This window comes from Thermodesulfobacteriota bacterium (assembly GCA_040757775.1).
Taxonomy (GTDB): domain Bacteria; phylum Desulfobacterota; class UBA8473; order UBA8473; family UBA8473; genus UBA8473.
Map to the genome: position 1 here is coordinate 57,672 of JBFLWQ010000001.1, position 56,239 is coordinate 113,910.

Annotated in this window: 71 protein-coding genes and 1 tRNA gene (2 of these 72 only partly in view); 65 read left to right on the forward strand and 7 right to left on the reverse strand. The window is 43.3% G+C overall.

Annotated features, from left to right (window positions below; genetic code table 11):
* The 4 genes from AB1401_00285 to AB1401_00300 form a co-directional block, all read right to left on the reverse strand.
* Positions 1 to 36 carry the beginning of an ABC transporter substrate-binding protein gene (locus AB1401_00285; protein ID MEW6613900.1) on the reverse strand. 1,170 nt of this gene lie to the left of the window's left edge, so only the first 36 of its 1,206 coding nucleotides appear in the window; the start codon lies at positions 34 to 36; the stop codon falls past the left edge of the window.
* A 72-nt stretch (positions 37 to 108) separates the two neighbouring features.
* Positions 109 to 855 carry a 3-oxoacyl-ACP reductase FabG gene (gene fabG / locus AB1401_00290; protein ID MEW6613901.1) on the reverse strand — a complete coding sequence of 249 codons (747 nt, stop codon included), beginning with the start codon at positions 853 to 855 and terminating at the stop codon, positions 109 to 111.
* A gap of 217 nt (positions 856 to 1,072) precedes the next feature.
* Positions 1,073 to 2,230, reverse strand: coding sequence for a glutaryl-CoA dehydrogenase Acd (gene acd / locus AB1401_00295; protein MEW6613902.1), 1,158 nt, complete (start codon positions 2,228 to 2,230; stop codon positions 1,073 to 1,075).
* A gap of 185 nt (positions 2,231 to 2,415) precedes the next feature.
* Positions 2,416 to 3,900 (reverse strand): 6-phosphofructokinase, encoded by a 1,485-nt coding sequence (locus AB1401_00300; protein MEW6613903.1) that lies wholly within the window; start codon positions 3,898 to 3,900, stop codon positions 2,416 to 2,418.
* 292 nt (positions 3,901 to 4,192) lie between these two features.
* Here AB1401_00300 and AB1401_00305 point away from each other — a divergent pair, with 292 nt between their 5' ends.
* Positions 4,193 to 5,089, forward strand: coding sequence for a prenyltransferase (locus tag AB1401_00305; protein ID MEW6613904.1), 897 nt, complete (start codon positions 4,193 to 4,195; stop codon positions 5,087 to 5,089).
* Between the two features lie 34 nt (positions 5,090 to 5,123).
* Here AB1401_00305 and ilvE read toward each other — a convergent pair whose 3' ends face one another.
* From ilvE to AB1401_00320, 3 genes are all read right to left on the reverse strand, one after another.
* Complete coding sequence (gene ilvE, locus AB1401_00310) at positions 5,124 to 5,975, reverse strand: branched-chain-amino-acid transaminase (protein MEW6613905.1); 852 nt, start codon at positions 5,973 to 5,975, stop codon at positions 5,124 to 5,126.
* Positions 5,976 to 6,214: 239 nt separating this feature from the next.
* Positions 6,215 to 7,654, reverse strand: a complete 1,440-nt coding sequence (gene pabB, locus AB1401_00315; protein ID MEW6613906.1) for an aminodeoxychorismate synthase component I — start codon at positions 7,652 to 7,654, stop codon at positions 6,215 to 6,217.
* Between the two features lie 10 nt (positions 7,655 to 7,664).
* Positions 7,665 to 8,231, reverse strand: coding sequence for an aminodeoxychorismate/anthranilate synthase component II (locus AB1401_00320; GenBank protein ID MEW6613907.1), 567 nt, complete (start codon positions 8,229 to 8,231; stop codon positions 7,665 to 7,667).
* Between the two features lie 139 nt (positions 8,232 to 8,370).
* On the opposite strand from AB1401_00320, the gene AB1401_00325 reads away from it, so the two are divergent.
* From AB1401_00325 to AB1401_00640, 64 genes are all read left to right on the forward strand, one after another.
* Entirely contained in the window at positions 8,371 to 9,738 is a 1,368-nt protein-coding gene (locus AB1401_00325) for a diguanylate cyclase (GenBank protein MEW6613908.1), read from the forward strand.
* Positions 9,739 to 9,879: 141 nt separating this feature from the next.
* A tRNA-Arg gene (locus AB1401_00330) sits at positions 9,880 to 9,956 on the forward strand.
* Between the two features lie 179 nt (positions 9,957 to 10,135).
* The gene (locus tag AB1401_00335) at positions 10,136 to 11,164 is read left to right on the forward strand and encodes a hypothetical protein (protein MEW6613909.1); all 1,029 of its coding nucleotides are present in this window, start codon (positions 10,136 to 10,138) and stop codon (positions 11,162 to 11,164) included.
* Positions 11,085 to 11,375, forward strand: coding sequence for an HNH endonuclease (locus tag AB1401_00340; GenBank protein MEW6613910.1), 291 nt, complete (start codon positions 11,085 to 11,087; stop codon positions 11,373 to 11,375). Before AB1401_00335 ends, AB1401_00340 begins: the two co-directional genes overlap by 80 nt.
* Positions 11,376 to 11,475: 100 nt before the next feature.
* Positions 11,476 to 12,366: a hypothetical protein gene (locus AB1401_00345; protein ID MEW6613911.1), complete on the forward strand. Its 891-nt coding sequence runs from the start codon at positions 11,476 to 11,478 to the stop codon at positions 12,364 to 12,366.
* The gene (locus AB1401_00350; GenBank protein ID MEW6613912.1) at positions 12,363 to 12,551 is read left to right on the forward strand and encodes a hypothetical protein; all 189 of its coding nucleotides are present in this window, start codon (positions 12,363 to 12,365) and stop codon (positions 12,549 to 12,551) included. Before AB1401_00345 ends, AB1401_00350 begins: the two co-directional genes overlap by 4 nt.
* Before the next feature lie 192 nt (positions 12,552 to 12,743).
* Complete coding sequence (locus AB1401_00355) at positions 12,744 to 13,139, forward strand: hypothetical protein (protein ID MEW6613913.1); 396 nt, start codon at positions 12,744 to 12,746, stop codon at positions 13,137 to 13,139.
* Positions 13,140 to 13,354: 215 nt separating this feature from the next.
* Entirely contained in the window at positions 13,355 to 14,041 is a 687-nt protein-coding gene (locus AB1401_00360) for a PIG-L deacetylase family protein (protein ID MEW6613914.1), read from the forward strand.
* The gene (locus tag AB1401_00365) at positions 14,038 to 14,724 is read left to right on the forward strand and encodes a WbqC family protein (protein ID MEW6613915.1); all 687 of its coding nucleotides are present in this window, start codon (positions 14,038 to 14,040) and stop codon (positions 14,722 to 14,724) included. Before AB1401_00360 ends, AB1401_00365 begins: the two co-directional genes overlap by 4 nt.
* Positions 14,721 to 15,314 (forward strand): class I SAM-dependent methyltransferase, encoded by a 594-nt coding sequence (locus tag AB1401_00370; protein ID MEW6613916.1) that lies wholly within the window; start codon positions 14,721 to 14,723, stop codon positions 15,312 to 15,314. Before AB1401_00365 ends, AB1401_00370 begins: the two co-directional genes overlap by 4 nt.
* A 218-nt stretch (positions 15,315 to 15,532) precedes the next feature.
* Complete coding sequence (locus tag AB1401_00375) at positions 15,533 to 16,126, forward strand: class I SAM-dependent methyltransferase (GenBank protein MEW6613917.1); 594 nt, start codon at positions 15,533 to 15,535, stop codon at positions 16,124 to 16,126.
* A gap of 20 nt (positions 16,127 to 16,146) precedes the next feature.
* On the forward strand, positions 16,147 to 16,323 hold the full coding sequence (locus tag AB1401_00380; protein MEW6613918.1) for a hypothetical protein: 177 nt from the start codon (positions 16,147 to 16,149) through the stop codon (positions 16,321 to 16,323).
* 20 nt (positions 16,324 to 16,343) lie between these two features.
* Positions 16,344 to 17,780: a glycosyltransferase gene (locus AB1401_00385; protein ID MEW6613919.1), complete on the forward strand. Its 1,437-nt coding sequence runs from the start codon at positions 16,344 to 16,346 to the stop codon at positions 17,778 to 17,780.
* Complete coding sequence (locus AB1401_00390; protein MEW6613920.1) at positions 17,764 to 18,531, forward strand: ParB N-terminal domain-containing protein; 768 nt, start codon at positions 17,764 to 17,766, stop codon at positions 18,529 to 18,531. The genes AB1401_00385 and AB1401_00390 overlap by 17 nt, the downstream gene beginning before the upstream one ends.
* Positions 18,528 to 18,725: a hypothetical protein gene (locus tag AB1401_00395; protein MEW6613921.1), complete on the forward strand. Its 198-nt coding sequence runs from the start codon at positions 18,528 to 18,530 to the stop codon at positions 18,723 to 18,725. The genes AB1401_00390 and AB1401_00395 overlap by 4 nt, the downstream gene beginning before the upstream one ends.
* Positions 18,726 to 18,727: 2 nt before the next feature.
* Positions 18,728 to 18,904, forward strand: coding sequence for a hypothetical protein (locus AB1401_00400; protein ID MEW6613922.1), 177 nt, complete (start codon positions 18,728 to 18,730; stop codon positions 18,902 to 18,904).
* Positions 18,905 to 18,913: 9 nt separating this feature from the next.
* Entirely contained in the window at positions 18,914 to 19,525 is a 612-nt protein-coding gene (locus tag AB1401_00405) for a hypothetical protein (protein MEW6613923.1), read from the forward strand.
* Positions 19,500 to 21,431, forward strand: coding sequence for a hypothetical protein (locus AB1401_00410; protein ID MEW6613924.1), 1,932 nt, complete (start codon positions 19,500 to 19,502; stop codon positions 21,429 to 21,431). Before AB1401_00405 ends, AB1401_00410 begins: the two co-directional genes overlap by 26 nt.
* Positions 21,412 to 21,705, forward strand: a complete 294-nt coding sequence (locus tag AB1401_00415; protein ID MEW6613925.1) for a hypothetical protein — start codon at positions 21,412 to 21,414, stop codon at positions 21,703 to 21,705. The genes AB1401_00410 and AB1401_00415 overlap by 20 nt, the downstream gene beginning before the upstream one ends.
* Before the next feature lie 24 nt (positions 21,706 to 21,729).
* The gene (locus AB1401_00420; protein ID MEW6613926.1) at positions 21,730 to 22,014 is read left to right on the forward strand and encodes a hypothetical protein; all 285 of its coding nucleotides are present in this window, start codon (positions 21,730 to 21,732) and stop codon (positions 22,012 to 22,014) included.
* 7 nt (positions 22,015 to 22,021) lie between these two features.
* Positions 22,022 to 22,243, forward strand: a complete 222-nt coding sequence (locus tag AB1401_00425; GenBank protein ID MEW6613927.1) for a helix-turn-helix domain-containing protein — start codon at positions 22,022 to 22,024, stop codon at positions 22,241 to 22,243.
* A gap of 109 nt (positions 22,244 to 22,352) precedes the next feature.
* The gene (locus AB1401_00430) at positions 22,353 to 25,997 is read left to right on the forward strand and encodes a portal protein (protein ID MEW6613928.1); all 3,645 of its coding nucleotides are present in this window, start codon (positions 22,353 to 22,355) and stop codon (positions 25,995 to 25,997) included.
* Complete coding sequence (locus tag AB1401_00435) at positions 25,985 to 27,136, forward strand: hypothetical protein (GenBank protein ID MEW6613929.1); 1,152 nt, start codon at positions 25,985 to 25,987, stop codon at positions 27,134 to 27,136. Before AB1401_00430 ends, AB1401_00435 begins: the two co-directional genes overlap by 13 nt.
* Positions 27,137 to 27,406, forward strand: a complete 270-nt coding sequence (locus AB1401_00440; protein MEW6613930.1) for a hypothetical protein — start codon at positions 27,137 to 27,139, stop codon at positions 27,404 to 27,406.
* On the forward strand, positions 27,399 to 27,671 hold the full coding sequence (locus AB1401_00445) for a hypothetical protein (protein MEW6613931.1): 273 nt from the start codon (positions 27,399 to 27,401) through the stop codon (positions 27,669 to 27,671). Before AB1401_00440 ends, AB1401_00445 begins: the two co-directional genes overlap by 8 nt.
* Before the next feature lie 142 nt (positions 27,672 to 27,813).
* Positions 27,814 to 28,389, forward strand: a complete 576-nt coding sequence (locus AB1401_00450; GenBank protein ID MEW6613932.1) for a hypothetical protein — start codon at positions 27,814 to 27,816, stop codon at positions 28,387 to 28,389.
* A 9-nt stretch (positions 28,390 to 28,398) separates the two neighbouring features.
* The gene (locus AB1401_00455) at positions 28,399 to 29,691 is read left to right on the forward strand and encodes a hypothetical protein (GenBank protein MEW6613933.1); all 1,293 of its coding nucleotides are present in this window, start codon (positions 28,399 to 28,401) and stop codon (positions 29,689 to 29,691) included.
* A gap of 42 nt (positions 29,692 to 29,733) precedes the next feature.
* Positions 29,734 to 30,837, forward strand: coding sequence for a phage major capsid protein (locus AB1401_00460; GenBank protein ID MEW6613934.1), 1,104 nt, complete (start codon positions 29,734 to 29,736; stop codon positions 30,835 to 30,837).
* Between the two features lie 67 nt (positions 30,838 to 30,904).
* On the forward strand, positions 30,905 to 31,876 hold the full coding sequence (locus AB1401_00465) for a glycosyltransferase family 9 protein (protein ID MEW6613935.1): 972 nt from the start codon (positions 30,905 to 30,907) through the stop codon (positions 31,874 to 31,876).
* Positions 31,869 to 32,252, forward strand: a complete 384-nt coding sequence (locus tag AB1401_00470) for a hypothetical protein (protein MEW6613936.1) — start codon at positions 31,869 to 31,871, stop codon at positions 32,250 to 32,252. Before AB1401_00465 ends, AB1401_00470 begins: the two co-directional genes overlap by 8 nt.
* A gap of 34 nt (positions 32,253 to 32,286) precedes the next feature.
* Entirely contained in the window at positions 32,287 to 32,484 is a 198-nt protein-coding gene (locus tag AB1401_00475) for a hypothetical protein (GenBank protein MEW6613937.1), read from the forward strand.
* Positions 32,485 to 32,487: 3 nt separating this feature from the next.
* A complete protein-coding gene (locus AB1401_00480) occupies positions 32,488 to 33,105 on the forward strand; it encodes a hypothetical protein (GenBank protein MEW6613938.1) in 618 nt (205 codons plus the stop codon).
* 119 nt (positions 33,106 to 33,224) lie between these two features.
* The gene (locus AB1401_00485) at positions 33,225 to 34,100 is read left to right on the forward strand and encodes a hypothetical protein (GenBank protein ID MEW6613939.1); all 876 of its coding nucleotides are present in this window, start codon (positions 33,225 to 33,227) and stop codon (positions 34,098 to 34,100) included.
* Positions 34,091 to 34,705: a class I SAM-dependent methyltransferase gene (locus AB1401_00490; protein MEW6613940.1), complete on the forward strand. Its 615-nt coding sequence runs from the start codon at positions 34,091 to 34,093 to the stop codon at positions 34,703 to 34,705. Before AB1401_00485 ends, AB1401_00490 begins: the two co-directional genes overlap by 10 nt.
* Positions 34,702 to 35,634 carry a glycosyltransferase family 9 protein gene (locus AB1401_00495; protein MEW6613941.1) on the forward strand — a complete coding sequence of 311 codons (933 nt, stop codon included), beginning with the start codon at positions 34,702 to 34,704 and terminating at the stop codon, positions 35,632 to 35,634. The genes AB1401_00490 and AB1401_00495 overlap by 4 nt, the downstream gene beginning before the upstream one ends.
* A gap of 4 nt (positions 35,635 to 35,638) precedes the next feature.
* Positions 35,639 to 35,968 (forward strand): hypothetical protein, encoded by a 330-nt coding sequence (locus AB1401_00500; protein MEW6613942.1) that lies wholly within the window; start codon positions 35,639 to 35,641, stop codon positions 35,966 to 35,968.
* 2 nt (positions 35,969 to 35,970) lie between these two features.
* Complete coding sequence (locus AB1401_00505) at positions 35,971 to 36,366, forward strand: HK97-gp10 family putative phage morphogenesis protein (protein ID MEW6613943.1); 396 nt, start codon at positions 35,971 to 35,973, stop codon at positions 36,364 to 36,366.
* Positions 36,342 to 36,797, forward strand: a complete 456-nt coding sequence (locus AB1401_00510; GenBank protein MEW6613944.1) for a hypothetical protein — start codon at positions 36,342 to 36,344, stop codon at positions 36,795 to 36,797. Before AB1401_00505 ends, AB1401_00510 begins: the two co-directional genes overlap by 25 nt.
* 27 nt (positions 36,798 to 36,824) lie before the next feature.
* A complete protein-coding gene (locus AB1401_00515; protein ID MEW6613945.1) occupies positions 36,825 to 37,322 on the forward strand; it encodes a hypothetical protein in 498 nt (165 codons plus the stop codon).
* A gap of 35 nt (positions 37,323 to 37,357) precedes the next feature.
* A complete protein-coding gene (locus AB1401_00520) occupies positions 37,358 to 37,768 on the forward strand; it encodes a hypothetical protein (protein ID MEW6613946.1) in 411 nt (136 codons plus the stop codon).
* A gap of 274 nt (positions 37,769 to 38,042) precedes the next feature.
* The gene (locus tag AB1401_00525) at positions 38,043 to 41,438 is read left to right on the forward strand and encodes a phage tail tape measure protein (protein MEW6613947.1); all 3,396 of its coding nucleotides are present in this window, start codon (positions 38,043 to 38,045) and stop codon (positions 41,436 to 41,438) included.
* 21 nt (positions 41,439 to 41,459) lie between these two features.
* On the forward strand, positions 41,460 to 42,521 hold the full coding sequence (locus AB1401_00530; GenBank protein ID MEW6613948.1) for a hypothetical protein: 1,062 nt from the start codon (positions 41,460 to 41,462) through the stop codon (positions 42,519 to 42,521).
* 55 nt (positions 42,522 to 42,576) lie between these two features.
* Positions 42,577 to 43,026, forward strand: a complete 450-nt coding sequence (locus AB1401_00535; protein ID MEW6613949.1) for a hypothetical protein — start codon at positions 42,577 to 42,579, stop codon at positions 43,024 to 43,026.
* Positions 43,027 to 43,035: 9 nt separating this feature from the next.
* Positions 43,036 to 45,084 carry a hypothetical protein gene (locus tag AB1401_00540; protein MEW6613950.1) on the forward strand — a complete coding sequence of 683 codons (2,049 nt, stop codon included), beginning with the start codon at positions 43,036 to 43,038 and terminating at the stop codon, positions 45,082 to 45,084.
* Positions 45,081 to 45,527, forward strand: a complete 447-nt coding sequence (locus AB1401_00545) for a hypothetical protein (protein ID MEW6613951.1) — start codon at positions 45,081 to 45,083, stop codon at positions 45,525 to 45,527. The genes AB1401_00540 and AB1401_00545 overlap by 4 nt, the downstream gene beginning before the upstream one ends.
* An 11-nt stretch (positions 45,528 to 45,538) precedes the next feature.
* Positions 45,539 to 46,405, forward strand: coding sequence for a hypothetical protein (locus AB1401_00550; GenBank protein MEW6613952.1), 867 nt, complete (start codon positions 45,539 to 45,541; stop codon positions 46,403 to 46,405).
* 8 nt (positions 46,406 to 46,413) lie between these two features.
* Positions 46,414 to 46,620 carry a hypothetical protein gene (locus AB1401_00555; protein MEW6613953.1) on the forward strand — a complete coding sequence of 69 codons (207 nt, stop codon included), beginning with the start codon at positions 46,414 to 46,416 and terminating at the stop codon, positions 46,618 to 46,620.
* 34 nt (positions 46,621 to 46,654) lie between these two features.
* Entirely contained in the window at positions 46,655 to 47,044 is a 390-nt protein-coding gene (locus AB1401_00560) for a DUF5675 family protein (protein ID MEW6613954.1), read from the forward strand.
* A 183-nt stretch (positions 47,045 to 47,227) separates the two neighbouring features.
* Positions 47,228 to 47,581, forward strand: a complete 354-nt coding sequence (locus AB1401_00565; protein MEW6613955.1) for an S-adenosylmethionine decarboxylase — start codon at positions 47,228 to 47,230, stop codon at positions 47,579 to 47,581.
* A 13-nt stretch (positions 47,582 to 47,594) separates the two neighbouring features.
* Positions 47,595 to 48,146, forward strand: coding sequence for a hypothetical protein (locus AB1401_00570; GenBank protein ID MEW6613956.1), 552 nt, complete (start codon positions 47,595 to 47,597; stop codon positions 48,144 to 48,146).
* A 444-nt stretch (positions 48,147 to 48,590) separates the two neighbouring features.
* On the forward strand, positions 48,591 to 48,800 hold the full coding sequence (locus tag AB1401_00575) for a hypothetical protein (GenBank protein MEW6613957.1): 210 nt from the start codon (positions 48,591 to 48,593) through the stop codon (positions 48,798 to 48,800).
* A gap of 1 nt (position 48,801) precedes the next feature.
* Positions 48,802 to 48,978, forward strand: coding sequence for a hypothetical protein (locus tag AB1401_00580; protein MEW6613958.1), 177 nt, complete (start codon positions 48,802 to 48,804; stop codon positions 48,976 to 48,978).
* Positions 48,975 to 49,196 (forward strand): hypothetical protein, encoded by a 222-nt coding sequence (locus AB1401_00585; protein MEW6613959.1) that lies wholly within the window; start codon positions 48,975 to 48,977, stop codon positions 49,194 to 49,196. Before AB1401_00580 ends, AB1401_00585 begins: the two co-directional genes overlap by 4 nt.
* Entirely contained in the window at positions 49,147 to 49,665 is a 519-nt protein-coding gene (locus AB1401_00590; GenBank protein ID MEW6613960.1) for a hypothetical protein, read from the forward strand. Before AB1401_00585 ends, AB1401_00590 begins: the two co-directional genes overlap by 50 nt.
* A gap of 10 nt (positions 49,666 to 49,675) precedes the next feature.
* Entirely contained in the window at positions 49,676 to 50,056 is a 381-nt protein-coding gene (locus AB1401_00595; GenBank protein MEW6613961.1) for a hypothetical protein, read from the forward strand.
* 10 nt (positions 50,057 to 50,066) lie between these two features.
* Positions 50,067 to 50,294 carry a hypothetical protein gene (locus AB1401_00600; protein ID MEW6613962.1) on the forward strand — a complete coding sequence of 76 codons (228 nt, stop codon included), beginning with the start codon at positions 50,067 to 50,069 and terminating at the stop codon, positions 50,292 to 50,294.
* A gap of 28 nt (positions 50,295 to 50,322) precedes the next feature.
* Positions 50,323 to 51,750: a hypothetical protein gene (locus AB1401_00605; protein ID MEW6613963.1), complete on the forward strand. Its 1,428-nt coding sequence runs from the start codon at positions 50,323 to 50,325 to the stop codon at positions 51,748 to 51,750.
* A gap of 24 nt (positions 51,751 to 51,774) precedes the next feature.
* Entirely contained in the window at positions 51,775 to 52,023 is a 249-nt protein-coding gene (locus AB1401_00610; protein MEW6613964.1) for a hypothetical protein, read from the forward strand.
* A 17-nt stretch (positions 52,024 to 52,040) separates the two neighbouring features.
* Positions 52,041 to 52,250, forward strand: coding sequence for a DUF5049 domain-containing protein (locus tag AB1401_00615; protein ID MEW6613965.1), 210 nt, complete (start codon positions 52,041 to 52,043; stop codon positions 52,248 to 52,250).
* A gap of 149 nt (positions 52,251 to 52,399) precedes the next feature.
* Positions 52,400 to 52,813 (forward strand): hypothetical protein, encoded by a 414-nt coding sequence (locus AB1401_00620; GenBank protein ID MEW6613966.1) that lies wholly within the window; start codon positions 52,400 to 52,402, stop codon positions 52,811 to 52,813.
* Between the two features lie 11 nt (positions 52,814 to 52,824).
* The gene (locus AB1401_00625) at positions 52,825 to 53,190 is read left to right on the forward strand and encodes a hypothetical protein (protein ID MEW6613967.1); all 366 of its coding nucleotides are present in this window, start codon (positions 52,825 to 52,827) and stop codon (positions 53,188 to 53,190) included.
* A 9-nt stretch (positions 53,191 to 53,199) separates the two neighbouring features.
* On the forward strand, positions 53,200 to 53,811 hold the full coding sequence (locus AB1401_00630; protein MEW6613968.1) for a hypothetical protein: 612 nt from the start codon (positions 53,200 to 53,202) through the stop codon (positions 53,809 to 53,811).
* 30 nt (positions 53,812 to 53,841) lie between these two features.
* Positions 53,842 to 54,261 carry a hypothetical protein gene (locus AB1401_00635; protein MEW6613969.1) on the forward strand — a complete coding sequence of 140 codons (420 nt, stop codon included), beginning with the start codon at positions 53,842 to 53,844 and terminating at the stop codon, positions 54,259 to 54,261.
* 4 nt (positions 54,262 to 54,265) lie between these two features.
* Positions 54,266 to 56,239, forward strand: partial view of an AAA family ATPase gene (locus AB1401_00640; protein ID MEW6613970.1) — the 5' portion only. Its footprint extends 144 nt past the window's final position; 1,974 of the gene's 2,118 nt are visible here — the first part of the coding sequence; it begins with the start codon at positions 54,266 to 54,268; its stop codon lies beyond the right edge, outside the window.

Here is a 56,239-nt window from a genome sequence, read left to right on the forward strand (position 1 = left end):
CAACATAACTAAAAAAATGGTCAACAATCTTGTCATGTTTCTCTCCTTTAAATGTAGCACTCAATAGCCGCTGGACTTATAACTTATAAATTATTAGATTCCCCTTACTTACATAATAATCCCGCCATCAACCATTAATACCTGCCCGGTTACATAGCGGGCATCGTCAGAAGCCAGGAATGCAGCAACAAGTGCTACGTCTTCAGGCTGACCAAACCTTCCCAGAGGAATCTCAGAAATGAATTTCTCCCTGAACTTTGGGTTTGTTCTGATTACTTCTGTCATAGCCGTTTCAATAACCCCAGGTGCTACCGCATTAACATTAATTCCATATTTGGCAAGCTCTCTCGCTGCTGATTTTGTGATCCCAATCACCCCAGCCTTTGCAGCTCCATAGTTAATCTGTCCCATTGTCCCTCTTACACCTGCTACCGAGGTAACATTAACGATCTTTCCGTACTTTCTTTCCATCATATGTGGAGCAACTGCTCGAATACAGTTGTAAACCCCTGTTAAATTTACACTTATAACCTGATCCCATTCTTCCTGTGTCATTTTGTGAAGCATGGCAGTCCTCGTAATGCCCGCATTATTAACAAGTATATCCACCTTGCCAAACTTCTCTATGGCTGTATCTATGAGCTTTTGAGCCTCTTCCCTGCTGTTAACACCGGCTTTTACAGCAATTGCCCTTTTGCCTATTCCTTCAATCTCTTTTACTACATTATTAGCATTATCCACATTCACATCATTTACCACAACACTGGCACCCTGTTTTGCAAATTCTAAAGCATACGCCCTTCCAAGCCCCTGTCCTGCACCTGTAACAACAGCCACTTTCCCTTCCAGTCTCATTTTACTACCTCCTTATTGTAATTCAACTCCTATCGGCTAAAGCCGACAGCTTGAGGCAACCCCCCTCCCCCCCTTTGCCAAAGGGGAGAGTGAAGGGGGGGTTACCTCTGTGCCTTTGTCACTTTGTGTCTCTATCCCATATACAAAATCAAACTAAAGTCTTTCCGCCTCATGCGGAAGGGTTTTTATCCCATTCACCGAGGGAGACAATAATTATCTAGCCATTAGCTTTTCTGTATCCAAGGGCATCCAAGCCTATTATTGTCTTCTGTATGTTGGCGGCTCCCTCCACTATCTGGTAAATCTTTGCTTCCCTGTAGTACCTCTCTGCAGGGTACTCTCCTGAAATTCCATAAGCTCCATAGAGCTTTATGGCCTGATCAGCTGCCTTTACGCCGTTCTCCGTTGCAAAGTACTTTGCCATACTGGTCTCCAGGGTATTACGCCGTCCCTGGTCTTTCTGAACAGCACACCTGTAAGTCAGTAACCTGGCGGCTTCAGTCCCCACAACCATGTCGGCTATTACCTCTTGGTTCATCTGAAAGTTACCGATAAGCTGCCCGAACTGTTCCCTCTCATTGCAGTATTTTACACAGGCATCTATACATGCCTGAGCAACTCCAACTGCCCCAGCAGCACAGCTCAGGCGAGTACAGTCGAGGTCAGCCATAACTATAGCAAAACCCTGGCCTATTTTTCCCAGCAGGTTTTCTTTTGGAACCTTTACATCTTCCATAATAACCTCGCCTGTAGGACAGGCATGCCATCCAAACTTATCAGCAATTTCAGGGGTTGAAATACCTGGAGACTTCATATCCATTACAAATGCAGACATGCCTTTGTGTTTAAGGCTCCTGTCTGTATAGGCGAACATCACGGCTACATCCGCAACCGTAGCATAGGTAATCCATGTCTTTGTGCCATTTAGAACAAAATGATCTCCTTTTTCCACAGCAGTTGTCTTCATTGATGCCACATCTGACCCTGCATTTGGTTCAGTAATGGCAAAGGCACCTAACCATTCGGCGCTCACCAATTTGGGAATATACTTCTTCTTCTGTTCCTCATTTCCAAACTTCAGTATTGTCATAGAAGTACCCATGGTTTGCATATTAAAAGGGGCTCTCAGGGAACCGCTGACTCTCGCAATCTCCTCTGTTACTATGGCATGCCCCAAAAATCCTACACCGGAACCACCGTACTCCTCAGGAATAGGACAGCCCAAGAACCCCAACTCCCCCATCTTTCTTACAATCTCCCTCTGAAACCTGTGGGCTTTTTCATCAGCATCAACCACAGGTGCAATCTCTTTCTCTGCAAAGTCTCTTGCCAATTTCTGCATCGCCAACTGTTCTTCCGTAAGATCAAAATCCATTATTTCCCCCCCTTAAGAATTGTGTAACCGTTCACGGTTCTCAGTTTACAGTTTGTGTTCTAGTAACCGTTAACTGCAAACCGTAAACTGTGAACTCTTACTCTTACTGAATAACCATTCATTTTAACGATTAACATACAGGTACTGTTTTGTCAAGGTTTTTAGTAGAATCATAGACAAAACTGTCATGCAGCAATTTGCCCTGTTAATCTATCAGAGAGTGCCATGAGGTCTTTAGACACTTCATTGTCTGTTTTTATCATGTGGAAAGGTATTGCATACTCCCTTCCTGAAAGTACAGCCGGCATTAACCGGGAGGTGCCAACCTTTAAATAGGAAGCAACATTGTAAGCCATTCTTTGGGCGAGCGTAATGTCCTGATTATTAGGTGCTGCACCCCTGATGTCTCTTGAGAAAGGCTCACACACCACTCTTTTATTGATCTTTATACCTGTCTGTTTCAGTTCCTCGTAAAAATATTCTGCTGCATTCATCTTTTCCCCTTTTGCTTCCCTTTCATCCCTCTTATAGCCCTCAGCTACAACAATTACGCACTCTTCTCTCTTATTAATTGCATCTGCTACCTTTTTATGGTCTATTTCGCTACTGGGAAGAACAGCCAGGTGGGCACGTGCTCCAAGGCAAGAATTCAAAGCATGGAATCCGCCTCGGGCGCCCATCATCTCTACAATGTAAACTCTTTTATGGGTTCTTGCATCTGCCATATATGACCTTATCTTTTCAGAACCAACCTCTATCCCTGTATGCTGTCCTATACAATCGGTTCCGGATAAATCACTATCGATTGTTACTGGGATAAAAAATGTTTGAACAGAAGCCGGAATAAACTCGCACAGTGAGCACAACCCTTTAAGCGTACCATCGCCGCCAATGGCAATTATGCTTTTTGCCTTTTTCTTTTTGACTGTTATGGCAGCTTTTTCTGCCATCCCTTTATTTTTAAACTCATTGTATCGCTCACTCCTCAACATTGCACCCCTGGCTTCAGAAAGGGGAGCCGCATGGTAAACTCCAGTGACATGATCCAGTTTCTTGAAAAGAACAGGGTCATACACTAAGCGTATAAAATCATCGTCCCCTCCCAGTACCAATGATTTAAAGCCTTCCCTGGCAGCATAGACTTCTCTTCCCTGATCTTCCAGATGTTGGGTTATAAAAGCAGTAACAGAATTATATCCCGGGGCACATCCGCCGTCCTGTATAAGCAAAACATCAAACTCAGAGAACATCTTTTTCCATTCAAAGGCTGACTTTTTAATCTTAGATATCACCTTCTGAGCTATCCTAAGCCTTACTTGAAGCTCCCCGGCATCAACTGGCTTAGTTAAATAGTCATCTGCTCCTTCGTTCATAAATTTAATCATCTCCCCCTTCTCCTCTAAGGGGGCTGTTACTATGAAATATATCCCGGAATACGGGGAATCAGGATCGTCTTTCAAACGTTTGCACAAGTCTCTTGCGTCTATTCCTGGCATTTTAAGAGAGCAGATAACAATATCGGGGACTGCCTTTTCCGATATCTTTACTGCCTCTTTACTACTCTTTGCTTCCCATAATAAGTAATCCTTTTTTTTTCCAAGTTGATTCATATACATTTTTCGTGTTTCTACATCATTTTCCACCACTAAAATGCGACACTTTTCTATCATTTATATCCTCCTTTCAATAAATGTTCTGACAGGTAAGACACCTGTCCTACTGATTGATTTCTGTTTTTCATATTATGTTTCTGTTTTTCATAAAGCTTTTGAGATTACCATTTCAATCGTATTGTCAAAACCTCCCAAGAATCGGCACTGACTTCCTCTAATTTCCCCCTCCCCTCAATCCCCTCCCACCAAGGGAGGGGATATTTTAGTTGACTGGATAGTCTTTTTTTGTTATTCTTACAGCCCGTGTTAATTCATTGATAAATTATTTATATCCCTGAGGTAAAAAACAATGATGAAGGAACCAAAATACCTATTAGGGCCAATGCGCTTCCCTTTTCTTATCTTAACACCAGCCTGCGTTTTTTTGGGGTTTGGAACTGCCATCTGGAGAACCCATGAGGTAAACATCTTTTACCTTGTTTTAGCCTTAGTTGGGGCTGTTTGTGCACACATCAGTGTCAATGCTCTTAATGAATACTTTGATTTCAGGAGTGGTTTAGACTTCAAAACAGAGCGAACTCCCTTCAGCGGCGGCAGCGGAACCCTGCCTGAAAAGCCTGACATGGCACGTTCAGCTTTGAAGACAGGACTGATAACCTTTACCATTACAGGCATGATTGGGGTATACTTTGTTTATATAAGGGGTTTATTGCTTTTACCATTGGGCATTCTTGGACTGATAACCATATTTACCTATACTATCTGGATTACCCGTTATCCAATTTTGTGCCTGATTGCCCCGGGGTTGGGCTTTGGGACGTTTATGGTAATGGGTACGGACTTTGTCCTTACAGGCCAATATTCATGGACAGCGTTTATTGCCTCACTCGTGCCATTCTTTTTGGTAAGCGACCTCTTGCTTTTGAACCAATTCCCCGACACCGAGGCAGATCAGAGCATAGGCAGAAAACACTTTCCCATTCTTGTTGGCAGACAAACCAGCAGCCTTATCTACGGGATATTTCTCCTGTCAGCATATCTGTCTATCATATTTGGTGTTAACCTTGGATACCTGCCCAAAATCAGCCTCGTAGGGCTTGCTACAATTGTTATAGCTGTGCCTGCCTTTGTTGGTGCATTTCGACATGCTGAAGACATAAAGAAGCTAACGCCTTATATGGGTTTGAACGTGATCATAAACATAGCAACGCCGGTACTGGTTGCTACAGGACTGTTTATTGGATAGGCGCTTAAAACAGAAGATGCAGGGCAGTCATCCACTATCCTATCAGCTCCCTATATGCCTTAGCTATACTTTTATATATCGGACCGGGGCTGCCGTCCTTTATCTTTTTATTATTTACTTCAACAACCGGCATTACTTCCATTATAGAATTTGTCAAGAATACCTCATCCGAGGTGAAGAGTTCATATGGTACAATTTTCTTTTCAGCTACCTCGAGGTTTAATTCATGAATAATACCCAGTACTGCCTTCCTTGTTACACCAGGTAATAAATGGCTTGAAACAGGGGGGGTAAAAATCTTCTCAGACTTTACTGTAAAGACATTGCTTGTAGCACCCTCTGTTACTTCTCCCTCAGAATTCAATAAGATAGCTTCAAATGCCCCTTTTATTCTGGCTTCTTCCTTTGCCAGGATGTTGTTAAGGTAGCTCAAGGATTTATGCTGGGGCAAAGGAGAAAATGAATTCTGTCTGATGCCTGATATTATTACATTAACACCTTGAGTATAGTATTCTTGAGGATATGGGGAGATTTCCTTTGCCATGATGACAACAGTGGGGTCATAGCTGTCATTGAAAGTCAGAGTGTCACGGTGGAGCCCCCTGGACACAGTAAGTCTTATATAGGCATCGGATAAGCGGTTGAGTTCTATCAATCTGTCTATATCCGATTTCAGTTCTTCTTTATCCTTCCTGAGAGGAATCCGTAGCTTATCAAGGGAGTCGAATAATCGTGAGAGATGTCCGTCCAGCATAAAGACCCTGCCCGAATATGCCCTCATAGTCTCAAATAATCCATCTCCGTATAAAAATCCCCTGTCGAACACAGAGATTTTAGCTTCTTCCTTTGACACAAAATCCCCGTTCAGATATACGTAATTGTTCATAATAACGATTCTCCGCAAGACCTGAAAAACTATTTAGTTGGCACTGAAAAATTCCCTTTTCCGCTCTCTGGTGCAGGTTTTTTGACCCATCTATGACTTGCTCCAGGCATTTTCAGGAACTCTCCGCCTACGGCGGATCAAATCCGCCAAAGGCGGACTTATCTTCCGCTTCGTCAAGATGGGTACCCCAAAAATCCTGCTCATATTCGCTCCAAAGGAAATTTTTCGATGAACTATCTTCAACTGGTCAGGGCTTCAATCAATGCCTTTGCCTTATCCAGGGTTTCATCAAATTCCCCTTCCAGGGTAGAATCAGCAACTATCCCCCCGCCTACCTGGAAATAGACATCATCCCCCTTTATAAGGAAGGTACGAATAGCGATATTCAGGTCTATATGATTATTAAAGCCCAGATATCCGATAGACCCTGTATATACGCTTCTGGCAGTAGGTTCCAGCTCATCTATTATCTCCATTGCCCTAATCTTCGGAGCACCTGTTATAGAACCTCCGGGGAAACATGCCTTTAACAAATCTATGTAATTATACCTGGGGAGCAACGTTCCTTCTACTGTTGAAACCAGGTGAAAAACCGTAGCATAGGTCTCAGCAATAGCATGCTCCGTTACTCTGACTGAGCCATAGTCACATACCCGTCCCAGGTCATTTCGTTCCAAATCCACAATCATATTTAGCTCTGCCCTGTCTTTTTCGCTTTTTATAAGTTCTTCTTTCAACCTCTCGTCTTCACCATGGTCTTTTCCCCTTGGCCGGGTACCTTTTATCGGTCTTGTCTGGACCCTATCACCTTCTACTTTCAGGAACCTCTCCGGAGAAGAGCTGACTATTGTCACATCACTTAAGTTCAGGTAGCAGGCAAAAGGGGCTGGATTGACACTGCGGAGTTTCTTATACAATTGATAATGCCCCATGGGAAGCTTTGCATGAAACCTCTGAGACAGGTTCACCTGGTATATATCCCCGGCAAAGATATACTCTTTGGCCTTTTCTATAGCCTTTAAATAGTTTTCTCTCGTGAAGTTTGATTCAAGGGCCACTTTGGGTCTTGTTGCATTCATGGGATTTGATGGGTTTACCCCAGTATTTTTTAGCACAACCAATATCTCCTCTTCAAACTTTCTTATCCTGTCTTCAGTCGTCTTTTTTGTCATAAAATCCTGGGTCCCATCAAAACGAGTCAAGCAGATATACCATCTGTTCTCCTGATGGTCATAGGCTAATATCCTATCATAGAAGCAGAAATAACAATCTGGGAGGCTCAGGTCATCAACCACAGTTTTTGGTAACCTTTCAATAAAATGGCAGAGGTCATACGAAAAATAGCCAACCCCTCCACCGATAAAGGGAGGATTGGCAAGGTCAGATTTAATCTTATAGCGCCTGATGATGCTATCAATGATATGGAATGGGTTACCCGTTATGGTATACTTATCGCCCCCAATGGCAATTTCTATCCTGTTACCTTTGCTCTTCAATATTAAAAAAGGGGCATACCCCATGAAGGAATATCTTCCAAGTTTGTACCTGTCCATGCCGCTGTCCAGAAAGAAACTGAAAGGCATTGAGTGAATCCTGTCGAAAACAGATTCAGGTGGTAAAAAGATGTTAAGCTCTCTTACTACAGGTCTCCCAATTTTTACCCCATTTAAAAAATTCACAGATATGCCTCTAAAGGTCTATAAAGTTCCTGACAATCTTCTTCCCCTCACCGGTAAGAAACGATTCCGGATGAAACTGCACCCCTTCTATTGTATAATCCCTGTGCCTTGTGCCCATTATAATGCTATCCTCTGTCCTTGCTGTAATCTCAAGACAGGGAGGGAATTCATCGTTTGACACAATAAGAGAATGATACCTGGTGGCCTCAAAAGGATTTTCAACTCCCCTATAGACACCCTTTCCATCATGATAGATCATGGAGGTTTTGCCGTGCATAACTACATCTGCCCTTTTAACCTTACCTCCAAAAACTTCTCCTATGCATTGATGGCCCAGACAGACACCAAGTATACATTTCTTTTCTCCAAAATACCTGATGACGTCTTTCGATATGCCAGCATCGTCCGGTGTACATGGACCAGGGGAGATGACTATCTTGTCCGGGTTTATATCTTCTATACCTTCCAGGGTTATCTTATCGTTCCTTATCACCTTGAGTGTCACTCCAAGCTCACCGAAGTGCTGGACAAGGTTATAGGTAAAGGAATCGTAATTGTCTATCATCAGTATAAGCATCTTTTTCCCCTGGTGCACAACTATACCATTTCTTCTTAAGGTTTTCCAGTGGTTTTATAAAAAGAGCGCTAAAATACAAAAAAGGCTGGATTTTACCCAGTAATTGAGGTATATCTATTTCTCGTAACTGGAGGATATTATGATGCCCGTCAAACCAACCTATGAAGAGTTGGAGCAAAGAATAAAAGAATTAGAAACAGAAGCTATTAAACATAAGAATATAGACAGGGCATTTAGGGAGAGTGAAGAACGGTTCCGAACCCTGTCGGAGGCTACTTTTGAAGGAATAGCAATCCATGAAGGGGGTGTACTTCTTACAGCAAATGAACAATACTTTCGGATGTTTGGGTATGATCCGCAAGAACTGATCGGGCAGCAGGTAATACCATTGACAGTGGCTCCTTTGTCCAGAGAATTTATTGAAAAACAGATTAAATCTGGAGTCACAGGATCTCATGAGATTATGGGGCTTAAGAAAGACGGGACAGAGTTTCCGATAGAGACTAATGTGAAGTCTATGGAATATCAGGGACGTTTGGTCAGGGTAGTAGCAATCAGAAATATTTCTGAACGTAATCGAACCGATAAAGAACTGATAGAGGGCGAAGAGAGATATCGTACAATTTTAGATTCTAATCCTGATCCAGCGGTTATTTATGACATGGATGGCAAAGTAGTCTATCTTAATCCTGCATTTACAAGCGTGTTCGGGTGGACACAGGAGGAACGTCTGGGGAAAAAAATGGACAACTTTATCCCGGAGGAAGAATGGCCCATACTCCAAAAATTATTCGAAGAAGGCAATACCAATGCATGTTTCCTGGATGTCGAGAGTAGAAGATATACCAAGGAAGGTAAAATTCTTGATGTCAGTATAAGCGGAGCATTTTTTAAGGATTCTAAAGGAATGCCGGCAGGAAGCTATGTTACTTTACGAAACATAACTGAAAATAAGAAGATGGAGAAGGCTTTGCGGGAAAGCGAGGAGAAATTTAGACGTCTTTCCTACATGGATGATTTGACAGGTGTGGCAAATCGGCGTTATTTTGAAGAGATCTTTAATGTAGAGTGGGGACGTGGAGCACGTGACAGGTCTCCAATGTCACTGATCATGTGCGACATCGATTTTTTCAAGGCTTATAATGACAGACTGGGGCATCAAAGTGGTGATGATGCTCTGAAACAGGTAGCAGACTTATTGAGAAGTACGCTCCGCCGCCCCGGAGACATGGCGGCACGTTATGGCGGTGAGGAATTTGTGGTTGTGCTGCCGGATACGGATAAAAAGGGAGCTGCTCTTGTGGCAGAGCTATTGCGGGCTAATGTGGAGGTTTCAGGAATTGCACACCCTGACTCACCAATCTGTAAATCAGTAACCATCAGTATAGGGGTTGCCACTACAATCCCAGGTGGTAGGCATAAACCTGCTTCACTGATTTCAAAAGCAGACCATGCTATGTATCAGGCAAAAAAAGAAGGGCGTAACAGGGTTAAAATATCTGATTAACGCGTAGTTTATAGAGGGCATCGCCACAGGAAACTTCAAACACAGGAACCCTTTGCCTATGGCAGGTCAACTTATATAAAATATTTGACAAACCATATTGAAGGTGTTAATAAAACATCCTCGAAATCATTAAATAACCGAGCCCCCGTAGCTCAGGTGGATAGAGCAAGGGATTCCTAATCCCTGTGCCGCGTGTTCGAGTCACGCCGGGGGCACCATCCCATCAATAATTTCCTACGTTTTATTCAATAGTTAGCTTGTTTACCCATTTTCCACACTGTTCCACAGAATTCCAAAAAGTCGCATATTTTTGACAAAGTTTTGGGTCAGGATTGGGTCAAAAAAATTATGCCTTAAAACCGCCACTGTAATTGTTGAATTAACTGGAAGGAAATTTATGGAGAGAACAGTAATTTATTGTCCAAGGGACAAACAGAGAAAGTTTTTGGTGATCTGTATACAAACGTGTAAGTCTAAGTCCGGGTGCGAAAGTATAAGAAATATTTCTCAAGAAACAATCGACGGAGAGCTGGAGGACTACAAAGGAAAAGAGGAAACTGTCAATGCCGTGAGGCAGGAATGCTCTCTTGAAAAGGATGAAAATGGTATCTGCTCTCACCTGTGGGGAATGTCGTCTTGTATTGAAAGAGTAAAGTGCTGTTGTGAGTGTGAAAAGGAATTCTGTAACTCTCGATGTAGCAACTCTGAACCGAAAAAAGCAACGGTACCTGCCGTGATGGAAAAAGGTACAGATATAGAGAGGTCTGTTTATTGCAAGGAAAAGGCAGAGGAACTTTGCAATCGGATCGAGGATAGTTATTATGAGTTGGCAATGATCCTGCGCGAGATTGAGAAGGAACAGTATTACATGAATTGGGGATATTCAGGCTTTGTGGAGTACGTAAAGGAGTGTTTAGGTTTTAAGGAGCGAAAGGCAAGATATTTGATAGCGATTGCGGATATGTGCCAGCGGTATAATATCACGAAGGATGAAAGAATAGGAATTGAGTGGTCAAAACTTAAGGAGTTACCTGGAGTAATCAATGAGGAAAATAAAGAAGAATGGCTTGGCAAAGCCCGGGAGAGTACTACAACCAATTTACAGGATGAGGTAAGAAAGGCACGTGGGATTAGTCCAGGTGAAATGAAGTCGTTTATTACTTTTTCCCTTGCAGAAGGGCAAAAGCTGGTGGTTGAGAGTGCGTTGGACCTGGCAGGAAAATTAACTGGATCTGAGGTAAGGTCATATCTTCTTGAGGTCATATGCCAGGAGTTTGTCGGTACCTATATGAATATGGACGAACTTGCAATTAAAGCATTTGAGAGGTCTCATGGACTACAAGAAGATGAAGTTCCCGAAACAGGGGAAAGTGGTATTAAAAGGTATAGACTACGTGAGGTTCAAAAGATGGATTCACGAGCGTGATAGATGGACGTGTAAAAACCCATTCTGTAGATCGAGAAAGAATCTGACCCTAGCTCATTATGTGCCCAGGTCGAAATTAAGGCTTGATACACAGGAAAACTGTTACACGCTCTGCGTTGAGTGCCATGAACTCGAGGAGAGAGGAGATCTCATTGTTGAAAAGGTTGGACGTAACATGTACCGATTTTGCTATAGAAACAGGAATAAATGAGATGTAACTTATTGATATTGTTGATATTTTATACTTGACAACCTGATCCCCATTCTGTATAATATCCTCATAAATCCATAAAATGTAAGGGAGGGATATAATGGTTAATTTAGAGTTTGGAATGAGCAAGGAAGAGGTTAAAAAGGAACTGCAGGAAGAACAAAAGAAGGCCAAGTATGAGACGATGGGCTATAACCAAAAAGATGTTATTAGTGCTCTTATAAAGGAAATGAGGCTTGGTAACGTTGAGAATGCTCTATATTGGCTTCAAGTAACACAAGAAGCAGGAGATAGCTGGTGGTATATAGGCAGAAGACTTCTCATTTTTACGTATGAGGACTGTTTCGGGGTAGAAGCAGCTATCTACTCTAATGCTGCGTGGCAGGCTCTCAATTTTACGAAAGACTCAGAGAATATCCTCTTTGCCTGGGTAGAAAGGCTGTGTAAGCTCACAAAGTTTTGGGAAGTCGAGGATGGTCAGGAGAGGGAATGGGCATGGCATCGTGGAAGGAAGGATATAGAAAGTGGTAAGTACAGACCAATTCCATCCTACGCAAAGGATCGTCACTCCAAATCGGGTTGGGATGAAGTTAAGGCTGGTGGGAGTTTTGATGAGAGGTTTAGCGGAACGCTCAGTGGGCGAATAAATATGATAAAGCAATTTAAGTTGAATGGTTGTTTACTGTCTGCAAGTTCAAACGAAAGTCCGGAGAAAGAACGTAATGAGAGACCTGACGACATAGAATTGTTTAGTCCAAAGGAAATTAATGGAAGATATCGTCCTCGCATAGTAGTTGACAATAGACCAGGAATTTACAGCGTTGAAAGTGAAACAACAAATGATGTGACCTATATTGTAGACCTAAACGAACCAAGTTGTGAGTGCCCCCACCACCAGACAAGGAAAGCGATATGCAAGCACTTGAGGGCTGTTGATGGAGCGATCAGGAGAAAAGAGCTTGAGGATACAAGGAAAGGGAGGCTTGTATGAGTTATGATGTTGGGATGAAACTTTTTATGAGGTATGGAAAGGATGTACTTGTGCATATGGCTAATCAATATGGTATCTGTCCAGATGGCTCTAAGAAAGATCTGGCGAAGCGAATAGCACAAGAAGAGGACAAGAGGTTTGATGAAAAGTGGCGCAAGATTATTAAGCCTCACGAAATATATTGATGGTGGAATATTTTTTTTACAAAGAGTACTTAGTAATTTATATGTTACTACCAAGTTGTTGGGAAGCAGAGGGATGTGGGAATGATGACAGACTCAAGGAGGGCTAACGATAGAGCTAACGCGCCGGAGCGTAGCGGAGGTCGCCGTTGAGCGATTTGTTATGCACGGCCTTTCATTCATTAAGGAGGATTTATGAAATTGTATGATTATGTTTCAGCCTATGCAGAAAGGGGAGCTTGTACCTGTGGAAGATGCTATGATGCACCAGAGAACCCCGAAGAAACACAACCGGACGGCCATACCGTTGACTTGACCTTCTTCAAGGTGGCAGCAAAGGGTGGCGACAAAGACACGTTTTTGTCTTTGGTTCGTGCTGAACATCCCGGCTGGCTGGACGGCAAAGAACACAGCTATATTCATGTAGGCGCCGAGATGGGAGATCAGGGGATTGCCTTGATGACGATAGGGCTCGGTCATCTTTTGGGCGCATGGAAGGCCCTTTCACCGGATACGATGATGCCGTTTCTTCCTTCTGACTTAAAGCAGCAGATGGCAGGACGCGGCATGGTGAGTTTGCAGAGTGCATAACAAGGAGTTAAGTTGCGAGCGAAGCGAGACAATCTTGAACGATTAGTTAGCGTTTGCACTGCCTATGTTAAAAATAAGGATGGTACAGCTATCATCGCAGAATATAGACTGCAACATGGTTTACGGTTTACATTATATGAAATGAAACAATGGATATTGCAGAATCCTAAAGTTGAAAGCGTGAAATTTTTAAAACGCTAACCAGGAGTTTAGACATGACCGAACTGTTTAGGAAATGCATGGTTATTGTCCCTCACTGTGATGACGAATGCATCTCCGTAGCTGGAACGATTGCGAAAATAAAGGAGGTTGGTGGAGAGGTCTCCGTTATTGTTCTGGTTGCAGGAGATATATTTTTTTGTCACGCGGAGGAGAAGGTGACTGCAGAGACAAGAATCAGAGAGTTTGAAAATGCTATGAAGTATCTTGGAGTGGATTATTATGATGTTCTGTATCGGACAGGAGACCTAGAGTCTAGGTTGGATACGATTCCGATAAGGGATATTGTTCACCGAATTGATCGACTGATTGTAGAGCATCAAGCAAGCACTGTGTTTATTCCAAGAAAGTCATTCCACCAGGACCATATCGTAGCTCATCAGGCTGCCTTCGCTGCTTGTAGACCAAGCCCGGATAAAGCTACACCACGGTATGTTCTGGAACACGAGTATCCGGCTAGCACATGGAATCTGTCTGGAGAAGATAGTTGGGCAAACTTCTTCGTTGATATAGAGGACTATATCGAAAAAAAAGTGAAGGCAATAGAATACCACCAGTCACAGTTGAGAAGTAATCTCCACACTATAAGTATTGAAACGTGTGTACTTTGGGCTAAAACAAGAGGGCGAATTGTTGGGATTGAGTACGCCGAAGCGTTTCGGCTATTGAGGTATGTAGGATGAGGGTAACCATAAATCAGCCGTTGTTTTTTCAGAGATTGCACATGTTTAATCGTATTGCGGAATGCGATATCGCAGTGGTACTTCATTCCGCACAATTCGTGAGGAATGGAGACCAGCCTAAGCTGTTTCTGAAGTCTGCAAACCGTTTGCAGGAAATGAAGGTCCCTACCCTTCACGACGGAAGACAGTCAATAAAAGATACCAGGATTGATTACGGTCAGCAGTGGCAAAGAAAGATGATAAGGACAATAGAAATGAATTATGGAAAAACACCCTTCTTCTCTACCTACTTCGATGCGATTAAAAAGATTATATGTCAAACATACGCCTCTATAGGCGAATTAAACATTGCAACCCTCAGGTATGGCATGGCGGTCCTTGGCATCGACGTTAAGCTTGTACTAGATGATGAGCTTGATATTGATCCGTATGACAATCCGTCAGATTGGATGTTAAATATCTGCAAGGCACTCCACGCAACTGAATACCATTGTGGGAAGGTTGCTGCTGACAAGTACCTGGATTACGACAGGTTTCGTAAGGTAGGAATAAAGGTTTTTCCACAGGACTGGACAGCACGGGAGTACGAACAACCGTATAAGCCGTTTATTGGGAATCTGTCTGTAATTGACCTGCTGATGAATGTTGGCGGAGGAGATGCAGGAAAGGAGATGTTAAGGTGAATAAATCGTGGGATATAGGATACTTGTATGATGAGGTCTTTGAAAAGGAAGGAGATAGCTACAAGTCACTGTTGTGGGGAGGACAGAACCGACAGTTTGTAACGTATAGGACAATCTGTCAGGAGATCGATTTCAACGGTACTTCGATATTGGATGTCGGCTGTGGATTTGGTGACTTCTACGAGTTTTTGTATGAAAGGACTGGATGGTTGAAACGGTATGTAGGGATAGACATTAAAAAGGAGTTTGTGGATATTGCCCGAAAACGATACTGTACAGGCCCGGAGTTAATGTTTGCCTGCTGTGATATTGACTCAATGCCTAAAGTAAAGGTTGATTATGCCCTTGCGATAGGAACGCTGGCAACGAAAGATATATTTGATGATTTGATACCTAAAATGTGGAAGATCGCCGATCTTGGAATCGTTTTTACGTGCCTGAGTGATATAGATTATAAAGGATCACTGGTTTCGTACCATCCCGACAGGATCCTTGCGACCTGTTTTGTGCTGTCACCCCATGTGGTAATGAGGCATGATTATGGGGAACAGGAAGCAACCTTTTTTGTATTTAGAAAAGAAAGACGTTAGTCAAAACAAGCTTACAAAAGGGAAAAACATTGTTTATACGTGTATTTTATGATGGAAAAGAAACTCGATATTGAAACAAATAGACAAAAACTACTGATTTTTTGTAATATTTAATAATATCAAGCACTTAAGGAACGCACACAATCGCCTACAATGATTTTTTTTATCGAACCTCTTATTATCCCATTCACTGGATACGACTTGAGGAGGTAAACTGAATGGAAGTGATCACAGCACCGCCAAGGGCATCTAGTAGGACGGCAGTTTTTCAGAAGATGTTTGATATATGCAAGTCTGTAAAAGCGGCAGGACCTTACCTGATTGTTGAGATAGGAACATTCAGGGGAGATTTTGAGGGAGATGGAGGCAGCACTTATTTTTTTGCTAAGTGGCTTTCTGAAAATGGAGGTGGGAAACTTCACAGCGTAGACAATAACCCACAAGCAATTGAGATTTCCAGAAACGTATGCAAAGAATTTGATCGGTACATTGAATGGCACAACATGAGGTCTGAGGATTTTTTGAGAACATTTCATGAGCATATTGACATGGTTTACCTCGATAGTATCGGATGGCGTAAGGATGGTGTAGATCAGTTTACGTGCCAGTATCAGCATTTGAAGGACTGGATGCTTGTAAAGGATCGGTTGAATGGAGCGTTAGGGATTGATGATACCGATGGACTAAAGTATGGAAAAGGAGCGCAGATTGTAGCGTATTTGAACGGGAAAGGAGTGCCATGGCAGACCGTATACTGTGTCGAGCATGGAAAATGGCCTTGTGGAGTGGTTGCGGAATGGAGGTATAGATGAGGAGAATAAGGAGGATAGAGATGAAAAGCAAAGATTCAAAAAGAAAGGTCTCAAAAATGATTAAGCCAAAGTTTCGGAAGTATCAGGAGCTTACAGTTGAACAACGAACTGATCCTGATTATCGGGTAAAGGAGTTAATGAAGCTCAGTGGAGATGAATCCTTCATTGGATGTACCAAGTGCCATCATTGCCGATAGAGAAAAGGAAGATGAACTAAGTGAGACTGTTGCTAGTGCCCCATACAGGGCTAAGAAATATCCATAGCGACTCGAACTATCTGTTGTTTCTGGACCTGGCTCGTTACCTTACCGAAAGTGGTCATTGGTGCTACATGCTGGTACCAGGCTTTGCTAAAGAAAAGGTATACAGAATGAAAAGGTTGATGTACGTATTCCATGACTTCATTCGATATGATTATTACACGGCATACAATCTGATCGATGAGGATTGGTTGATAAAGACGTTTTCGAGAAGGTATGGGAGCGAGATCATAGATGCGATTATCACATCTAAAGCATCAGTTGTCCCACAGTGGCAGGCGATCCTTTCTGATTATGTACGGTGCAGGGATATTGAGTGTTGTATAATTGAACCAGGAGTTTTCGACCGGGAAAGTGGTGGAGCATTACGTGGGGACATCGGACTTGCACTGATGAGTCTTGGCTATTCTCAAGCAACGACAGTATTTTTGACCGAGTACGAGAGGGAGCGGGCAAAGAAACTTGCGTCGGAGTATGTATCGGCTGCACGTATCAAGAAGATCCACGAACAGGCAGTTGTGAGGTCTGTTGGAATCGATACTGAATATATTGATAAGAAGACTGAAGGGATCACAAGAGCGAAAAAATTCACACTCATATATGCGGCTAGGCTAAATTCGGTGAAGAAACCGGATAGGATTCTGGAGCTGTATGACACGATGTACCGGAGCGGAAGGAATGTGAATATCGTTGTAACTACCGGGACTCAGCAGCTTCCTGTCAAACGACGTATGGATAAAATTCTGAAAGGAAGACCTGAAATTGTGGTTCATTACGGATGTCCAAAGGATGACTACCTTAAGATTGCCAAATCAGCTCATGCTTTCGTATGCTGGAGTGAATCGGAAGGCTTCCCTGTAGGGTATTACGAGCAGATGTATTTAGGCGCGGTAGGAATTTTCCCCAAAAAGAAGTGGGCTTTGAAGCAGTTGCCGCCTGAGTATAAATGGATGTTCTCGAGAAAAGAAGAAGCATACTCGATGCTCATGGAGATATACGACCACTATGACAAGATTTCGCAGGAAATGGATTGGATGAAGGAATTCATTGCCAAAAGTTATGGATATAGAGAGGTATATTCGATACTCGAAAAGGCAGTATCTGGCAGGTTGAAATTGAAGAACTCGTATATCAGGCCGAATGGAATCAGGCAACTGCTCGACACGATTGTCCCAAGTCTACCGGATGAGTTCAGCCTCGATCTGGTAATCAGGTCTCTCGGCAAATACGGCAGGTGCTTTCTTGAAGACAGGTATGCGAGAGGAGGAACGTTCAGGTATCCGTCTGACTATGATATCCACCGAATGTTGACGGATGAATATGGATGTATCGACCTGTGCAATAGAAACAGACCAGTTTATAGAAAAGGAGACATATATGGCAAGAAAGGCTAAAAAGGATAACGAGACTCCTGTTGGAAAGATAGATCATCCCCATCCAGAGACGATATTGATAGATGTCGGCATGATAGACAGAGCTGAGTGGAACCCTAACGTAATGAAGGACAGAAAGTTTAATAAACTGGTTGAACAGATTAGGGAAGTGGGGATTCTCGAAAATATTGTGGTGAGAAAAACTGAGAAGGATAGGTATGAGGTGGTAAGCGGACATTGGAGATATGATGCTGCGAAAGTCGCAGGTTATGAAAAAGTCCCATGTGTTATAAGAGAAGATTGGGATGATGATAAAGCAAAGATACAGAATATGAGGTTTAATGTCCTCAAAGGAGATATAGACCCGCTCAAGTTCAGTAAGATGTGGGACGACATAGCGAAGAGCTATGATAATGAAGAGCTTAAGGCGTTGATGGGATTTGTGGAAGACAGAGAATTTGAGAGACTGTATATTGACATCAAAAAATCGTTACCAGACGAAGTAGCTGGTAAGCTTGATAAGGCTAAGAATGAAATCAAGACAGTAGACGATCTGTCCAATATCGTTAACGAGTTGTTTACGAAGCACGGAGATACATTGGACAGGTCATATATGATATTCAGCTATGGAGGCAAGGAGCATCTGTATATTGTGATGGGCAAGGAGTTACGAAAGAAAATGGAGTTTGTGAAGGAAAAAAGCTCTGCGGAGGATAGGGATATTAACGAAGTAATGCTTGAAATGATGAGGGACGGAGGAACTGGACAATGAACTGGATATATTTTGTGGTTTCGTTATGTATTGCTTTTGTGCTGGGAGGTGTCGTTGAATGGTTGACTGGAGGAGAGAGGTACTGTCCGAACTGCAGAAGCAGGATGACGTCATACTGTCCAGAATGTCTGAAGGATAGGATAATAAAAGGACAGATCAGGAGGAAGCAGGAGAAAATAGAAGAGGAGAAGTAGGCATGGACATCGACAGAGCGGAAAGGATAATCCACTACCTTGAGGACTTCACCGAACAGATGAGCAAGTGGGAACAGAAGTTTTATGCAAACATGTGCAGAAGAGTAGAGGAACTGAATCAGGAGCCTACCGATGCACAGATGGGTGCACTTGAACGACTCTATGATAGGTTTCTATAAGACAGTAAAATGGCAAGAAAACGTAAAAAAAGGAAGAAGTACAAAAGTTTTGTAAGGCTGAAAAAGTTGAAGTGTTTTTCTGAGGTTGACGTTCGTTTGCGTTGTGGAGCATCGCCAGAAAAGGTAGCCAGTTTTATCCAGCAGGAAATGAATGAATACGAAGACGTTAAATGGGTGTCGCTTGTCAGGCAACTGTACAAGTACAAGAAATCGATACCTGTAACCCAGGTTCTTAGCCCAACGTATATTGATAGAGCGGTAAAACAGATAGAGATGTACATAGATATTGCCAATGATGAAGCAAAGTTGATTCAGTACCAGAAAATAAGATTAGCGTACTACGGACAAAGAGAAGAAGTCATGAACGTACCCATTCACGAACAAAGTCGGAATATCGAATTGCTTGCGAATCTGTTGAAACAGCATCGGGATACGCTAATCGAGCTAGGAATCGTCAAGAGACAGCCAATTGAAATCGAAGAGAGGGTTGCTGGAAGGCTTGAACTTGAGCACAAGCATAAGCTATCGCCCCAAGAGACTCAAAGAGTGACATCAGAGGCACGAAAACTTCTGAAGTTATTAAAGGGTGGTAAGGATGAACGTGAGAGAAATACCGCCTAGTTATGAATACGCTGTAACTGAGACACTGGCGAATCTGAGGTCAGAACAAGAGAAGGAATACCTCATCAAAATTCTTGAAGAGGTATCGACGAGGGGTGAGTCGCAAACACTTCATGAGCTGGAGGAAATAAAGTACATTGAGCGACCGGTTGACATTGAGACATTCGTAACAGAACCGTATTATCTCGGTACCCATGGCGTTGACCTCTATCCAAAGCTGAAGGATGATCTTATTGAGTTGTTTGAAGGAAAGTATAATATAGTTATTTTAAGTGGTTCTATTGGCTGGGGAAAGGACTTCTTTACGTCATTTGTAATTTCGAGGCTTCTGTATGAGGTAAGTTGTCTAAGAAACCCGCAGAGAACGTATGGCTTGGCACAGGATTCGTCCCTTGTCTTTTTGAATCTCTCCATCAATGCTACAAAGGCTAGAAAGGTACTGTTTAAGGAAATTGCTACGAAGATAAAAGCATCCCAATACTTTAAGGAAAAGTTTCCGTATGAATCGCACATCATGTCTGAACTGCGCTTCCCGAAGGATGTTAGAGTTGAGCCCGGTAACTCTCTTGAGACGTCGATTATAGGAGAGAACGTATTCGGGACGGCAATCGATGAGGTCAACTTCATGGCTTATGTAGAAGGTAGCAAAATGGCCAGAGGCAGGAAGGTTTATGACCAGGCTGAACTGTTGTTTAGTGCTGCACAGAGGAGAATGAAATCCAGACTGCCACTTGGGGACCCACCAGGCATGTTGATTGCTCTCTCGTCTAAGCAGTACCCGGATGATTTTATCGAACGTAAAAAAGATGAGTTAAGAGACGACCCAAAGGTGTTTGTTAGAGAATATGCAGAATGGGAGACCAAACCTGCTTCGAGGTATTTAGGTAAAACGTTTAAGGTGGAGGTATCTGGCAGGCATGGTATGTCGAGGGTCCTTGTTGGAAATGAAGAGAACATTGAAGGTAAGGTAATAGATGTTCCGATTGAATATAGGCACGACTTTGAAACTGATCTTGAAGGATCGATCAGGGATATTGCAGGAATTTCTGTCCTTTCGGTGGAGCCGTTTATTATGCAACGAAATAAGATATATGACTGCATTCAGAATGAGAGAGAGCACCCCTTCACCATGGTAGAAAGCACGCTACAGGACGGTGGAAGTATAAGGCGTGAAATATTGTGTGAGCATGATGAGGAACTGGGAAGGTGGACGCCAAGGATGAATCCTGAAGCACGACGGTTTATTCATATTGATCCGTCTTTGTCTGGAGATGCGACCGGTTTCGCAATGGGCCATGTTTATAAGTATGTGAATGTGGTTAGAACTGGAAGGGTCAGACAACCTAATGAGGATGAGCAGGAATCTAGTAGGTCTGAGATTCACGTTGAGTTTGCCCCTGTCATCTATATTGATTTTATGCTGCGGATCATCCCACCGCCTGGTGGGGAAATTATACTTGGTGATGTAAGGACTCTCGTATATGAACTGAGCGTTCTTGGGTTCAAGATACATACGGTAAGCCTTGATTCCTTTCAGTCAGCGGACAGCCTTCAGCAGCTTGGACAAAAAGGTTATAATACCGAATTGCTAAGTGTTGATACTGATATTACCCCATACTCAATGACGAAAATGGCATTGTATGAGGATCGGTTGATGCTCTACAACTATGAGTGGGTGAGATATGGAAGAACGTATGGTATTGTTGAGGAGTTGAAGAGGCTAGAACATAATAAGAAGAAAAGGAAGGTAGATCACCCTGCCCAGTATTGGAAGGATCTCGGAGATTCGCTTGCTGGTGTGGTGTATCATTGCGAAACGAAACGTCACGATGAACCAGTTGGGCCAAGTAAGGGGTACACCGATGATGAGAGAGGAGTAGAGTTCCTTGAAAGAAAGCATAGATAGAAAAAGTATTGATACTGAGATTAAGAAACTGATAAACCAATCCAATGATCTGGAAAGGCAATGGAAAGAAACAGCAGTTGTTGAGCGTAAGCGGGAGATTCAGAGGGAAATTGATAGAATTGACCGAAAAATAGACAGGCTCAAGCAAAAGAAGATGGATGAAGAGAAGAATGCAAAACGAGAGTTGGAAAACAACGAACTTGATGATGAGCTTGTTGAGTACGAGCCGGGGAAGTTTATAAAACGGAGAGAGTATGACTGGTTAATGGAGTAAAAAGAATAGAAGAGGAGGAATGAAATGGGAGGGAAAACTGACGATACTGATAAGAGTGTCGAAGCTGCTGAGAAGGATGAGGAAGAGATAAGTATAGTAATACAGATCGGGATACGGAGGAAGGATGGAGGCATGGCGGTGTCGTCGGCGTTGCCTTTGAATGTATGTCAAATGTATCTCGATCAGGCAGCTAGAATGATAACGACTAAGATTGTTGCTGGTGAGGTAGCAAATATGCTTATGAGGTCAGAAAGGAAGCAACCGCTTGTCGCCGTACCGTCAAGGTTCGGGCGTATTGCTGATATGTGAGCTGAATATGATTGAGAGCAACAGGTTTCTATATGTTTATACAGTGGCTAAAACGCTTGCGTGCAGTCCTGGATTGGTCTATCAGCTTGTCAAACGTGGTGAATTGGATGCTATAAAGGTAGGGAAAAGAGGGATACGAATTAGTAGGAATAGTCTTGAACTGTACATCGAACGAAATTTATTACGCACAGAGCGCACAGAGCGCATGGAGTGTCGTGGAGGAAGTTGAAATTATGTTGTTGTGCTGGTATGCTTGTGTTGAGGTATACGTAAGGACTTGGGAGTCCTTTGTCACATATCTGTTATGGTCTGCTTGAAGCCAAAGGACTTGTTGTCCTTTGGCTTTTCTGTTTGAAAGGTACTCAGGCATGTGGTTGATAGATAGAATTACTGATCTTCTGACGAAGGCCAAGTACGATCCGTCCGGAGTTGATGGTCCTGGAACTACGAGAACTGGTAATGAGCAGAACGGATGGTATTATAATCTGATAAAGCTCGAGGAGACACGAAAGGCACGATACAAAGATTATGACACGATGGATGATGAGTTCCCGGAAATATCCTGTGTTACAGGAGACACAATAGTTCACTGTTTAGATGGAGATTTTACGATTAAGGAATTGACAGAGAACAAGAAAGATGAAATGTTCTTGGTTTACAGTTGCGATGGGAATAGAATAGTTTTTGATGAAGCGTATGCTCCACGACTCTCAGGTAGAAAAGTAAAAGTTATTCGCGTAAGGTACAGAAGCAACAACCGATGGACCCATGAACTACGAGTTACTGGCGACCATAAATTTATGATGAGGGACGGTAGCATGAAAATGGCTGGAAAGTTAAGGTCAGGAGATAGCCTAATGCCGTTCAACGCTCAGTATGTAAATGATAGGCGGGTCATTAAAGATTTGGATGGTAGGAAGGTCTATGCGTCCCATCTGGTATTTGAGCAATACGCCAATAGAGCAGTTGATCTTGGCAAAGTGATTCACCACATTGATGGGAACCGGAGAAACGACAATCCACTAAATTTGCATGAATTATCGCTTGAAGAACATTGCCGTAAGCATAGCATGGGGAATCAGCATACATTGGGAATGATATGGAACGATGATACTGAACGAGTGGAAAAGCATAGAAAGCGGATGCTTGGGAATAAGCATAAAAAGGGGAAGGCCAATAGTATAGAAACACGAATGAAGATGAGGAAAGCTCATGCTGAAAGACGACTGCTAGGGCTAAAACGAAACAGAGAATATGGAAAGCCATGGAACAAGATACAAATTACGCCGGAAGATTTGGTAAATGCTGTTGAAAGAACGAATGATTATAGAGAAGCAAGCGAACTGTTAGGAATTTCAGTTCCTGTGTTTTTCAGGCGTGTGAAGGATTTTGGTTTAAGGGGAGCTGTTGATTATAATCATGTGGTAGTAGGTATCGAAGATGGAGGGTTTGAGGATGTTTATGATTTGACGACACGGCGTACTCATAAGTTTGCTGCGAATCACCTAATTATATCGAATTCGAGTATCGATATATATTCAGACAATGCGACACAGTCGGTTGATGGAACGCATGAGTCGTTTTGGATAGAATCCGAAGACCAGAAAGTAAAGGATGTTCTGACCAGGATTAACGAGGAGACTGGACTGCAAGATTCGATTTGGTCTATTGGGCGAAATCTGGTTAAGTATGGAGATGATTTTGAGGAAATAGTATTAAACTCAAGTATGTTCGTAGTAGATATAAAAGGATTGCCCTGTGAGCAGATGTACAGGAATGAGGATGAATACGGCAGGTTGCTAGAGGATGGTGCGTTCACGCAGAGAGACGTAAGCACAAACAAGGAGCTTGCAGAGTTTAAGAGCTGGCAGATCGTCCATTTCAGAAATGTGGTGAAGAGAGGGACGAAATACGGGAGGAGTTTACTGTATCCTGCAAGAAAGGTATTCAAACAGTTACAGATGATGGAAGACGGTATGGTGATTGCGAGGCTGACCAGGAGCAACATGAGGTACAAGTGGAAAATCGATGTCGGCAATATGTCTGCAAATGAGGCACGTACATTCCTGAGAGATGTCAAGATGGAGCTCAGAAAGAAGCGCGTTATTGACCCTGCTACGGGCAAGTTTAAACTGACCGATAATCCATTAAAAGATGAGGAAGATTTTTTTGTGGCTGTAAGGGATGGATCTCCGGCTGACGTTGATGCCATACAAGGTTCTGCAACGCTTGGTACTATTGGTGATGTAGAGTATTTTCAGAATAAGCTGTTTTCGATGCTGAAGGTACCGAAGGCGTATCTTGGATTGGAGAGAGATGTGAATGCTAAATGTTTGGCTGGCGATACCCCGATATGTCTTGCAAATGGGAAAGATATGCCGATTCGTGAATTAGTAAAGCTTTATAGTAATGGGCAAAGGTTTTACGTGTATTCATGCCGTAGAGATGGTGAGATAGTAATAGCAGAAGCACATTCCCCAAGGATAACAAGAAGAAATGCCGAAATGGTAAAAGTGACGCTCGATAGTGGGGTGAGCTTCAGGTGTACACCTGACCATCCGATAATGTTGCGCTCAGGTTCTTTTTGTCAGGCGAAAGATATTAAGAATGGCACAAGCATTATGCCTTTGTATAGAAAGATCTCCGAGAAACCTGAGAATAGTATTAGCGGATACGAGTTACATAGAAATCCACGAACGGGCCAATGGAGATATACGCATAGGCTTGTTGGAAGACATCTTCCCAGGCCGATCGGTGAAAAGCGTTGGGTCATGCACCATGTTGATTTTGATAAGAGAAATAACTCGCCAGACAACCTTGTTCTCATGACGTGGGACGATCATGTAAAGCTACACATGGCTTTTGTAGCGTTGTTGCATACCGAAGAAGTTAAGAAGCGTAGCAGAGAGGGCGTTTTGAAATCTGCAAAATTCAAAAAAAGACTGTTGAGCATGAATAGCAGCCTTTGGAAGAGAGCGAAGTCTAGCAAGACATTGAGACGATTGTATGCTGAAGGCGTTATGAATGTAAAGGGTGTCCTAAATCCAAGATACAGAAAGGATGTCACGGTTGAAAGTATAGCGAATGCAGCTCGAGAAGCAAAATGTTCATCTGCAAAAGAGATACAAGAAAAAACTGGAATTAATTATTCGTTGTTAAGAAGACGACTTGACAAGTTGGGACTAAGTTATCAAGAGTTTGCAGATAAAGTTTTGGAAGCGGGGTATAGAAAAACTGGATGGCATCGCCCTGACTTAAGTCTTGAAAAAATAGGTGAAGCCATCGCTTCCTTCGCAACAGTAAAAGAGGCAGCAGAAAAATTAGGTGTTAACCGGCCTGACCTTTACCAGATATGTAAAAGAAGAGGGACGACTGTTCAGGAATTGCGGGCATCCAACCATAAAGTAGTGAGCGTTGAACCCGACGGCGTGGATGCCGAAACGTACGACTTAACTGTAGATAACTATCATACGTTTGCAATAGGGTGTGGTATCTTTGTTCATAATAGCACCCTGACCGTACAGGATGTACAATTCGCAAGGACTGTCCGTAGGTATCAGAAGATATTAACGAATCAGATAAGATCGATATACAATCTAGGGCTAATCTTGCAATCATTGGATCTTGCGAAGTCTCCGTATTATGTTTTCTTTCCACCTATAAATACTGTTGATGAGCTTGCTAGGTGGCAAACCGAAAAGGTAAAGGCTGAGATAGCAAAGATTTACGGGATTGATATTAACTGCGTGTCTGAGGAATTTATTCTGTCCTATTATCTTGGACTGACTGACAATGAGATTAAGGATGTTTCAGGACAGACGAAACCGGTACGGCAGGGCAAGGAGCAGCAGGTAGTAGAAACGATCACGACTTCCAACATCGAACCGCATGAGCTACTAGAGCTTGGAAATCTACTGGAAGCTCTGAGAGACCTTGTTGAAATTGAACTGGAGAAGAAGGAACAAGAACGATGGGAGCATTAGCACAACTAGGTATCGAGGACCTAAGAAAACTGAAAGAGATGACGGGAACTGCACTTGGAGCGGTATATGGTCTTGAGGAAGGCAAGGTATATGGCACGAGACGTTCTGTATCTCAGGTAAAGGCTTCGTTGGCTACGACAGGAAGACAAATTTCTCCATCACAAAGAAAGTTCCAGAAAAAGGCAAAGAGGGATTTTGAAAGGATAAAGACTGAATTTAGCTCTAAAATGTTCAACGGAATAAATGATTTTGCTGCTGACAAGATAACTCACACGCAGGCTTCGATGATATTAAAGGATGCTATACGAATCGGTTATGAGAACGCATACGTAGCCGGGATGGAAGCCGTAGGTAATTTCCAAGGATTGTATCCTGAGGATATTGCCTGGCTGAAAGGAGCCAGGCAGCAAGAGTTTCGATACCTGAACAGGTTTATTGACGATGTTAAGTCAGGCAATCTGAAAATGCCCCTTGAAGATAGAATGCAAATGTACGTTGATACGCTCAATTTTACATATGACCATGCTCGAGTCGAGAGTTCGCCTGACAATGTGATGATAGTATGGAACCTGCAATCGTTTAACCCATGTCCTGATTGTATTGAAAGAGCTAGTGGGAGCCCATATACGAAGGAAACACTGCCGTCTGTTCCTCGGGATGGAAGTACACGATGCCTGTCAAGATGTTACTGCTCATTGACTATAAGAACCGTTCCAATTGATAAGATGCCCCCTGCTGTTGTAAAAAGGCCCACTTCTGTACCTGCTGTATCGCCTGTGAAGACTGCAAAGATTCCTTCCGGCTATAAGAAGCCGAGTGTTGACCAGTTGGCCAAAATTGACGCTATGATAATGTCAGCTAGGTTCTATCGAGAAATGGTTAGACAGGTATCGGCGGCAGAGAGGGTGAGTATTGTAGCTATGAGAAAGAAAGTCACTGATGAACTCGCAGATTATGTTCAGGATAACATGCTGTTTGTTCCTCCACGAGTGACGTCTGCGGATGTGGCTGTGGATATGGAGACAAGAAAACGGATAGTAAGACGTTCGTTGACTGGAGCTGCCTTAATTGCTATGACTGTAAAGGAGTTTGACAGATACCTTGAGAGCATTGATGAGGAAGGGTACGCGGAGGAGTAAGTGTTACGAATATACTATTACAGGATGCTTGATATGAGGAGCCTGTTCCGAGGTTTCAAGGCAATCGCCAGGTTTGTCCGTGAAAAGAAGGTTAAGGATGTAATGCTTGGCCCTGGTGATAGCGAAATGCTGATTGACCACGGTATCTGGATTGAAGGAGAAGAAAAGGTAGTTAGTTGGCTGTTGAAGGAAATTGAACAGATCTTTGATAGGATGAAGATTGTGTGGGTGAGAGGTCAATGGAAGGAAGGAGCTACTACGAATGAATGATAGGGATGCTCGCAATGTTCGATCTCTGGTTGATGTTGAGGAGATAAAGAGGTTGGCTATCAGGCAACTACGAAGGAGTGACTGCAAGGGGAACATAAGTGTTCCAACGTCAGGCAAAAAGGTCGGACAGATAAAACTGGAATTGTTCATTGATTTGAAGGATGGAGGGACTCACGATAAAGGCTGGAGAAATGACGGAAGGACTGGCACACGTCTCCTTATGGAAGGAAAAAAGGAAGATACAAGGAATTACAATGAATTTTAACAGGCGCATATTGGTCTGGTAATATCTTCCACTTAAAATTAATACTGCAAGCGGTTTGCAGGCGGGTAATAGTAATGACTAGCCCGGTTGATTTGCTATCTGTGTATAGCAATTAACCGGGCTTTTTTATTGGATGGATAGTATGCCCTACCCTAATGAACATTCAGCGAGGATTGAGGATCCAAGTAATTTTAAAAAAGATAGTTTTAGAACAAAGGAAATTGCCCCTGGGGTAACAATAATTATTGCGAAACGCACCGGAGATAAAAATGGATCGATGATTACCCAGGCTTACAGGTTTGATAAGACTAAGTTTACGGTCAAACAGGCAAAGGACTGGTTAAAGAAGTACAAGGTTAAGTACATTATGTTTGAACCGGCTAAGGAGGAGGAAAGCATTATGAAAAATGATATGTTATCAGAGCAAAGGATTGAAGGGAGCTTTGAAAAGTTACGGGATGATCTTACCATTATTGCTAAGAACAGTGGTAAGTTCGGAAAGTATCCTTGGATTGTTGCAACGTTTCCGAAGTATTTCATCATTAAGGATGACGAGTTTGAAAAGACGTATAGAGTTGACTGGACTTTGACTGATGGGCAGTACGTTCTTGGAGATGTCGTTCAGGTAACTGAAAAGACGCAGTACGTTAAGGTCGAATCGCTTGGTCAGGTGCGGGATCTTGTTAAACAACAGGTTCTCAAAGAACTTAGAATATGAGGTGATGTTATGGAATGGCTAATTGAGACTTTGCCCGCTCGCCTCGAGATCGTTGAAGAGGCGACTGAGGCAAACGGTGGAAGGATGAAGGTTCGTGGCAAGTTCCAGGAAGCCGACGTGATAAATGGCAATGGTAGGGTTTATCCACGAAAGATATTGAAAAGGGAAGTGGAAAGGTTGAAGCAGGACGTAGCTGAGCGGAGAGCGTTTGGAGAAGGAGACCACCCAAAAGATGGGAGGTCCACGATTTCTGGAACGGTAAGTATCCTGACAGATATTGACATGCCTGACAATGAGGTATTCGGAGAGGCTATAATCCTGAATACCGCAAAGGGCAAAGACCTTCAGGAGATAATTCGAGCCGGTGGTCGAGTTGGTGTGTCTAGCAGGGGCAGTGGAACAACAAAGAGAGGTAGATGGAATGGAGAAATGGCCGATGAGGTGGGGGAAGACTTTAGACTGAAAACGTTTGATTTTGTGATAGGCGCAAGCGTCAAAGGTGCTGAGGTGGGTTCATACACAGAACAGCAGCTTGATGTAATAAACATTCTCTCTGATAGCCAGCGTGAGTTGGGAGAGGAGCAAAAAGGGGAAAAGGAGGAGGTTATGAAACTAGGAGAATTGAAGGAAAAGTATCCAGAGCTGGTGAAGCAACTGGATGAGGAGGTCACTGCTAGAGTGACTGATGAAATCACCAAGAAGGTAACCGAGGAAGTCACGAAAAGACTGTCCGATGACTTTGATAAGAAAGTCACCGAGGCAATTGATCAGCAAAGACAGGAGATTGTGAAACAGGTACGAGTGGAAATAGAGGGGTCGCCTGAGTTCAAAGCTGGTAATGACGTGCTTCGCAAGATAATCGAATCGGTGAAACCACTACTCGGAGAAAACAAAGCAGATGATACCGATGATGAGAATAAGAAGATTATCGAGGGCTTGAAGGCATCCATTGAGGAGCAGGAAAAGAAGATTGAGAAGTTAGATAACCAGGTTAAGTCGCTGACTGGCCAGCTCTCTGAGGAAAAGTCTAAGGTTGAGGTAAAGGCATACATCGAGGAGAAGACCAAGGGCGAGGTTTTACGAAATAGCCTGATGGAGCGACTTGGTGACTGCAAGACAAAGGAAGAGGTTGATGAGCGGTTGCCCAAGGAAAAGGAAGCTATCAAGAAGGTAATCGATGAGTCCAAGCGTCCCCCAGGACATGGTAAAGTGCTGGATGAAGATAAGGAAGAGAAAGGGCTTACGGAAAACCAGAAAAGGCAACGTAGGGCTGCCGGTATCAAGGAGAAGTCCGACAAGTAGTAACGTTTGAACGAGAAGAATATAAATAAGGAGGTTCAAATCATGAAAGAGAGGAAACGATTATCACTGCCAGGTGTTGCACCTGCGTGGTTGAATGAGGATGAGGAAAGAAGGGAAAGATGGGCGTATCTGACAGAAGATATAAAGGATGATCTGCTAAGACGACAGGTCGAGACGATGTTGGATAACGAAGCATGGTACATGGATTATCTTGAAGAGACATCGCAGACCTCTAACGTAGGTACGTTTACTACGTTTGCGTTCCCGCTCGTCAGAAGGATTTATCCAAAGCTGATCGCAACAGAGCTGGTTTCGGTTCAACCCATGACCCAGCCTACAGGCAAAATCTTCTACCTGGATTTCAAGTACAATACCGGAGGTCAGAGAATCGACACGAATCCAGATAAGACCTATGCCAATGCAACCGAGGGCGGTGCAGTAAAGGAGATTAACTTTGATATCACCTCTGTGACTGTTGAGGCAGGAGAAAAGAAGCTCAAGGCAAAATGGACTATCGAGGCTCAGCAAGACTTGATGGCGTACCATGGCCTTGATGCTGAAACTGAGTTAATGGGCGTCTGTGGAGATGAAATTACAAGAGAGATTGACAGAGACATCATAGACGATGTTGTTGCTCAGGCTTCTGCTGGTAACGTCAACTGGTCAAAGACGATTCCGACAACTGCGCCATGGAACGTATTGGATCCAAAGGTCTACAAGGAAACCTTGTACGATGCGATCATCGATGCGAACAACATGATTTTCAAGAAGAGGTATAGGAATGCTTCCTGGATTGTGGCCGACCCCGATACCTGTACCAGATTTGAGAAGCTCGAGAAATTCAAGTTGTTCGAAGGGGCTGATGACGCCACAATGAATATGGGAGTGATCAGATTCGGTACCCTTGCTAACAAGTATCGAGTCTATAAAGATCCGTGGTTCGCTGCCGACAAGATACTGTTAGGTTACAAGGGGCCTACGTGGTTGGAGACAGGGTACGTCTATGCGCCGTACATTCCGTTGTACGTGACGCCTTTGATAATCGACCCTAATGATTTCATACCAAGACGAGGGATGATGAGTCGGTTTGCCAAGAAGGTAGTTAGTGGCGACTTCTTCGCAACGGTAACGCTGACCGGGTCATAAAATGCTGATGTGGAATTGGACTCCTGTACCTCAAGTCTTCTATGACGAGGTACAGGAGCCGTTCGCCGTGCTGCCCGGATTTTGCATCGACCACCAACTGGTACGAAATGCAGAAAGCGAATATCTCCGACCTGCCCCCGTTCTAGCCAAGTTTCTTGCAAGTCGGAAGACTGCCAGTGTGTGTCTTGTAAGAGGGTATGCACTCGGCGACCTGATAATGCTAACACCCGTCATTGAACAGTTGAAGGAAGACTATCCTGGAGTCAAGATTTCGCTGGTAGTACAGGATAGGTACAAGGAACTGTTTCGGTATTATCGTAGCGTTGAGGACGTACTGGACTACAAAAGGGTCGGATCAAGGACGTTTGACTATGGGGTAATGCTGGATGGTGTTTTGGAGGTTGACCATAGGAAAAGCTGTAAGAATAGGTCTCATAGAAGTGACATGTATGCAAGGTTTCTTGGTATGACGCTCATGAAGCACGTATTTCGACTTCCGATTTCTGACCTTGACCGAAAGTGGGCTTTTAGGTTTCTTGCTGAGGCGGGAGTTGGCAAGGATGAACGGATCGTTGCTATACAAATCAAAGGGTCTACACCTGTTAAGACGCTGCCGAAAGAAAAGGTAGTAAGGATATGTAAGGCGATTGTCGCTCTTGGTGCAAAGGTACTACTCATCGACCATGATAGAAACACTGGCTGGGAAGGAACTGGAATAATCAATGCCTGTGGGAAAACGAATGTACATCGGCTAGTAGCATTGCTTGAAAGAAGCAATCTCGCTGTTTGTATGGATAGTGGAGTGCTGCACCTGACTCACTGTACTGGGACCCCCACCGTAGCTTTGCTCGGAGCGACAAGGCCTCAAGATCGAACGGTATACCATCCTGATTGTGTAGCTGTTGAGCTAAATAAGGAAATAGGATGCGAGTCATGTTTTGAGGCGATGAGTGCATGTGGAGGTAGGGCAAATTGCATGGTTGCTGCAAATGAGAAAACAATTATACAGGCAATCGAAAGGAGAATTGCTAATGATTGAAATGATGCAAGCTGTAGCGCCGGTTGTCAATTTTTCGCTCGTTATTGTCCTTGTAGCTTATATATGGAAGGCCAGGTCTCAAGGAATTGATGCCATGCAGCAAAAGATCGATATGGCAGCGACCCGCACCGAACTTGATAAGGTTGAGACCAGGCTTGGCGATTATGCCAGAAAGCAGGACTTGGATATGGTAATCAAGACGCTGGAAACGCTGGATGAAAAATGGGAACGAAGAGAGGAACGAATTATGACACGTCTTGATGATGGCAACAAGGAGTTCAGGAAGATTGGTGAATGCATTGCTAGTCTTGACACACTGACAGACCTGTTGAAGAGGCAGGTAAACAGTATAACTGGAGCAAGAACTTGTGGTTAGGTGGGTTAAATAACGAAAGAAAAAAGGGGGAAGTATGCAGGTACAGACCGTAAAGATTAAGAACCATAGCAGAATTGACCAGATCGTTTACGACAGGGCTTTTGATCCGACCATTGTCAGGCCTGGCGATACCGTTGAAGGAGAGTTTTTTGTCGAGAAGACGAAGGGACTGACCATAACAAAGGTCAAGAGTTCCGATGTGAAGATGAGGCAGAAAAAAGAAGAGGAATAGAATATGGCATACTGTACTGAGGATATTGTGTCTCTATGGGTAAGCCTGACCGGAAAGTCCACTACTGTCAAAAACGTCCTGATGGAGGCAGCAACTGAGTATGTTGATAATGCTACAGGAGACAAGTTTGTAAAAGAGGACGGGGCAGCAAAGCTGTTTGACGGAATGGGCAGTGAGGTTCTGAAAGTCTGGCCCAAGCTCAGGTCGATTACCAAACTTGAGGTTATGGATGATGCTGGTGATTGGGAAGAGGTGTCAAGTGATGAGTACAGGATTGCTGACAACTGGATTGAGCGTACTGATGGGACATTCCCGAATGGAATTGACAATGTGAGGGTTACTGGTAATTGGGGCTGGACCTCTACGCCGAACATAATAAAGCTGGTGACCGGCAGAATTGCTGCGGTAATGCTGGAGCAGAAAGGACAGATAACGAGTGAGACGATTGGAGCGTATTCTGTGACCACCGGAAAGGATGGAGCGATCACTGTTGAGCAGGTATTGAATATGTACAGACTTCACGCTCCTGTTGATATGGGAACGATACCGTTTAGGAGAGAGATTGAACTCGCTGATGAGACTATTGACGATTTTTACAGGGACATATTGAGAGGACTGTGATGATTGGGATTGACCAAATAGACTACGATTTGAGGACAATGGAGCCTATCATCAGGCGTGCACAGCCGGTGAAAAAACCGGAGGGGTCTAAAGGAGTTAGTCCTATTGATGATGGACATATGTTCTACCCGCGTGTGGCATGGGTTCAGGACTGGTCGACGACAGGTGGTGCTGAGCTAAGTAATCTCGAAGTTATCCGAGTCGGTAGACTGCTTGGGTTTAGTATTCAGCAGATAACACCTAAGAATTTTGATCTGAAATGGCTCAGGAGTGCCGACCTGATAGTAATCAATAATTTTTTCCAGTTCAAGGATGACCAGGCGAAGAAAGTACTCGAGCTGATATTTGAAAAGAATGTCCCGTATGTCAAGTACGAACATGACCACAGGGAGATAGAAAGGCTTGGGCTATCCAGACGACTCTTTGGAAAATCGAGGCTGAACGTGTTTATTTCCCCACTACAGGAGAAAGGTCATAGGAAAGTTATCGAGGTGGATCCCTGTATCGTGCTGCCTCTCGCATACGATACGCACAGGTTTTGCAATGGTGGAGAGGACGTAAGGAAAAAGAACACTGTTGTGTCAACGACCGGCAAGCTATGGAATAGTAAAGGACTGATGAATATCTACGCATTTGTAATGAATAGGCCTGATTTGATCTTCGATGTGTACTCGATAAAGAACGATATTATTTCCCAGTTGCTTGGGAACAAGAAGAATGTGAGGCTGCATGAGCCAATTCCGATTGAGCAAATGCCCAATGTTTACAGACAGGCTGAATATGTAATTCACCTACCAACGTATCCAGAAGCATGTGGGAGGAGTGTTGTTGAAGGTGTCCTATGTGGATGTAAGCCAGTAGTTAATGAGCTATGTGGCGTTGCTTCTTACGATTGGTGGGGAGATAGAAAGAAACTCGTTGATGCTGTCAAAAAGGCTCCGTATAAGTTTTGGAAAGCTATTGACAGCATAGAAAGGTGGAAGTCATGCACATGAAAGAGTATTGGATCAGTAGATTCAAGTCACAAGGTCCGACTATGGTTGAGGGGACTCCAAGCGAGTATGAGACCAGAACGAAACAGAAGGTTGCCCTGCTTAGTGGGCTGATCAAGATGCACTTCACAAAGAAGTCGTTGCTGCTTGACTATGGATGTTGTAACGGAAGACTTGCGCATCCGTTGTCGGAGCTGGTGCAAAAGGTGTACGGAGTGGATATCGTGCCGGATGCGATAGCGATGGCGAAAGCTGTGGACAATAAGAAAGCAGATTTTTTTCTACTTGAGGAAGGTCCCCTACCCTTCCGAACAGGGTTCTTCAGTGGTGCGTATGCGATCACTACGCTTGCACATGTCCCACATGATGAAATAGGACAGGTAGCTCAGGAAATAAAGAGGGTTGTGCGGAAAAACGGGATTATGATTCTCTACGAGAATGTCTCGTACTGGATTGAGAAACCAAAGAGCCATATGTTTTTCAGATCTGTTAAAAAGTATGCCGAGCTTTTTGGACCCTGTGAGGTAATCGAAGGGGTTGATAAACCACGACCGGATGACCTCATGAAAGAAGAACACGTAGTAATGATATTCAGGAACTTGAAGTGAGAACAGATCAGGTAAGGAAAATAGCGGTTCACTTCCAGAATGGCATAGGGAACTGGATCATGTTCACTCCATCAGTGCAGGCTCTGAAATCACTGTACCCGAATGCTACCATGACAGTGGTCCTTGACTCTGGTTGGCAGGATAATAGAAAGAATGCTATCAGAGAGCTTGTTGGATCCCTGGATGTCGTTGATAAGGTAATAGAGTACCCGAAACAATCAGTTGACGGATACGATCTGTACTTTGCGAATAATTGGGGAGAGCCATGTGATACACACAGGCTTTTTGTGGAGAAAGGATTCAAACAAAGGCAGCCTGAATGGAGAACAAGACTGATTCATGAAACTGAGTTTTACATGGAAGATGTGTACGCTCTTGGCTATCGAGGCCCAATGCCGAAACAGCATGTGTCTGTTGCTGCTATGCCTGTAGTGAAAAAGAATGGGATGAGAATAGGTCTTTGTAATGGTTACTTTAAGGATAGTGGTAGATGGAACTGGAAGAGGAAGGCATGGGACAAATTTCCCGAGCTTGCAAGTGTACTGAAGTTGTATTTTGATGCCGAAATAGTCCTGTTCGGCAATGCGGATGAGCTTGAAGGAGTGGAAGGAGATATTGATTATAGGGGTAAGCTGAAAATAACCGAGACGGCAAAGGCAATATCTCAGTGCGACCTGATGGTAAGTAGTGATAGTGGGCTTATGCACGTAGCTGATGCGTTGGAGGTACCGCTTGTAGCCATTTTTGGGGCCACGCTGTGTTCAAAGAATGGGCCGATACAGACCAAGAATGTTGTAGTGAGGTCTCCTGTTGCATGTGCTCCATGTCAGTTTACGTTTGTATTCAGGGCGTGCAGTGATTTCGTGTGTATGAGAGCTATTCAGGTAGGGGATGTTATGGCTGCTGTCCGCCAGTTGATTAAGGATTAGAGCTATGAGTTTTGGATCTCTGTTGAACATGAAAGGGACAATAACACGGTATACAGTGACGTATCCTGAAGACAAAATGGGAGCTGCAACCAAGACCCCAACCCCAACAGTAATTGCAACTGATGTTCCATGTACGATACAGCCTAAGAGTGGCAGGCTGAGGGCTATAGAGTATGGTCAGACGCTCCAAGCAATGTATATCGGATTCTTCCTTATTGGAACAGACCTTCAGGAGGCTGATGAGGTAGAGGTTAATAGTGTAGTGTACAAGGTCAAGTTTGTGAGTGATGCGGCTGGTAGAAGTCACCATATTGAAGCAGACCTATCGAGGTAGATATGGCATTTGATAAGACGAAGACTATGGTTGACATCGAACGGGAACTTGAGAAGCGGTGCATTCTCGGTGCGAAGAAACTCTCCGAAATGCTTGAGTACGAACAGAAGGTGCCTGCTAGGGTCAAAACCGGAAGAATGAAACATAGCGTTGCAGGGAATTACACCGGAAGTGGCATTACAAGGACGAAGGTATTTCAGGGTGAGGTTGTCACCGTTGTACCTGAACCGAAGGAAGGGAAGTATGTATTTACGGCTATAAGCGATACGCAGGTGTACTATGCTAAGTTTGTGGAGTTTGGTACGAGAAGAAGCAGGCCGTACCCGTTTATGAGGCCCGGGTATGAAAAGGTTAGACAACAGGCTAATAGAATTTGGACCGAGGCATTACGAGGATGAAGGAGATTAAGGATTTTCTATATAAGTTGATTAGAAATGATGCAACGTTTAAGAGTTTGACCGGCGCGGACAGCAAGGATCCACGAATATACTTTTTCTATCCACCTGATGACGTTGTGGTATCGGATGAAAAGCCATGCTATGTGACGTATTACCTCGGAGCAGGAGCCGGGCTGCCGGATCCACACGTTAACAGTGTTCAAAGGCCGGATGAAGTATACACGTTTGATATATGGGGTAAGGATATTGATGTTATTGAGGATGTTTTTGAGCGGATTGATGCGTTGTTCTTTGAAACGAATCGATTCGAAACGAGTGGATACAGGATATTGCGGGCCTCGAGAGAGAGACAAAACGATTTGCCAGATCCTGACGATGAGTTCCGACGTAAGATAGTGGAATATCGGATCGGGCATATTATGAAAAAGTAACGAAGTTAAAAGTAAAGGAGGTTTGAAATGGGAGCTGAGAACATTGAATTGGGGTATTGTGAGGCAAAGTATAACAATATAGACCTCGGTCTGACAAAGGGTGGGTGTGTAGTAACCATAACTCCGAATCTGTACGAGATCACCGTAGACAAGTATGGGAAGACTCCGATAGATGATAGGGACCTAGGCTATAGTGTTAAAGCTACGGTACCGTTGGTAGAAAAGACGCTATCGAACCTGAAGGTTGCATTCCCGTTCGGAGATCTGTCAGGTGGGAAGCTAAAGTTGGGTGGTAAGCTTGGAGGAAGCATAGCAAAGTACGAACTGAATCTCCATCCTGCAGAGATGGATGCTGGAGATAAGTCTAGGGATGTCACCATCTACAAGGCTGCATCGGTCAATGAAGTTGCTATCGGACATACTAACGAAGGTGAGAGAATAATTCAGGTCACGTTCAAAGGATACATTGACACGACACGACCGAAGGGTGACCAGCTTGTAAGGTTTGGATTGGATGGCAGTTAGTGTTAAGCCTTAACAATTAAATAATTGGAGGATCTATGCCTGTTAGAGATTACGACCAGTTAGTAGGCAAGAGTACGTACGTCAAACTGTTTGGAAAAGAGTATGAGGTTTCAGTGCCAACGCTTGATGCAGTGCTGAAGTTTGAGGAACTGTCAAATGAACTCAGGACGCCTGAAGTTATTAAAAGCGTAAAGGCTAGTGTTGAAACCACTATCAGAGCGATTAAGACGATCTACAGTGAAATCCCTGACGAAGACTTCAGGCGTCTTACAATAGAACAGTTGGGACAGATGGCTAAAGATGTTGCGACGCTCATATACAGTTCGCTTTTGCTTAGTGGACCTGGGTCTGAAAAGGAAGGGGATAAGCCAGGAGTGCCGAAAAAAAAAGTGGCGAAGCCGAAGGGAAAAGTAAGCACACCTTCGGCTGGTACTGCTCACGCCTAGCACGGTTCTATGGATGGACACACTCTCAGATAATGTCATTAACTCCAGGGCAGTATCGGTTTTACCTGTCTGGTATGGACAGACTTAATGCTAGTGAACGCCTTGAGGAAATTGTTGTTCATTCAATTCCATATCTTAGTTCTGGAAGTAGAGCTGGTATTGTTCAAAGGTATCGAAATGAACTTATGAACGATCTATGCGAACCATACGAACCATGTCTCGATGAAACTGCTTTTTTAAATATAAAAAGACGACTGCCTAGAGGACGTGCATAATGTTTGACGCTGGTAGTTTAGTTTCTAAGCTCACGCTTGATGCGACTGAATATTTCAAAAAGCTTGGTGAAGCCTTGTCCAAGTTTGAAGGACTTGGTACGTCTATCGGCAAAGAAATGGATAAAATCCAAAAGGATGGACAGATTGCAGCCGATAAGATGGCTAGCTCCTGGAATAAGGCACTGAAGGACATTGAAAAGAATTCCGATATGTTCAAGAGCATCGGAATGAAGATAAGTGCTATCGCTGCGGCTGGTACTGCTGGACTAACAGCGACTGTTATGGCGTCGTCGAAATTCGAGGCGTCCCTTGCTAATGTGTCTACTCTGGTTAATACGAGTGAAGTCAGCATGGCAAAGCTAAAGCAAGGTATCATGGATTTGCCTCCTGAACTTGGGCGGGCAACCATGTTGAGTGAAGGCTTGTATCAGGCGTTGTCTGCTGGAGTAAAGCCTGCTGAGGCGATAGGTTTTGTCACTGCTGCGGCTAAGGCGGCAAAGGCAGGTTTGACTGATGCGTTTACCGCTGTCGATGCTGGAACAACGATCCTGAACGCGTTTGGAATGCAGACTTCCGACGCTGGCATAGCTTTTGATCAGATGTTCAAGACTGTTGAGCTTGGCAAGGTCACATTTGAAGGTTTGGCAGTAACGGTTGGAAATGTAGCACCTACGTTTGCCACTGCAAAGCTGTCCACCGAAGAGATGTTCGCCGCCATAGCGACCTTGACTGCTGGCGGTATTGACGCTGCACGTGCTACTACGTCATTGAACAGTGTAGTTTTAAATATAATCAGGCCACAGGAAAATGCTATTGAAGTTGCACGACAGTACGGGATTGATTTGAGCCTGGCTGGACTACAGGCGAAGGGGTTCAGTGGATTTTTGAAAGAGCTTCAGGATAAAGTTGGAGGTAATACTGAGGCACTCGTTAAGATTATACCCAACATCGAAGCCTTACGAGCTATCCTGCCGTTGGTTGGAACACAGGCTAATATGTTTGGAGAAGCCCTGGACGCTATCGGAGCGAAATCAAAAGGTGCTATTGACAAAGCTTTCTTAAAACAGATGGACACAACTAAGGAGTCATTTGCTGCTCTTGGAGTTAGTGTTGAAAAGTTTGCGATTGCTATTGGAGACAAGCTTGCACCTGTCATAAGGGTTGTAACAGAGCGTGTAACGGATATGGTTAAATGGTTCAATGACTTGAACGATGGATGGAAAACTGCCATCGGTCTCTCGGTAGCTCTTGGTACTGGACTGGCTGCTATTACTGGTCCTGCACTTCTGCTGATAGGATACCTTCCACGAATAGCGGAAGGTATTGCGATGATAGGTACTTTTATTGCTGCGCACCCGATCGGGCTGGCGATCACTGGGATTGCTGCAGCGATAGGTGCGCTTACTATTGCGTTTTTGTCATATAAAGCAGCCCTAGCCGATGTGACCCCATTTCAGGAATATTCACATAATCTTGCCGTTGTAGATAAAGAGCTAGAAAGATTGAGGGGACGAGTTGAGACCCTAGAAAAACAACCATGGATTTTCGGACCAACGAAGGGCATGATTCAGGAGACACTGGATCGGATTAAAGAACTGGAAGAGAAAAGGCAACAGATCATACGTGACTTTGCCAAGATAGGAGACAAAGAAGAGGAGGATAGGAAGAAGGCAAAAGAGGAAAAAGAGAAGCTGGAAAAGGAGAAAAAGAGAATAGAGGAGCAAGAGGAAAGGAATAGACGAAAGCAATTAAAGTCGCAAGCAGATGATGAGGCAAGAAAGGAACGAGTGAAGCTCAACCGTGAACTAGAGTTGTCTCTTATGAACGAGAAGGAAAAAGCCATTGCCATAATGAATGAAAAGGTTGAGGCGTTCAGGAAGGCTGGTCTGGATGAGACTAAGATTCAGGGATATATTGATCAGGAAAAGCTTGAAATTGAGCAAAAGTATACAGGGTTGACACAAAAAGAGTACGATAAGCTCGTGGAACACTGGAGGCAGGCTAATAAGTACAAGGCAGAACTGGCTGGGAAGGCCCTTGAAGAAGAACTCAGAGAGACTGATAATGCTATTAACCAGCAGGAAGCCATGTATCGTGATTTGTTCTACAAGTCAGGTCAATATGCTAAGGAATATACATACTTTAGAGAGCTTCAAATCGATATTGAAACCGATGACTTGATAGAGTCCCTGACAAAGAATGTTCGAAGCATAGAAGAAGCTAATGAAATCATCTTGCTTATAGAACAGCAAGCGGTAGAAAAGAAGAGACAACTCCATCTAGAAACCAATAAGGCAATGCTTCAGTATTCAAATGATTTTGTTATGGGGTGGAGTATAGGACTGGATGAAATGCTAGCAAAGCAATACACCTGGGGACAGGCGGGCTATGATGTGTTCAAAGCCTTTACGGATGGTGCAAAGACTATGTTCTCCAGTATGTTTATGGACTTTTTCACGAGCGATCTCAAGACGTTTGGGGATTACTGGGAGTCGTTTTGGAACTCTATGCAAAGAAAGTTCTCGGAAATTTTGTCACAGATGCTGGTGGAATGGATGATGACGCAAGGAAGGATGCAATATGCCACAGGCGGCGGATATACACAGACTGGAGCAGGAGGACAGGTCGTACAGACCAGCTATGGGATGTTGTCAGGGGCAGCATTGGCTGGGATTCCTGCAGGTTCCGAGGTTGCGTTCGTGCCTCTATCCGAATTGTCTCAGGCAGAAATCACGGCGGCCGTGCAGCAGGGGGCGAACATTACCACCACATCAGAGGGTGTCCAGGGGCTTGCGGTGACAAAAGTTGCGGAGGCTGGGTTCTGGCAATACGCCGGGACGGCGGGTATTAGCTATATGGGGTCTAATCTTGTTGCTTCTCTTTTGGGAACGGAAAAGGGAAGTGCTGAAGACCTGGCAACAAGAGCTTTGTCAGGAGCAGCAACAGGGGCTGCTTGGGGCACATGGGTAATGCCTGGTGTAGGTACAGGCATAGGTGCAATCATAGGAGGGATTACAGGACTGCTCGGTGGTTTGTTCCATGAGGGTGGCATCATCAAGGCTCATGGAGGGCTGAAGATAGGAAGTGCTATCTCCGATATGATGTCATCTGTTTTTAAGCCAAGAGAAAAGCTAGTCCTTACTGAAGTTGGCGAAGGGATCCTACCTGTTCCAGTCATGGATAGACTTGGTGACATAGGTTTTGAGAGCCTACGGAGTGGGAACTTTGAGATTAAATCCGAACGTAGCTCTGTATCAGGAACTGGAAACCATTTCTATATTGATAAGTTGGTAGCGATTGAAGGTGACTACCACGTGTTTGATGATAGGTTTATTGAAAATCTGACCAGAAAGGTAAGAACTGAATTACAAAATCTTGCAGAACTGAGGCACTAACTGATGGGTAGTTGTAGGTTCATGTACCAAAACGAAATCACTGATGCGTCACTGATAACGGTATCATCCTTGCTGTATGGAACTATAGGTGGGGTTTTTGCGGAACAGTTGGGGTCTGCAACGGTTCAGAATGGTGGTGTGTACTCTGGTAATATTGATCGTCAATTTGTTGTTGAGATAGATAGCGTTGCTGGAGGCAAAGAGGTTGGTCAGGCAACGTTCAAGTGGTCTGATACAGGAGGGGTGACATGGAATGAAACAGGAGTGTTGACGCAGACCGATCCGTACTTGATGAGTTATGGTGTTACGGTTAAGTTTACTACCGGAAGTGGAGATGACTTTGAACTCGAAGACAGGTGGTCATGGATATGCTCGAATAATTATGGTACGCAGAAATTGATAGACCTGGATAGGGAGTATTGGTATCAGTCTCGGTCTCTCGATAACCCCAACACGATTACGGTGGATTTAGGTAGTGCTAAGAATATTAAGGCATGTGAGATTTTCGACCATAACTTCTCTTCCGTAGCAGTAATTACGTTAATGGCTAATGATGCTGATTCATGGGGTTCCCCCTCTTATTCACGTGTCCTGACATGGAATGACGAAAAGATTGGTGTGTACCTTGATGAGACGTATAGGTATTGGAGATTGCAAGTTTCTAACCAGACTAACCCTGATGGATATATCAGGGTGGGAGAATTGTATCTTGGATCCTATATGGAACTGTCACGCAACTTCGAGCTGGGACGTGGACAGAAAACCGTTGCATCGGAAAGCAGTCAACGGTCTAAAGCAGGAATTGAAAGAAGAGAGCTTAACTATCTTCAGGAGGTATTTGGTATTACGTTTAAGGACCTTGTTGAGAATGACATAACTCTTCTGTTAGCAATGTTTAAGCAATTGAAGAGCGTGTCTCAAAGAAAAAGTTTACCGTTTTTTTTCAATGTAGACTGCGAGAATCCAAACGATACGTTTTTAGTTCATATTGAGAAAGAACTTGATCGGTCGAATATACGGCAGTACCTAGACCTGTACGATGTTAGTATGACATTAACGGAGGTAAGTAAGTCAAGTGCATAATAGGTCTCTAGCGTTTGCTACAAGACAAAACAGAGGGGAGCGGGAAGTAGTTGTTATGCGGATTACTAACACTGCTGGACTACGTATATTCTCGGAAAGACGTCCACCAGAAAACATAGTTCAAGTAACTGAAATTGCGCTCTTCGATGGAAGCTATACGTTCAACGGTGACATACTTTACGGAGATGGATATGAAGCAATATTGGACTTTGGTGGACGTGTACTGAACTGGGGAGAGTTACGAAATACCCTATTGCCCGGTGGTAATGACCTTTTTTCGAGTCTGCAGTCACAGGAAATATCCACCATCTCAATTAGTATGGACAACACGGATAAGTATTTCTCCAAAATCCTTGGAACTGAAAATCTGCTGTCTGCTGGTGTTGAGGTACTAGTTGGGTTTGATGGTATTGCCAGGGATGAATTTATAAAACAGTTCACAGGAATAGTTCAGAAAGTCTCTCTTGGTGATGGAAAAACTACTCTTAACCTTCGTGCTGTATAGGATTTAGTAATGAGCATCAATTTGCAAGAAACGTTTAAGCTAGGTCATGCGTGGCGGTACAGTAATCCCCGCACTCCGACTGATTATTTGCCTTTGGTTTACGGATACATGAAAGGTGGGAGCAAAGGAATATGGAATTGTCCATGTATTGATACTGTGAATTTCTACTACCTCATCTCTGATAGCACGATACTGAGTGCAGGAGATGGGAATAGCTTTACGGTTTACGACAAGGATGGAAATGTTATTGACCCTGCAGATTACACCATTGTTGACGACCACACCGATGAGAATGGTAAGCATATAGCAATCATTGATTTTGTTGCAGACCAGGCTACGAAAGAGCCTATATCAATTAGATGTAAGGGTAAGAATAGTAGTTCATCGCTCATAGAGAATCCGATTGAGGTCATAGAAGATTTTGTTGTTAATGTTGTTGGTGGTGCATCCTCAGATTTCGATGCCTTTGCTTTGCAGAAGGCAAAGGATATCTGTAGCGGATACGAATGTGCTGGGTTAATAAATGGAGACAGGTCTATAGGTACTACGCTGTCCGAGATTCTCTATTCTTTTAATGGTGAGTGGTGGAAGAATAACGTTGGTAAAATAGTAATATTGATTAATACCATCAACCAGGTGTTTGACCATAAGGGCGAAGTATTCGAGAAGTATGTAAGTAATCTGGTGGCTACACAAGATGAGAAAAATCTCTGCAACCAGGCAGAAGTTCTCTATGCCTATAACTACAGGCTGAATACGTATGAGGAAGGAGATGATGGTAACTCCACTAAGGATCAGTTATCGCAGAGTATACACGGAGCCAAGATTAAGACGTGTGAATTTAAATGGTGCAGGGACTTAAGTACGGCAAATGCTGTTCAGTCGGTTATAGTTGATAGGTTTAAAGACTCTGTATGGATGATCAGTTTTGATGATGCTACGCTGAGGAATGTTCATTTTGAGACAGGAGACTTTGTTCTGTTTAGCCACTCTGAGCTTTATGATAAGACACGAAGTCCGTTTCAGAATAGAATTGTTCAGGTGATGTCGAAAGTTGTTAGTCTCAATGAGGGGTTCGTCTCGTTTGAGGTTGTTGATAAGAATGTATCTTATCACAGCTTTGAGGAGACGTTTGAAGACGTTGTTAATGTTTCGGAACTAATCTCAAAGACTTTTGGCAAGGGTGCGTTTGAGCAGATTGGCATATCAGAGCTTATTGCGATGGCGGTTACTAAGGTAGCGGCCGATGGAGTATCTATAAGTGAGGCAGTAGCTAAGGATGTCCATAAGATAGGAAGAAATGTTGTTACCTCTCTTGGTTCTATTACTTGTAACCTATCCCTAGTCAATGGGGTTGCCTTTGTAACCAATCCGTCAGTGGACTTAACTCCTTATATTGGAAAGTTACTTACCTTGAAGGCAGGAGGTAAAACTCTAACGGGCTGGATCAAGGCGGCAGGGACTGGGGAAACATATGGTTCAGAAACACTTTCAAATCCAGAATTCATTGATGCGAGTGCATGGAATACTGTATTGACTGGATGGACATTAGGGGGAGGAGTTGCCACATATGCACCCGGAGACGTGTATGCACATATATATCAGGCTACATCTCCATCTGTGGGCAGTCTGATGAGAGTAGTTGTTATCGCTAATTCAGTTTCTGCAGGTTGGTTCATTCTGGATTGGCCGGTTTCGTATTTTTATAATACGGCAGGCACTAAAATTATTTATGGGGTTGCTACGGGTGGGTTAGATAATAAACTGATAGCATATTATAGTTTGATAGCGGAATTTGAGAGTTATTCAGTTAAACAAGTTTTAACCCCTTCGCCTACAGGTGTTACGATAGTATCTACCAAGGGTGGGTCAGTATATAACTGGGCATCAAATGACGGTATAGACCCTAATGCAGTAGCTTTTGATGCTTATATTGGAGATGAAGCAGAGAAGGTTTGGCTCTCTGAGCAGGCATGGAAAAACTGGTTCAAGTATGATGGGGTGTATGACCATAATGGAGCAATCTATTACGGAAAGGATTATGGGGTGCTGGTATGAAAAGTACGATAAAGATCAAGGGTAAGGTAAAGATAGAATTGTTTGATAAAGATGGCAAGCTGAAGGATGTCAGGGATATCGCTGGCAATCTAGTTGTGGATGATGGACTTAGTCATATAGCTGACCAGATGAGTGACCAGGGGGAGGCGCAGATGTCGCACATGGCGATTGGAGTAGGAACGACTGCCCCTGATCCTAGCGATACGGCTCTTGAATCAGAACTCGATAGGAATGCACTAACGTCTGTAACCCAAACAGATAATGAAGTCGAGTATATCGGTGATTGGGCTGCTGGTGACGGAACCGGTGCAATAACCGAAGCTGGAATTTTCAACGATCCGGCTGCAGGAACAATGCTTGCCAGAATAACTTTTGCCGTAATCAACAAAGCTGCCAATGATCAGCTCAGGATAACCTGGACGCATACATATAGTGCAGCATAGGAGAATAGAATATGGAAACTCCATCTTGGATACAATATACAGAATCAGTGGTAGGAGAGAATCATCCCTCACTGGCTGATGTTGCCAACAGGCCGGCAAAGACGATACACACAAATCACTTGAGTTTGCTTCTTGGGCTAAGAATCAAGCATTCCATCCTGAAATATGTCGATGATGATGAATTTAAAGTTTCGTTTCCTTTCACACCACCTGGTGAATCGGCTTGGTCAGATGTCACCCTGAAGCTTGCCCTTGTTGCAGGTGGTGGACAACTTAAGGCAGGTGATGCAGTCACAGCCCATGAGTTTTATGTCGTCTATATTGCTAACACCGTAACCGAACAGCCCATTGCTGGTGATTTTGTTATACGAGAGGGGCAGACGACTACCGAATCAGGTTACGCAAAGATTGGAGTAATCTACAACACCCAAGTAACAAATGCAGTTATCAGAGCGTTTGACATGGCTGAGCACAATGTATATATGTGGCGGGATGGAAAAGATCTTAGACCATTGGATACTGGTGCTCAAACGAGCTGGACAGATGTTGATCTTGATCCCGCTGTAGGGTCAACACGTTATGCTCCATCAACGGCTCGGCAAGCAATCATGTTTGCTGTTTTGGTAATTAGAGTTACTGATTATCAATATGGAATAGCATGGGCTCGAAAAGATGGTGGGGCTGGTAATGGAAGATATGTAGCCTTTGCTCAGCAAAATAGTAATGGAGATATAGCTAGGGATGCTAATGAGTTTAGAATTGAATTGGTTAATGGAGTTTTTGAGTATAAGCTTTCAGGAGATGCAGCAACTTTATTAACAGTTGATATATATTGCCACGGTTTTGTGGATTCAGACAGCGTAAGCGTAAGTGATTAGGAGGCAATATGGCAGTACATTGGGGGTATGTAGAAAAAAGACTGGCTGACGGAAAAATAGTTGGGTGGATATGCTCTCCCAAACCACCAGAGGCAAGAAAAGGGTACGACTGGGTGGAGGTGGAAGATCAACCCGTGGTTGAGGGAGAAACACTACTGGTTAGGGATAAAAAGGTTGGAGAACGGGTGAGTTCTGATGAATTAAAGGTTATATGAATGATTTAAGCTTAGAAAGAAAGTGATACGAATTATGAAAACAAAGATAGTTAGACTTGAAGAAAGTACTCAGGGAGCCTTGGGGGTATTGCTAATTGATGATGTTATCTTCTGTTTTACATTAGAACCAGACAGAAATGAAAAAGGAAAGTTATATATCCCACAAGGAGAATATCATTGTAAGAGATTTCACGGTACAAAGTGGAAGAATACCTTTGAGATAGTAGTACCTGGTCATACAGCAGTTTTATTCCATTCAGGAAATACCGAAGCCGATACTCTGGGTTGTATTCTTCTTGGTGCCACTACTGGTAAACTAAAGGGGAATAGGGCTGTTTTAAATAGTGGAGAGACGTTTAAAAACTTCTTAGACAGAACCAAAGATGTTAATGAGTTTCCTCTTATTATTGAAGATAGCTATTAAACATTGGGTAAGCTATGTATGTGAGGGGCTGGAAGATTAGAAGTGCATGGTATTGGAGCGAGTTAAAGATTGGTATTGTCATTGATATTAGTCGCAACCGAATAGAAATCGAACTCCAGCCTTTTCCTTGTTGGTGTATTTCAGTATGGAAAAGACGGAAATCACATAATGGAGGTTGAGCCAATGGAAGGATTTGGTCGTCATTTTACTTTTGATGGAGTAATCAAGGATATAAGTTTGATTGAACCAGAAAGGGTAAGAGATTTTCTTAATAAATGCCCTGATGAAATAGAGATGACCAAGATTACACTTCCATCGGTGTATGAAATAGGCGGTAAAGTTATTGGGATGGTTATTATAGCTGAAAGCCATATAAGTTTTCATGGAAACCTGAACACAGGATTAATAAATATTGATGTATTTTCCTGCATGTTTTTCAGTTTTAAAACAGCCTTTGATACAGCAGAAAAATATTTCCCTTGCAACAGGGTTAAAACCAATTTTATTGAAAGAGGTTTAGAATTTGTAAGAACCTAGAAAGGAGGACAATGTGGATTGGTCAGATGTAGTCGATGTCATAAAGAAGGTAGCTCCAACAGCAGAGGGATTATTGTCTGCTTTTGGAGGTCCACCAGGGATGATAGCTGCGGGGGCGATTAAGGCAGCAGCGATGGCTTTTGGATTATCCGAGACCGCTAAGCCAGATGAGTTAGTTTCAGCAATAGCTAATGATCCTCAAGCCGCTTTAAAACTTGCGCTAGCCGATCAGGATTTCAAGCTGAAAATGAGAGAGCAGGATATTGAAGAGATAAAGACTAAGCTTGTGGATGTTCAAAATGCTCGTAATATGAATGTTGAAGGAGTTAAAGCGACTGGAAAAAGAGATGTGGAAGATAAAGTTTTTGACTGGTTCCTCATTATTGGTTTCTTTACAATACTTGGACTTATGCTTTGGTTAAAGCCGCCTGAAAGTACCAATCTAGGATTAATGATAGGGGCGGTTATTATGGCATTCGGACAAGTAGTCAATTTTAGGAAGGGAACAACAGTAAATAGTTCGAGAAAAACAGAATTGCTTGCGAAAGCGGAACCAATATTTTAACTAAGAAAACTAAGAAATTTATCGATAAAAAAAGGATTACAACGCTTTTTATCGCTTTACGTAGTATCAACAGTAAAGCATCTGTAAAAATATCGGGGCTTTTCTGAAAACATCAATAACATTAACTACTTACATGATGTCTAAAAACGCCTACAATGAATTTTCTTTTTTAAACCCATATAAACCTACCTTTGTTTGACATCCATTGATTTTGTTCCAGATCAATACCATCAACTGTTTACCGATTCAACAATATCAATACTTCACCGTCCATAGTCACCGAATCAATAAAATCAAGCCTTTACCGATTCAATAATATCAAGTATTTACCGTCAAGAAAAACGGCATAAGTACTTAAAATCATTGCATTTTTTTCTTGACACCAGTTTATCTGTATGCTAGAATGAAATCATAAAACATAAATCACAAAGGGGGAAAAAGGAGATGCCAAGCCAGGAAGCAATTGAGGAGATTGAGAACATAACCGAGTATCTCATAAGGTTCGCAACCAGGCCCCCAAAGGGCTCCCTTACACCTTACCTAATCGGTACTAAGCTCCTAAATGAGGGATTGAACAACCCTTCAAATCTCGCAATAGTAATGGCTGATCTTAAGAAAGCAGGAGTAAAGATTCAATCTGCCAGAAGGTATTAAGATGATGGAAATAGAAAGAAGTATAGTCAAGAAAAAATTGATGGACGCTGAAGGATACTTCCTTGATAGGAAAATGATAGCGTTCGATGGAACTGGAGACCTTCATATTCAGTGGCTACTGGCAATAGTGAAATTAATAGTGGCAGGAAAGCTAACCCTAAAAGGAGAATTAGAATGAGGTCAATTGAAGAAATTGTTGAAAGTGTTCTTATGGAAGAAAAGAAATTGTTTCCACAGGAGTCTGACACAGAGAGGCTAAAAGCAACAAAGCATCTCTGCAAAAGATGCGAATCCCCTGTTATCAATGGACGCATTATCTGTCCAAGGCTCGAAAGGGAGATAGCACTTGAAGGATGCAACCGCATTTATGGAGGTAACTGTGCACCAGTTTTATAACGAAATTGAAGGATGGTTAACTGATTCAAAATTGAAGGTAAATGGCTGCCCGGACTTCCCGAGAAAGATCGCTCTTGATTGTTTGGTGTTAGGAGGTCCTGAAAAATATGGAGTTGCCAAGAAAATGTGGCGAAGTGCTTATGAGAACGTGAGACATCTTCTCACCGATGAAGCCTTTGCTGATTTTGCTTCCGTTGGATTAACAGTTTGGATAGCGGAGCAAGGACTTGATGGAACGCTGACCGAATTCATAATGGACTATGTTGCTTACCTGGTTGAGAAAGACCTAGAGGTTGAGATCAAGGGAAATACGACATCGAAGAAATCAATGGGGGTTAGAATTAGAGGCAAAACCCCTGAAATTGCAAATTTAGTATATCAGAAAATGATGGATGGTGCTTTGAAACTGGTTGGGAGCATCGATGAGGTATTTGCTAATCTTCTCAATACCATAATTCTAGCAAGATAAGGAGAAATGTATGAAAAAAGGTACGTACTATATAGGGGATCCAGGTTACGTCTTCGATGAGTCTTGGGAAGATTTTTTAGAAGAAACGGAATACTGCGAAGATGGGATATATGAATATACAGGGGAAATGGTATGTGTTGGCAAAACGGCTTATGGAGATGGTGCTTACTATGATATGCAGAGAAGGAGGTATGCGGTTGACTCTGGTTCGTTGGGTATTTTACCAGTTTCTTTGCTAGAGATGGATAATATAGAGACCGTTGAAAGTATCAAAAGCAAATGCTTTTCCCATATCGTAGAAATGAAAGAAGATTTTGATTGCAACGTAAAAAATGGGGTTTTTAGGTTTGGAAATATTGTAATTGATACAAAAGATGATGGAGAAGAATAAGGAGGAAGTTATGGCTTACGATCCGGACTTAGATAAGGTGGTGAAGGAGTTTACGCATGAGAATGGTCTCTGTGTATCGATAAACCGCTACAATGGTGGAGACGAGAAGGTACAGATAGGACCAAGGGTTATTGGAAAGGGGACTATCGCCGAAAAAAAAGTGAAGGCTGGAAGGCTGTCTAAGGAAGAGTTTGAATGGGTTTGCTCATTGAGAGAGAAGATAGAGAAGTGTTTGTAGTCATTGCAAACTGATTGCAGGATGATAGATGAAAGGAGACAAAATGGCTACAGGTGATAATTGGCTTGAGGTTTCAAGAAGTGGCCTCAGAGAGTTACAGGAAGGTAAGCCGAAGCACTTTATTGTCCGGGAACTTGTGCAGAACGCTTGGGATGAAAAGGTAACGTACTGCAAGCTGACCACAAGTTGGAATAAAGGTGTTGCTAAGATTGAGGTTGAAGATGATAGCCCGGAAGGATTCAGAGATTTATCGGATGCCTTTACGTTGTTTTCCCATACATACAAGAGGTCTGATCCTGAGAAGCGTGGTAGGTTTAATCTTGGCGAGAAGGAAGTTCTAGCGATGTGTGATTATGCCTTGATACGGACTACGAAAGGGACCCTAGTTTTTGATAATAACGGGAGGCATAGGTCTGGTCGAAAGCGGATAGCTGGTACGGTTATAATGGTACATGTCAAGATGAAGAAGTTCGAGTACGATGATATGCTGAAGGCACTACGAAAGTACATGGTGCCTGATGGAATCAGGTTTAGTGTCAACGGAGAAGAGGTCTTGTATCGTCGACCGTTCAAGGTATTTGAGGCTACGCTTCCTACAGAATACGTAGTGAATGGTGTGTTTACAAGGACAAGAAGAAAGACTCGAATCCATGTTATGCATCGTAACCCTGAAAGCGGTGCAATGTTGTATGAATTAGGAATCCCGGTCTGTGAGATTGAGTGTCTATACGACATTGATGTTCAGCAGAAGGTTCCGCTGTCAACCGACAGGAGTATGGTTCCCGAAAGCTATTTGTCAAACGTCTATGCGGAAGTGCTCAATGCGGTATACGAGGTTGTGCCTGAAGAGTGTGCATCTGAGCAATGGATTAGAGAGGCGATTGGGAATAGCAGAATAGGACGTGAGGCACTCAAGGATGTTATTGAAAAGAGATTTGGAGACAAGGTTGTAGTTGCCAACCAGTGGGATAGAACGTCTATTGATAGAGCTGTTTCGGAAGGATATAGAGTAATTAGGGGGCAGGATCTCTCAAAGGCTGAATGGACGAATGTACATCAGTATGAACTGATTAAGTCATCGAGCGTTCTGTTCGGTACGAGGTTTGTAGGATTCACGGAAGTGGACCCCGATGATAACATGAGGAAGGTAGCCGAGCTTGCCCGAAAGATTGCGAAAGGATATCTTGGGGTGGATATTCTGGTTAAGTTTGCTCGATGGGAAGGGAATACAGGAGCAGAGTATGGCAATAAGGAGTTGTCGTTTAATGTTGCATGTCTTGGCGTGGGTTTTTTCAATCCACCACTGTCCGAAAAGGTAATAGATCTGATTGTTCACGAAATATGTCACGAGCGTGGTTTGCACACGCAGGCAAGTTATCATAATGCACTGACTGGGGTTTGTGGAATGCTGGTTATGATTGCTTTGAAGGAACCTGAATTCTTTGAAGTTGATTAAACAGATAGTAAAGGAGGTGAAAAGATGTTTTGTAAAAAATCGGATCACCAGTACGCTGAGAAGGAATGCCCGCAGTGTGGACAGGAGTTTTGCTACGCCTGTTGTAACGGGACAAACGTAGACCAGGAAGGAAATTATGACCCTGATTACATGAACTGTCCCTATTGTGGAGCAGACTACTACGGAGCAGATTACTACACTCCTGTCCGTGATATAGCAGGGCAAATTGTAAACGGATTGCAAAAAAGCTCGGTACCCCACCCCAAACGTTAAAGGAAGGAGAATGAGAAGTGGAAATAACAAAAGAAGCAATGGAACAATATGAGAAAGTTAGGGCAAGCGGGATTTGTAATATGTTTGATATGAATTGTGTCGCTACGGTATCCAAGAAGCTGAAATTCAAAGAATTATACAAGATAGTTCAAAGCAGGAAAGAATATGGAAATTTATTGGAGAATTTCAGCGTTCTAATGAAAAAATATGGAATAAAACAGAGATAAGAGGTAAGCCCATGGTAAACCAAACATAGGGTGCAAAAATTTGCTAAGTATTTGATATTACGTCATTTTTTATTTGACAACTAAATTTTTTTCTGCTAGAATGAATCATAAACCACAAATCATAAGGCAATGGAAGGAAGGTGAGCGAAATGGCATTGGTTAAGCAAACTGGAACATTGGAAGAAGTGGTTGATAATGCAAGGATTGATATTGAAGAACTGCGTGATGAAATGGAAAGTTGGCGGGACAATATATCCGGGACTGGACTGGAATCTACCGAGAAGTATGAAAGAGTCGACGATACTGCTGATACACTTGATAGAATTGTTGATGCCCTGAATGATATTACATGGATGGATATTAGGGAAAGTGAGGTTAAGTTTCAAGTTGATCAAAGGAAAAAGGCTCCACGATGGCTTAGACTACAGAATTCGGTATCTGCTCTTAATGCGGCATCTGAGGTTATTGACAATATTATTGAAAACCTTAACGATATTAAAGAGAGTCTTGATACTGCAGTCTCCGAGGCAGATGGTGTTGATTTCCCCACAATGTACGGTTAGGAGGTGCTTGAATGGCAATGGATAAGGAAATATGTGCCGAGTGTGGCAAAAGTGTGGCTCCTGGTTCGGGAAGGTTTGTTAATAGGATATTTGTATCAGATAATTATGAATATCGAAAAGAGATGGGATATCCATTCCCTGATGGAGAGCATATCTGTGAGGAATGCGAAGATGAGGTCTGTTGTGAAAGCAATGAGATGGAGGGGAACAGTGTTCGGGATGTAATGAAGGATAGCATTAGAGAGGTTCTGGCGCAAAACTACAATATTTCCACAGAAGAGGTTGATACCGACCTCGTTGCTCATTTGGCTGATGAGGCGTTTCGTGTCTGTGGTATCGGCGATAAAGAGCAGGACGAACTCTGGAAGAAGGAATAAGGAGGAGTCATGGGATGGTATATAGAAATTAGTGGTACCGTAACTGGCTTATCTGAAAAAGCATGGCTGTTTATTCAAGATAAAGTTGAGAACAGATTCGAGACAGTAGAGTGGACACCTGAAAATGGTGGCACACTTGAGGTTGATACATATGGAAAATGGGATATGTTAAACGATAAGGATTTCTTGAAGATGTTGGCATTCTCTCTATCTGAAGGTGGTTGGGGGGAGTTTACGTTGAGTGACGACGATGGAAAGAGCTGTGTGTTCATTGGAGCCCCTACGAAGGATGATCCGTATGGAAAGGTTGTTGTTGATTTTGTCAGGGAAGTGTGGCCTGAAAATCCATTCCGAAAAGGAAGGCTCTTCGCTTTCACGCTAGAAGAGAGGAATGGAGAGCAAGAATACAGCTATGACCATCTGGTGAGGGCTGGTAGCATTGAAGAGGCAATACAAAAGGCTGAAGACTACGCTAGTAGGTTCTATGGGGTTGAGGGTGATGATGAAGATGGAGGGTATTACTTCTTTGGTGGTTGCCTGTTTGTTAAGGTAAGGGATGTCCGGGAGATGAACGAGAGCGACTGGTGTCTTGAGATGTACCGTAAGTGCTCGATTGATTGAGGGGAATGGCATAAGTAAAGGAGGGGTGTAATGCCAAGGATGAAGAAAGTTGTAGAAGAAATCCTTACGAACCATGGGCTGATAGATAAGTTTAGAAAGGATGAGTTTTTCCATGCAAGAATTGAAAGTCCTGGGTTTATGAGACTTGTGATTGAAAGATTGGGTGGAGGACGGGTATCTGTTGCTCACTACTACGAGCAGAACGGTGACCTCATGGCGGACCCTGACATCGTGTTTGATATGATGGATCATGATTGGGTACCAGTGGAGTACACACAGCATAATCTTGGGATTTATCAAAGAGTTGTACATGATAAAGGTGGTCAGGAGTTTGTAGACATAAAATTGCAGAAAAGTATTGCAAGTTTTGCGAATGGTCTATGGGCAAAGAACTTGAAACATCAAGGCTTCGCTGATCCTAAGCAATCAGTAGTAGCGGAGAGGTTGTGAGATTATGGGAATAGAAAAGATAAGAGAGGAAATGAGGAAAGACTTTGTTGAACGGTCTGAGCTTGTTGATGGATGCCTTGTTGCTGTGTTGGCAAAACAGCACTTATTGATGATAGGTCCTCCAGGAACGGCTAAGAGTTTGCTCTGCAATGATCTCTGTCTCAGGGTGGATGGTGCCGTGTATTTCCAGTGGCTACTCACGAAGTTCAGTACACCGGAAGAGATATTTGGGCCGATTTCGCTAAGCCACCTGGAGAAGGATGAGTACAAAAGGATAACTGCAGGGAAGTTACCGGAAGCTCATATTGGGTTCTTGGACGAAGCTCTTGACTTGGATACTCCACTAGCAACGCAGGAAGGATGGAGCACGGTAGGACAGGTTAAAATAGGAGATACGATCTTCGGAGCAAATGGAAGTCTAGTCAATGTAATAGGCATGACGGAGATAGCAGCAAATAGAGACTGTTATAAAGTGACTTTACAGAATGGAGAGTCTATTGTAGCTGATGCTGGGCATAACTGGCTATGTCGAAGAGGTAGAGGTCATCATAGGGTTCCTTTCAAGGTTAGAACGACTTTGGAAATGGCAAATGAACTTAAGAAGAACGGATTCTTGCAGCTTCCACTTCCTAAGCCTGTCCAGCTACCGGAGCAAGACTTACCAATAGACCCGTATGTTTTAGGGCTATGGTTGGGTAATGGTAATTCGTGGAACGGTGAAATTTTAATGCGGAGAGAGTGGGCCGATGCTGCTCTAGCAGAGATACGGAAGTCACTGCCAAAGGCAAGAATAGTTGAAAGGGCAAATTGTTCCAAACAGTTGAGAACTATTTCCGTGGGAGATACTGGCTTACGATCCAAATTGGGAGATGCAGGATTGCTGCTTTCCAGAAGTGTTTACAGGGGGAGTGGCAAGAGCGTCCCGTTGGTATATTTACGTAGCTCGCTTGGTCAGCGCTTGCGATTAGTACAGGGGTTAATGGATACGGATGGATATATGCAAAAGGGAGGAACATGTACGTTTAGCAATACGAATGAGAACATCGTTGACGGCATAGTTGAACTGCTTAATAGCTTAGGAATCAGGTGTTCAAAAAGGCTAACCAACGATAAAAGGGTAGGAGCTAAAGGGCGGCATAAGAGATGTTGGAAGGTAAATTTTAGGGCAACGCCGGGTATGCCTCCGTTTCTGGCTAGGAAAGTTTATATTCCCCCTTTGAAACAGCGACGCCATATCAGAGTTGTGTCTGTCAAAAAGGTAAAGTCACGTCCGGTAAGATGTATTGCGGTTGACTCAAAGGATCATCTGTTTTTGGCTGGCAGAGTGATGGTGGTTACGCATAACTGTTTCAAGGCAAACTCGGCCATCCTGAATAGCTTACTGAGCATCGTAAACGAGCGTGTTTACCACAACGACTCGAAGCCAATGCCTGTTCCACTGTTCTCGTTGTTTGGTGCTAGCAACGAGTTACCCCATGGAGAGGAGCTTGGAGCACTGTACGATAGGTTTCTGCTTCGGTATGAGGTTGGATACATAGGAGAGGATTCAGGCTTCAAGGAGATGCTGCTGTTGGAAGAAAGACCTACGAAGGAGATGATGAGCCTTCAGGAGTTGGAAAAACTACAGGCCGAGGTTGTGAAAGTTGAAATCCATGATGATTTGATTGAAATGGTTATCAAGCTACGTGGTGAATTGAAGAAGGAAGGTATCATCGTATCCGATCGTAGGTGGAAGCATAGCCTGACATGTCTTCAGGCGTTTGCACTGTTGAATGGGCGTAGCAAGGTTGTTGAAGAGGACCTTGAAATTCTACATCACATTCTGTGGTCGTACCCTGAACAGAAAAAGGTTGTAACCAGGATTGTTAACTCGATTGCAAATCCGTTGAACCAGAGAGCAATGGAAATATTGGACCAGGCTACCGAAATCTACAACGATGCAGTGGTTAATGGCACAACAGAGCTTGGGATCGAGGCA

Excerpts from the sequence above, each read along its gene's own strand:
- AB1401_00420 (MEW6613926.1), top strand. The coding sequence starts at position 21,730 with ATGGGAGGGAAAACTGACGATACTGATAAGAGTGTCGAAGCTGCTGAG.
- AB1401_00605 (MEW6613963.1), top strand. The coding sequence starts at position 50,323 with ATGAAAGGAGACAAAATGGCTACAGGTGATAATTGGCTTGAGGTTTCA.
- AB1401_00505 (MEW6613943.1), top strand. The coding sequence starts at position 35,971 with ATGGCATTTGATAAGACGAAGACTATGGTTGACATCGAACGGGAACTT.
- AB1401_00325 (MEW6613908.1), top strand. The coding sequence starts at position 8,371 with ATGATGCCCGTCAAACCAACCTATGAAGAGTTGGAGCAAAGAATAAAA.
- AB1401_00635 (MEW6613969.1), top strand. The coding sequence starts at position 53,842 with ATGCCAAGGATGAAGAAAGTTGTAGAAGAAATCCTTACGAACCATGGG.
- AB1401_00485 (MEW6613939.1), top strand. The coding sequence starts at position 33,225 with ATGTTCTACCCGCGTGTGGCATGGGTTCAGGACTGGTCGACGACAGGT.
- AB1401_00585 (MEW6613959.1), top strand. The coding sequence starts at position 48,975 with ATGAGGTCAATTGAAGAAATTGTTGAAAGTGTTCTTATGGAAGAAAAG.
- AB1401_00565 (MEW6613955.1), top strand. The coding sequence starts at position 47,228 with ATGGAAGGATTTGGTCGTCATTTTACTTTTGATGGAGTAATCAAGGAT.
- AB1401_00305 (MEW6613904.1), top strand. The coding sequence starts at position 4,193 with ATGATGAAGGAACCAAAATACCTATTAGGGCCAATGCGCTTCCCTTTT.
- fabG (MEW6613901.1), bottom strand. The coding sequence starts at position 855 with ATGAGACTGGAAGGGAAAGTGGCTGTTGTTACAGGTGCAGGACAGGGG.
- AB1401_00520 (MEW6613946.1), top strand. The coding sequence starts at position 37,358 with ATGCCTGTTAGAGATTACGACCAGTTAGTAGGCAAGAGTACGTACGTC.
- AB1401_00595 (MEW6613961.1), top strand. The coding sequence starts at position 49,676 with ATGAAAAAAGGTACGTACTATATAGGGGATCCAGGTTACGTCTTCGAT.
- AB1401_00450 (MEW6613932.1), top strand. The coding sequence starts at position 27,814 with ATGCCCTACCCTAATGAACATTCAGCGAGGATTGAGGATCCAAGTAAT.
- AB1401_00350 (MEW6613912.1), top strand. The coding sequence starts at position 12,363 with ATGAGTTATGATGTTGGGATGAAACTTTTTATGAGGTATGGAAAGGAT.
- AB1401_00480 (MEW6613938.1), top strand. The coding sequence starts at position 32,488 with ATGGCATACTGTACTGAGGATATTGTGTCTCTATGGGTAAGCCTGACC.
- AB1401_00470 (MEW6613936.1), top strand. The coding sequence starts at position 31,869 with ATGATTGAAATGATGCAAGCTGTAGCGCCGGTTGTCAATTTTTCGCTC.
- AB1401_00555 (MEW6613953.1), top strand. The coding sequence starts at position 46,414 with ATGGCAGTACATTGGGGGTATGTAGAAAAAAGACTGGCTGACGGAAAA.
- AB1401_00455 (MEW6613933.1), top strand. The coding sequence starts at position 28,399 with ATGGAATGGCTAATTGAGACTTTGCCCGCTCGCCTCGAGATCGTTGAA.
- AB1401_00380 (MEW6613918.1), top strand. The coding sequence starts at position 16,147 with ATGAAAAGCAAAGATTCAAAAAGAAAGGTCTCAAAAATGATTAAGCCA.
- AB1401_00575 (MEW6613957.1), top strand. The coding sequence starts at position 48,591 with ATGCCAAGCCAGGAAGCAATTGAGGAGATTGAGAACATAACCGAGTAT.
- AB1401_00630 (MEW6613968.1), top strand. The coding sequence starts at position 53,200 with ATGGGATGGTATATAGAAATTAGTGGTACCGTAACTGGCTTATCTGAA.
- AB1401_00490 (MEW6613940.1), top strand. The coding sequence starts at position 34,091 with ATGCACATGAAAGAGTATTGGATCAGTAGATTCAAGTCACAAGGTCCG.
- AB1401_00375 (MEW6613917.1), top strand. The coding sequence starts at position 15,533 with ATGGAAGTGATCACAGCACCGCCAAGGGCATCTAGTAGGACGGCAGTT.
- AB1401_00365 (MEW6613915.1), top strand. The coding sequence starts at position 14,038 with ATGAGGGTAACCATAAATCAGCCGTTGTTTTTTCAGAGATTGCACATG.
- AB1401_00620 (MEW6613966.1), top strand. The coding sequence starts at position 52,400 with ATGGCATTGGTTAAGCAAACTGGAACATTGGAAGAAGTGGTTGATAAT.
- AB1401_00580 (MEW6613958.1), top strand. The coding sequence starts at position 48,802 with ATGATGGAAATAGAAAGAAGTATAGTCAAGAAAAAATTGATGGACGCT.
- AB1401_00405 (MEW6613923.1), top strand. The coding sequence starts at position 18,914 with ATGGCAAGAAAACGTAAAAAAAGGAAGAAGTACAAAAGTTTTGTAAGG.
- AB1401_00460 (MEW6613934.1), top strand. The coding sequence starts at position 29,734 with ATGAAAGAGAGGAAACGATTATCACTGCCAGGTGTTGCACCTGCGTGG.
- AB1401_00545 (MEW6613951.1), top strand. The coding sequence starts at position 45,081 with ATGAAAAGTACGATAAAGATCAAGGGTAAGGTAAAGATAGAATTGTTT.
- AB1401_00515 (MEW6613945.1), top strand. The coding sequence starts at position 36,825 with ATGGGAGCTGAGAACATTGAATTGGGGTATTGTGAGGCAAAGTATAAC.
- AB1401_00395 (MEW6613921.1), top strand. The coding sequence starts at position 18,528 with ATGAACTGGATATATTTTGTGGTTTCGTTATGTATTGCTTTTGTGCTG.
- AB1401_00500 (MEW6613942.1), top strand. The coding sequence starts at position 35,639 with ATGAGTTTTGGATCTCTGTTGAACATGAAAGGGACAATAACACGGTAT.
- AB1401_00320 (MEW6613907.1), bottom strand. The coding sequence starts at position 8,231 with ATGCTTATACTGATGATAGACAATTACGATTCCTTTACCTATAACCTT.
- AB1401_00335 (MEW6613909.1), top strand. The coding sequence starts at position 10,136 with ATGGAGAGAACAGTAATTTATTGTCCAAGGGACAAACAGAGAAAGTTT.
- AB1401_00390 (MEW6613920.1), top strand. The coding sequence starts at position 17,764 with ATGGCAAGAAAGGCTAAAAAGGATAACGAGACTCCTGTTGGAAAGATA.
- AB1401_00360 (MEW6613914.1), top strand. The coding sequence starts at position 13,355 with ATGACCGAACTGTTTAGGAAATGCATGGTTATTGTCCCTCACTGTGAT.
- AB1401_00425 (MEW6613927.1), top strand. The coding sequence starts at position 22,022 with ATGATTGAGAGCAACAGGTTTCTATATGTTTATACAGTGGCTAAAACG.
- acd (MEW6613902.1), bottom strand. The coding sequence starts at position 2,230 with ATGGATTTTGATCTTACGGAAGAACAGTTGGCGATGCAGAAATTGGCA.
- AB1401_00475 (MEW6613937.1), top strand. The coding sequence starts at position 32,287 with ATGCAGGTACAGACCGTAAAGATTAAGAACCATAGCAGAATTGACCAG.
- AB1401_00435 (MEW6613929.1), top strand. The coding sequence starts at position 25,985 with ATGGGAGCATTAGCACAACTAGGTATCGAGGACCTAAGAAAACTGAAA.
- ilvE (MEW6613905.1), bottom strand. The coding sequence starts at position 5,975 with ATGAACAATTACGTATATCTGAACGGGGATTTTGTGTCAAAGGAAGAA.
- AB1401_00625 (MEW6613967.1), top strand. The coding sequence starts at position 52,825 with ATGGCAATGGATAAGGAAATATGTGCCGAGTGTGGCAAAAGTGTGGCT.
- AB1401_00345 (MEW6613911.1), top strand. The coding sequence starts at position 11,476 with ATGGTTAATTTAGAGTTTGGAATGAGCAAGGAAGAGGTTAAAAAGGAA.
- AB1401_00600 (MEW6613962.1), top strand. The coding sequence starts at position 50,067 with ATGGCTTACGATCCGGACTTAGATAAGGTGGTGAAGGAGTTTACGCAT.
- AB1401_00410 (MEW6613924.1), top strand. The coding sequence starts at position 19,500 with ATGAACGTGAGAGAAATACCGCCTAGTTATGAATACGCTGTAACTGAG.
- AB1401_00535 (MEW6613949.1), top strand. The coding sequence starts at position 42,577 with ATGCGGATTACTAACACTGCTGGACTACGTATATTCTCGGAAAGACGT.
- AB1401_00560 (MEW6613954.1), top strand. The coding sequence starts at position 46,655 with ATGAAAACAAAGATAGTTAGACTTGAAGAAAGTACTCAGGGAGCCTTG.
- AB1401_00445 (MEW6613931.1), top strand. The coding sequence starts at position 27,399 with ATGAATGATAGGGATGCTCGCAATGTTCGATCTCTGGTTGATGTTGAG.
- AB1401_00540 (MEW6613950.1), top strand. The coding sequence starts at position 43,036 with ATGAGCATCAATTTGCAAGAAACGTTTAAGCTAGGTCATGCGTGGCGG.
- AB1401_00400 (MEW6613922.1), top strand. The coding sequence starts at position 18,728 with ATGGACATCGACAGAGCGGAAAGGATAATCCACTACCTTGAGGACTTC.
- AB1401_00340 (MEW6613910.1), top strand. The coding sequence starts at position 11,085 with ATGAAGTTCCCGAAACAGGGGAAAGTGGTATTAAAAGGTATAGACTAC.
- AB1401_00355 (MEW6613913.1), top strand. The coding sequence starts at position 12,744 with ATGAAATTGTATGATTATGTTTCAGCCTATGCAGAAAGGGGAGCTTGT.
- AB1401_00525 (MEW6613947.1), top strand. The coding sequence starts at position 38,043 with ATGTTTGACGCTGGTAGTTTAGTTTCTAAGCTCACGCTTGATGCGACT.
- AB1401_00610 (MEW6613964.1), top strand. The coding sequence starts at position 51,775 with ATGTTTTGTAAAAAATCGGATCACCAGTACGCTGAGAAGGAATGCCCG.
- AB1401_00300 (MEW6613903.1), bottom strand. The coding sequence starts at position 3,900 with ATGATAGAAAAGTGTCGCATTTTAGTGGTGGAAAATGATGTAGAAACA.
- AB1401_00550 (MEW6613952.1), top strand. The coding sequence starts at position 45,539 with ATGGAAACTCCATCTTGGATACAATATACAGAATCAGTGGTAGGAGAG.
- AB1401_00530 (MEW6613948.1), top strand. The coding sequence starts at position 41,460 with ATGTACCAAAACGAAATCACTGATGCGTCACTGATAACGGTATCATCC.